The sequence below is a fragment of the Paractinoplanes maris genome, assembly GCF_023544465.1.
Lineage (GTDB): Bacteria > Actinomycetota > Actinomycetes > Mycobacteriales > Micromonosporaceae > Actinoplanes > Actinoplanes maris.
The window spans coordinates 1-54,250 of the sequence record NZ_JALPVL010000017.1; the positions used below are offsets into that span (position 1 = coordinate 1).

At 71.5% G+C, this 54,250-nt stretch carries 60 protein-coding genes and 1 riboswitch (1 of these 61 cut by a window edge); of the genes, 33 read left to right on the forward strand and 27 right to left on the reverse strand.

The window, feature by feature from the left end:
- Window positions 1-144: 144 nt before the first annotated feature.
- On the reverse strand, window positions 145-1,140 hold the full coding sequence (gene mgrA / locus NAG42_RS39390; protein WP_308201248.1) for an L-glyceraldehyde 3-phosphate reductase: 996 nt from the start codon (window positions 1,138-1,140) through the stop codon (window positions 145-147).
- Between the two features lie 51 nt (window positions 1,141-1,191).
- A riboswitch (glycine riboswitch) is annotated at window positions 1,192-1,292 on the forward strand.
- A 78-nt stretch (window positions 1,293-1,370) separates the two neighbouring features.
- Between mgrA and gcvP the strand changes: the two genes are divergently transcribed.
- Window positions 1,371-4,175, forward strand: coding sequence for an aminomethyl-transferring glycine dehydrogenase (gene gcvP, locus NAG42_RS39395; RefSeq protein WP_250037534.1), 2,805 nt, complete (start codon window positions 1,371-1,373; stop codon window positions 4,173-4,175).
- A gap of 105 nt (window positions 4,176-4,280) precedes the next feature.
- Here gcvP and NAG42_RS39400 read toward each other — a convergent pair whose 3' ends face one another.
- On the reverse strand, window positions 4,281-4,481 hold the full coding sequence (locus tag NAG42_RS39400; protein WP_250003750.1) for a DUF5999 family protein: 201 nt from the start codon (window positions 4,479-4,481) through the stop codon (window positions 4,281-4,283).
- A gap of 126 nt (window positions 4,482-4,607) precedes the next feature.
- On the opposite strand from NAG42_RS39400, the gene NAG42_RS39405 reads away from it, so the two are divergent.
- From NAG42_RS39405 to NAG42_RS39430, 6 genes are all read left to right on the forward strand, one after another.
- A complete protein-coding gene (locus tag NAG42_RS39405; protein WP_250037535.1) occupies window positions 4,608-5,864 on the forward strand; it encodes a chorismate-binding protein in 1,257 nt (418 codons plus the stop codon).
- Between the two features lie 109 nt (window positions 5,865-5,973).
- Complete coding sequence (locus tag NAG42_RS39410; RefSeq protein ID WP_250037536.1) at window positions 5,974-6,549, forward strand: dihydrofolate reductase family protein; 576 nt, start codon at window positions 5,974-5,976, stop codon at window positions 6,547-6,549.
- Between the two features lie 123 nt (window positions 6,550-6,672).
- Window positions 6,673-7,515 (forward strand): hypothetical protein, encoded by an 843-nt coding sequence (locus NAG42_RS45220; protein WP_250037537.1) that lies wholly within the window; start codon window positions 6,673-6,675, stop codon window positions 7,513-7,515.
- Window positions 7,512-8,003 (forward strand): SigE family RNA polymerase sigma factor, encoded by a 492-nt coding sequence (locus tag NAG42_RS39420; RefSeq protein ID WP_250037538.1) that lies wholly within the window; start codon window positions 7,512-7,514, stop codon window positions 8,001-8,003. Before NAG42_RS45220 ends, NAG42_RS39420 begins: the two co-directional genes overlap by 4 nt.
- Window positions 8,004-8,522: 519 nt before the next feature.
- On the forward strand, window positions 8,523-9,023 hold the full coding sequence (gene def, locus NAG42_RS39425) for a peptide deformylase (protein ID WP_250037539.1): 501 nt from the start codon (window positions 8,523-8,525) through the stop codon (window positions 9,021-9,023).
- A 294-nt stretch (window positions 9,024-9,317) separates the two neighbouring features.
- Window positions 9,318-9,527, forward strand: coding sequence for a hypothetical protein (locus tag NAG42_RS39430; protein ID WP_250037540.1), 210 nt, complete (start codon window positions 9,318-9,320; stop codon window positions 9,525-9,527).
- A gap of 640 nt (window positions 9,528-10,167) precedes the next feature.
- On the opposite strand, the gene NAG42_RS39435 is transcribed toward NAG42_RS39430, so the two are convergent.
- Window positions 10,168-11,013 carry a helix-turn-helix transcriptional regulator gene (locus NAG42_RS39435; RefSeq protein ID WP_250037542.1) on the reverse strand — a complete coding sequence of 282 codons (846 nt, stop codon included), beginning with the start codon at window positions 11,011-11,013 and terminating at the stop codon, window positions 10,168-10,170.
- A 103-nt stretch (window positions 11,014-11,116) separates the two neighbouring features.
- Between NAG42_RS39435 and NAG42_RS39440 the strand changes: the two genes are divergently transcribed.
- Window positions 11,117-12,040, forward strand: coding sequence for an SDR family NAD(P)-dependent oxidoreductase (locus NAG42_RS39440; RefSeq protein WP_250037543.1), 924 nt, complete (start codon window positions 11,117-11,119; stop codon window positions 12,038-12,040).
- Window positions 12,041-12,735: 695 nt separating this feature from the next.
- Here NAG42_RS39440 and NAG42_RS39445 read toward each other — a convergent pair.
- Entirely contained in the window at window positions 12,736-13,116 is a 381-nt protein-coding gene (locus NAG42_RS39445; RefSeq protein WP_250037544.1) for a DoxX family protein, read from the reverse strand.
- Window positions 13,117-13,233: 117 nt separating this feature from the next.
- Between NAG42_RS39445 and NAG42_RS39450 the strand changes: the two genes are divergently transcribed.
- A complete protein-coding gene (locus NAG42_RS39450) occupies window positions 13,234-13,752 on the forward strand; it encodes a MarR family winged helix-turn-helix transcriptional regulator (protein WP_250037545.1) in 519 nt (172 codons plus the stop codon).
- A 33-nt stretch (window positions 13,753-13,785) separates the two neighbouring features.
- Window positions 13,786-14,283, forward strand: coding sequence for a deaminase (locus tag NAG42_RS39455; RefSeq protein WP_250037546.1), 498 nt, complete (start codon window positions 13,786-13,788; stop codon window positions 14,281-14,283).
- Between the two features lie 20 nt (window positions 14,284-14,303).
- On the opposite strand, the gene NAG42_RS39460 is transcribed toward NAG42_RS39455, so the two are convergent.
- Genes NAG42_RS39460 through NAG42_RS39470 form a run of 3 tightly spaced genes read right to left on the reverse strand, consistent with a single transcriptional unit; the run spans window position 14,304 to window position 18,638 of the window.
- Window positions 14,304-15,419: an alanine racemase gene (locus NAG42_RS39460; RefSeq protein ID WP_250037547.1), complete on the reverse strand. Its 1,116-nt coding sequence runs from the start codon at window positions 15,417-15,419 to the stop codon at window positions 14,304-14,306.
- Complete coding sequence (locus tag NAG42_RS39465) at window positions 15,406-16,902, reverse strand: IucA/IucC family protein (protein ID WP_250037548.1); 1,497 nt, start codon at window positions 16,900-16,902, stop codon at window positions 15,406-15,408. Before NAG42_RS39465 ends, NAG42_RS39460 begins: the two co-directional genes overlap by 14 nt.
- On the reverse strand, window positions 16,899-18,638 hold the full coding sequence (locus NAG42_RS39470; protein WP_250037549.1) for an IucA/IucC family protein: 1,740 nt from the start codon (window positions 18,636-18,638) through the stop codon (window positions 16,899-16,901). Before NAG42_RS39470 ends, NAG42_RS39465 begins: the two co-directional genes overlap by 4 nt.
- A 210-nt stretch (window positions 18,639-18,848) precedes the next feature.
- Between NAG42_RS39470 and NAG42_RS39475 the strand changes: the two genes are divergently transcribed.
- The 7 genes from NAG42_RS39475 to NAG42_RS39505 all read left to right on the forward strand — a co-directional run bounded on the left by NAG42_RS39475 (window position 18,849) and on the right by NAG42_RS39505 (window position 25,783).
- On the forward strand, window positions 18,849-19,178 hold the full coding sequence (locus NAG42_RS39475; RefSeq protein ID WP_250037550.1) for a hypothetical protein: 330 nt from the start codon (window positions 18,849-18,851) through the stop codon (window positions 19,176-19,178).
- Between the two features lie 39 nt (window positions 19,179-19,217).
- Window positions 19,218-19,727 carry a TetR family transcriptional regulator gene (locus NAG42_RS39480; RefSeq protein ID WP_250037551.1) on the forward strand — a complete coding sequence of 170 codons (510 nt, stop codon included), beginning with the start codon at window positions 19,218-19,220 and terminating at the stop codon, window positions 19,725-19,727.
- Window positions 19,724-20,389 (forward strand): GAP family protein, encoded by a 666-nt coding sequence (locus tag NAG42_RS39485; RefSeq protein ID WP_250037552.1) that lies wholly within the window; start codon window positions 19,724-19,726, stop codon window positions 20,387-20,389. Before NAG42_RS39480 ends, NAG42_RS39485 begins: the two co-directional genes overlap by 4 nt.
- A 739-nt stretch (window positions 20,390-21,128) precedes the next feature.
- Window positions 21,129-23,003 carry an ATP-binding cassette domain-containing protein gene (locus NAG42_RS39490; RefSeq protein WP_250037553.1) on the forward strand — a complete coding sequence of 625 codons (1,875 nt, stop codon included), beginning with the start codon at window positions 21,129-21,131 and terminating at the stop codon, window positions 23,001-23,003.
- A gap of 12 nt (window positions 23,004-23,015) precedes the next feature.
- Entirely contained in the window at window positions 23,016-23,945 is a 930-nt protein-coding gene (locus tag NAG42_RS39495) for a tyrosine-type recombinase/integrase (protein WP_250037554.1), read from the forward strand.
- Between the two features lie 54 nt (window positions 23,946-23,999).
- Window positions 24,000-24,836: an undecaprenyl-diphosphate phosphatase gene (locus NAG42_RS39500; RefSeq protein WP_250037556.1), complete on the forward strand. Its 837-nt coding sequence runs from the start codon at window positions 24,000-24,002 to the stop codon at window positions 24,834-24,836.
- Window positions 24,833-25,783, forward strand: coding sequence for a DUF3626 domain-containing protein (locus tag NAG42_RS39505; protein ID WP_250037557.1), 951 nt, complete (start codon window positions 24,833-24,835; stop codon window positions 25,781-25,783). The genes NAG42_RS39500 and NAG42_RS39505 overlap by 4 nt, the downstream gene beginning before the upstream one ends.
- 11 nt (window positions 25,784-25,794) lie before the next feature.
- Here NAG42_RS39505 and NAG42_RS39510 read toward each other — a convergent pair whose 3' ends face one another.
- The gene (locus NAG42_RS39510) at window positions 25,795-25,962 is read right to left on the reverse strand and encodes a hypothetical protein (RefSeq protein ID WP_250037558.1); all 168 of its coding nucleotides are present in this window, start codon (window positions 25,960-25,962) and stop codon (window positions 25,795-25,797) included.
- A gap of 69 nt (window positions 25,963-26,031) precedes the next feature.
- Window positions 26,032-26,628, reverse strand: a complete 597-nt coding sequence (locus NAG42_RS39515; protein ID WP_250037559.1) for a TetR/AcrR family transcriptional regulator — start codon at window positions 26,626-26,628, stop codon at window positions 26,032-26,034.
- A 75-nt stretch (window positions 26,629-26,703) separates the two neighbouring features.
- Between NAG42_RS39515 and NAG42_RS39520 the strand changes: the two genes are divergently transcribed.
- Window positions 26,704-27,213 carry an NUDIX hydrolase gene (locus NAG42_RS39520; RefSeq protein WP_250037560.1) on the forward strand — a complete coding sequence of 170 codons (510 nt, stop codon included), beginning with the start codon at window positions 26,704-26,706 and terminating at the stop codon, window positions 27,211-27,213.
- A gap of 125 nt (window positions 27,214-27,338) precedes the next feature.
- Window positions 27,339-27,914: a hypothetical protein gene (locus tag NAG42_RS39525; RefSeq protein ID WP_250037561.1), complete on the forward strand. Its 576-nt coding sequence runs from the start codon at window positions 27,339-27,341 to the stop codon at window positions 27,912-27,914.
- Between the two features lie 8 nt (window positions 27,915-27,922).
- Here the strand turns inward: NAG42_RS39525 and NAG42_RS39530 are convergent, their stop codons facing one another.
- The 5 genes from NAG42_RS39530 to NAG42_RS39550 form a co-directional block, all read right to left on the reverse strand.
- On the reverse strand, window positions 27,923-28,279 hold the full coding sequence (locus NAG42_RS39530; protein ID WP_250037562.1) for a GntR family transcriptional regulator: 357 nt from the start codon (window positions 28,277-28,279) through the stop codon (window positions 27,923-27,925).
- A complete protein-coding gene (locus NAG42_RS39535) occupies window positions 28,279-29,655 on the reverse strand; it encodes an MFS transporter (protein ID WP_250037563.1) in 1,377 nt (458 codons plus the stop codon). Before NAG42_RS39535 ends, NAG42_RS39530 begins: the two co-directional genes overlap by 1 nt.
- 78 nt (window positions 29,656-29,733) lie before the next feature.
- Window positions 29,734-30,213, reverse strand: coding sequence for a hypothetical protein (locus NAG42_RS39540; protein ID WP_250037564.1), 480 nt, complete (start codon window positions 30,211-30,213; stop codon window positions 29,734-29,736).
- A complete protein-coding gene (locus tag NAG42_RS39545) occupies window positions 30,210-32,009 on the reverse strand; it encodes a dynamin family protein (RefSeq protein WP_250037565.1) in 1,800 nt (599 codons plus the stop codon). Before NAG42_RS39545 ends, NAG42_RS39540 begins: the two co-directional genes overlap by 4 nt.
- Window positions 32,006-33,457: a dynamin family protein gene (locus NAG42_RS39550; RefSeq protein WP_250037566.1), complete on the reverse strand. Its 1,452-nt coding sequence runs from the start codon at window positions 33,455-33,457 to the stop codon at window positions 32,006-32,008. Before NAG42_RS39550 ends, NAG42_RS39545 begins: the two co-directional genes overlap by 4 nt.
- Window positions 33,458-33,725: 268 nt before the next feature.
- On the opposite strand from NAG42_RS39550, the gene NAG42_RS39555 reads away from it, so the two are divergent.
- Together NAG42_RS39555 and NAG42_RS39560 are read left to right on the forward strand one after the other, a co-directional pair.
- Window positions 33,726-36,770 carry a LuxR C-terminal-related transcriptional regulator gene (locus NAG42_RS39555; RefSeq protein ID WP_438872517.1) on the forward strand — a complete coding sequence of 1,015 codons (3,045 nt, stop codon included), beginning with the start codon at window positions 33,726-33,728 and terminating at the stop codon, window positions 36,768-36,770.
- Window positions 36,767-37,312 (forward strand): LuxR family transcriptional regulator, encoded by a 546-nt coding sequence (locus NAG42_RS39560; RefSeq protein ID WP_250037568.1) that lies wholly within the window; start codon window positions 36,767-36,769, stop codon window positions 37,310-37,312. The genes NAG42_RS39555 and NAG42_RS39560 overlap by 4 nt, the downstream gene beginning before the upstream one ends.
- A gap of 40 nt (window positions 37,313-37,352) precedes the next feature.
- Here the strand turns inward: NAG42_RS39560 and NAG42_RS39565 are convergent, their stop codons facing one another.
- The 5 genes from NAG42_RS39565 to NAG42_RS39580 all read right to left on the reverse strand — a co-directional run bounded on the left by NAG42_RS39565 (window position 37,353) and on the right by NAG42_RS39580 (window position 39,960).
- Entirely contained in the window at window positions 37,353-38,198 is an 846-nt protein-coding gene (locus NAG42_RS39565) for an arylamine N-acetyltransferase family protein (RefSeq protein WP_250037569.1), read from the reverse strand.
- Window positions 38,199-38,858, reverse strand: a complete 660-nt coding sequence (locus NAG42_RS39570) for an MSMEG_1061 family FMN-dependent PPOX-type flavoprotein (RefSeq protein WP_250037571.1) — start codon at window positions 38,856-38,858, stop codon at window positions 38,199-38,201.
- Window positions 38,859-38,881: 23 nt separating this feature from the next.
- Window positions 38,882-39,328, reverse strand: a complete 447-nt coding sequence (locus tag NAG42_RS39575) for a hypothetical protein (protein ID WP_250037572.1) — start codon at window positions 39,326-39,328, stop codon at window positions 38,882-38,884.
- The gene (locus tag NAG42_RS44660; protein WP_284046564.1) at window positions 39,325-39,447 is read right to left on the reverse strand and encodes a hypothetical protein; all 123 of its coding nucleotides are present in this window, start codon (window positions 39,445-39,447) and stop codon (window positions 39,325-39,327) included. Before NAG42_RS44660 ends, NAG42_RS39575 begins: the two co-directional genes overlap by 4 nt.
- Before the next feature lie 72 nt (window positions 39,448-39,519).
- Window positions 39,520-39,960 (reverse strand): VOC family protein, encoded by a 441-nt coding sequence (locus NAG42_RS39580; RefSeq protein ID WP_250037573.1) that lies wholly within the window; start codon window positions 39,958-39,960, stop codon window positions 39,520-39,522.
- A gap of 36 nt (window positions 39,961-39,996) precedes the next feature.
- On the opposite strand from NAG42_RS39580, the gene NAG42_RS39585 reads away from it, so the two are divergent.
- The 3 genes from NAG42_RS39585 (at window position 39,997) to NAG42_RS39595 (ending at window position 42,517) form a co-directional block, all read left to right on the forward strand.
- Window positions 39,997-40,602, forward strand: coding sequence for a hypothetical protein (locus NAG42_RS39585; protein ID WP_250037574.1), 606 nt, complete (start codon window positions 39,997-39,999; stop codon window positions 40,600-40,602).
- Window positions 40,603-40,728: 126 nt separating this feature from the next.
- Entirely contained in the window at window positions 40,729-41,583 is an 855-nt protein-coding gene (locus NAG42_RS39590; protein ID WP_250037575.1) for a phosphotransferase, read from the forward strand.
- 70 nt (window positions 41,584-41,653) lie between these two features.
- Window positions 41,654-42,517, forward strand: coding sequence for a lysophospholipid acyltransferase family protein (locus NAG42_RS39595; protein ID WP_250037576.1), 864 nt, complete (start codon window positions 41,654-41,656; stop codon window positions 42,515-42,517).
- 299 nt (window positions 42,518-42,816) lie between these two features.
- Here the strand turns inward: NAG42_RS39595 and NAG42_RS39600 are convergent, their stop codons facing one another.
- On the reverse strand, window positions 42,817-43,605 hold the full coding sequence (locus NAG42_RS39600; RefSeq protein ID WP_250037577.1) for a hypothetical protein: 789 nt from the start codon (window positions 43,603-43,605) through the stop codon (window positions 42,817-42,819).
- Between the two features lie 95 nt (window positions 43,606-43,700).
- Between NAG42_RS39600 and NAG42_RS39605 the strand changes: the two genes are divergently transcribed.
- Window positions 43,701-44,207 (forward strand): GNAT family N-acetyltransferase, encoded by a 507-nt coding sequence (locus tag NAG42_RS39605; RefSeq protein WP_250037579.1) that lies wholly within the window; start codon window positions 43,701-43,703, stop codon window positions 44,205-44,207.
- A gap of 474 nt (window positions 44,208-44,681) precedes the next feature.
- Here NAG42_RS39605 and sugE read toward each other — a convergent pair whose 3' ends face one another.
- A complete protein-coding gene (gene sugE, locus NAG42_RS39610; RefSeq protein WP_250037580.1) occupies window positions 44,682-44,996 on the reverse strand; it encodes a quaternary ammonium compound efflux SMR transporter SugE in 315 nt (104 codons plus the stop codon).
- A 92-nt stretch (window positions 44,997-45,088) separates the two neighbouring features.
- Entirely contained in the window at window positions 45,089-45,823 is a 735-nt protein-coding gene (locus NAG42_RS39615; RefSeq protein ID WP_250037581.1) for a VOC family protein, read from the reverse strand.
- A 31-nt stretch (window positions 45,824-45,854) separates the two neighbouring features.
- Here NAG42_RS39615 and NAG42_RS39620 point away from each other — a divergent pair, with 31 nt between their 5' ends.
- Both NAG42_RS39620 and NAG42_RS39625 read left to right on the forward strand, forming a co-directional pair.
- Complete coding sequence (locus tag NAG42_RS39620) at window positions 45,855-46,193, forward strand: DMT family transporter (RefSeq protein WP_250037582.1); 339 nt, start codon at window positions 45,855-45,857, stop codon at window positions 46,191-46,193.
- Window positions 46,190-46,510 (forward strand): DMT family transporter, encoded by a 321-nt coding sequence (locus NAG42_RS39625; RefSeq protein WP_250037583.1) that lies wholly within the window; start codon window positions 46,190-46,192, stop codon window positions 46,508-46,510. The genes NAG42_RS39620 and NAG42_RS39625 overlap by 4 nt, the downstream gene beginning before the upstream one ends.
- A 26-nt stretch (window positions 46,511-46,536) precedes the next feature.
- Here the strand turns inward: NAG42_RS39625 and NAG42_RS39630 are convergent, their stop codons facing one another.
- Window positions 46,537-47,085 carry a hypothetical protein gene (locus NAG42_RS39630; RefSeq protein WP_250037584.1) on the reverse strand — a complete coding sequence of 183 codons (549 nt, stop codon included), beginning with the start codon at window positions 47,083-47,085 and terminating at the stop codon, window positions 46,537-46,539.
- Between NAG42_RS39630 and NAG42_RS39635 the strand changes: the two genes are divergently transcribed.
- Both NAG42_RS39635 and NAG42_RS39640 read left to right on the forward strand, forming a co-directional pair.
- Window positions 47,071-47,511: a GNAT family N-acetyltransferase gene (locus NAG42_RS39635; RefSeq protein ID WP_250037585.1), complete on the forward strand. Its 441-nt coding sequence runs from the start codon at window positions 47,071-47,073 to the stop codon at window positions 47,509-47,511. The genes NAG42_RS39630 and NAG42_RS39635 overlap by 15 nt on opposite strands.
- A gap of 349 nt (window positions 47,512-47,860) precedes the next feature.
- Window positions 47,861-48,817, forward strand: a complete 957-nt coding sequence (locus NAG42_RS39640; RefSeq protein ID WP_250037868.1) for a tyrosine-type recombinase/integrase — start codon at window positions 47,861-47,863, stop codon at window positions 48,815-48,817.
- A 4-nt stretch (window positions 48,818-48,821) separates the two neighbouring features.
- Here the strand turns inward: NAG42_RS39640 and NAG42_RS39645 are convergent, their stop codons facing one another.
- Both NAG42_RS39645 and NAG42_RS39650 read right to left on the reverse strand, forming a co-directional pair.
- Complete coding sequence (locus NAG42_RS39645; RefSeq protein ID WP_250037586.1) at window positions 48,822-49,247, reverse strand: organic hydroperoxide resistance protein; 426 nt, start codon at window positions 49,245-49,247, stop codon at window positions 48,822-48,824.
- A complete protein-coding gene (locus NAG42_RS39650) occupies window positions 49,244-49,684 on the reverse strand; it encodes a MarR family winged helix-turn-helix transcriptional regulator (RefSeq protein ID WP_250037587.1) in 441 nt (146 codons plus the stop codon). Before NAG42_RS39650 ends, NAG42_RS39645 begins: the two co-directional genes overlap by 4 nt.
- Before the next feature lie 79 nt (window positions 49,685-49,763).
- On the opposite strand from NAG42_RS39650, the gene NAG42_RS39655 reads away from it, so the two are divergent.
- Window positions 49,764-50,264 carry a GNAT family N-acetyltransferase gene (locus NAG42_RS39655; protein WP_250037588.1) on the forward strand — a complete coding sequence of 167 codons (501 nt, stop codon included), beginning with the start codon at window positions 49,764-49,766 and terminating at the stop codon, window positions 50,262-50,264.
- Here NAG42_RS39655 and NAG42_RS39660 read toward each other — a convergent pair.
- Window positions 50,246-51,022: an endonuclease/exonuclease/phosphatase family protein gene (locus NAG42_RS39660; RefSeq protein WP_250037869.1), complete on the reverse strand. Its 777-nt coding sequence runs from the start codon at window positions 51,020-51,022 to the stop codon at window positions 50,246-50,248. The genes NAG42_RS39655 and NAG42_RS39660 overlap by 19 nt on opposite strands.
- A gap of 129 nt (window positions 51,023-51,151) precedes the next feature.
- On the opposite strand from NAG42_RS39660, the gene NAG42_RS39665 reads away from it, so the two are divergent.
- Both NAG42_RS39665 and NAG42_RS39670 read left to right on the forward strand, forming a co-directional pair.
- Complete coding sequence (locus tag NAG42_RS39665) at window positions 51,152-51,613, forward strand: heme-degrading domain-containing protein (RefSeq protein WP_250037589.1); 462 nt, start codon at window positions 51,152-51,154, stop codon at window positions 51,611-51,613.
- Between the two features lie 47 nt (window positions 51,614-51,660).
- Window positions 51,661-52,620, forward strand: coding sequence for a Rossmann-fold NAD(P)-binding domain-containing protein (locus NAG42_RS39670; RefSeq protein ID WP_250037590.1), 960 nt, complete (start codon window positions 51,661-51,663; stop codon window positions 52,618-52,620).
- Here NAG42_RS39670 and NAG42_RS39675 read toward each other — a convergent pair.
- Complete coding sequence (locus NAG42_RS39675; RefSeq protein ID WP_250037591.1) at window positions 52,609-53,559, reverse strand: pyridoxal-phosphate dependent enzyme; 951 nt, start codon at window positions 53,557-53,559, stop codon at window positions 52,609-52,611. The two genes, NAG42_RS39670 and NAG42_RS39675, sit on opposite strands and share 12 nt — an antisense overlap.
- 44 nt (window positions 53,560-53,603) lie before the next feature.
- Here NAG42_RS39675 and NAG42_RS39680 point away from each other — a divergent pair, with 44 nt between their 5' ends.
- Window positions 53,604-54,250 carry the 5' portion of an alpha/beta fold hydrolase gene (locus NAG42_RS39680; RefSeq protein ID WP_250037592.1) on the forward strand. Its footprint extends 103 nt past the window's final position, so the window shows 647 of its 750 coding nt (coding positions 1-647); its start codon is at window positions 53,604-53,606; its stop codon lies off the right edge, out of view.

The following is a 54,250-nucleotide window of genomic DNA, read 5'->3' on the forward strand; positions in this document are numbered from 1 at the left end:
ACGCGCCCGCGGGGGTGGGGTGCGTGGGGGGGGCGTCTGCGGCCTGCGCCCCCCCCCCCCCCCACGACCCCGAGGATCGTGTGCCGTTCGACCAGTTCGATCATGCGGTGACGATACGGAGGCGGTGCCCGATGTGCCGCTGATTTACAGGTCGAGCACGGTGCCGTCGATGTCGCCGAGCTCGGATTCCGTCAGCGCCAGGTTGGTGATGGTGGCGACGTTGTTCTCGAGCTGCTCGACGCTGCTGGCGCCGATGATGAGGCTGGTCATCCGCTCGTCGCGCAGGGCCCAGGCCAGGGCCATCTGGGCCAGCGACTGCCCGCGGCGGCGGGCGATGTCGTTGAGCGAGTGGATCCGGGCCAGGGTCTGCTTGTCCAGGGCGTCCTCGTTGAGGAAGCGGCTGGTGCGCACGCGGGAGTCGTCCGGGATGCCGCCCAGGTAGCGGTCGGTGAGCAGGCCCTGCTGCAGCGGGCTGTAGGCGATGCAGCCGGCGCCGGCGTCCTGCAGCGTGTCGAGCAGGTTGTCCTTCTCGATCCAGCGGTTGAGGATCGAGTACGACGGCTGGTGGATCAGCAGCGGCGTGCCCAGGTCGCGCAGGATGGCCGCGGCCGCCGCGGTCTGCTCCGAGGTGTAGTTGGACAGGCCGACGTACTGGGCCTTGCCCGCGCGGACCACGGCGTCGAGCGCGCCCATGGTCTCCTCGAGCGGCGTCTCGGGGTCGGGCCGGTGGTGGTAGAAGATGTCCACGTAGTCGAGCCCGAGCCGCTTGAGCGACTGGTCGAGCGAGCTGACCAGGTATTTGCGGGAGCCGAAGTCGCCGTACGGGCCGGGCCACATGTCGTAGCCGGCCTTGGTGGAGATGACCAGCTCGTCGCGGTAGGGCTTGAGGTCGGTGGCCAGGATCCGGCCGAAGTTCTCCTCGGCGCTGCCGGGCGGCGGGCCGTAGTTGTTGGCCAGGTCGAAGTGGGTCACGCCGAGGTCGAACGCGCGGCGCACGATGTCGCGCTGGCGCTGCCAGGGCCGCTCGTGCCCGAAGTTGTGCCACAGGCCGAGCGAGATGACGGGCAGGCGCAGGCCGCTGCGCCCGGTCCGCCGGTAGGGCATGGTGTCGTAGCGGTCGCCCGCAGGGGTGTAGATCACTACCCCACCCTAGAGACATACGGTGGAAACGTGTCCGCTGGTAGGTTGGTTGCCAGCCATGCGGGAGAGACCAGCGGATCAATGATTCGTGATGGCGCCGAAGGGGCAAATCCTCCCCGGAACCTCTCAGGCAAAAGGACCGCGTGGGCAGGCGACTCTGAAGCCGTCCGTGCTCGTGCGCGGGGTGACAGAGGGGGAGGCCGCCTTGTCGACCTCTCTTAGGAGCCGTCATGACGTTCGCATCCCGGCATATCGGTCCGGATAACGACGAGCAGACCCACATGCTCAAGACCATCGGGTACGCGTCACTGAACGCCCTGATGGACGCGGCGATCCCCGAGGTGATCCGCTGGCACGGTTCCCTGAACCTGCCCGCCGCGGCCTCCGAGGAGGAGACGATCGCCGAGCTGCGGGCGATCGCCGGGCGCAACCGGGTCACCACCTCGATGATCGGGCTGGGCTATTACGGCACCTTCACCCCGGCCGTCATCAAGCGCAACGTGCTGGAGAACCCGGCCTGGTACACGGCGTACACGCCCTATCAGCCCGAGATCAGCCAGGGCCGGCTCGAGGCGCTGCTGAACTTCCAGACCATGGTGACCGACCTCACCGGGCTGACCAAGGCCAACGCCTCGATGCTGGATGAGGGCACGGCCGTCGCCGAGGCGATGACGCTGGCCAAGCGGGCGTCCAAGTCCAAGACCATGACGTACGTGGTGGACGCGGACACCCTGCCGCAGACCCTGGCCGTGCTGCGCACCCGGGCCGAGCCGCTCGGCATCACCCTGCGGCTGCTCGATCTTGATGCCGGGGACGCGCTGCCCGAGGAGTTCTTCGGGTTGCACCTGCAATATCCGGGCGCTTCGGGCGCCGTACGGGATCAGCAGTCGTTGATCGAGGCGGCCCACGAGCGGGGTGCCCTGGTGACGGTGGCGGCCGACCTGCTGGCGTTGACGCTGTTGCGCGCGCCGGGGGAGATCGGGGCGGACATCGCGGCCGGCACGACGCAGCGTTTCGGGGTGCCGCTGGGCTTCGGCGGGCCGCACGCCGGTTACCTGGCGGTGCGGGCCGGGCTGGAGCGGTCGTTGCCCGGGCGGCTGGTCGGGGTCTCCCGCGACGCCGACGGCGCGCCGGCCTATCGGCTGGCGTTGCAGACCCGCGAGCAGCACATCCGCCGGGAGAAGGCGACGAGCAACATCTGCACGGCGCAGGTTCTGCTGGCTGTGATGGCGAGCATGTATGCCGTCTATCACGGTCCGGCCGGCCTGCGGGCGATCGCGTCGCGGGTGCACGACCGGGCCCTCGCGCTGGCCGGTGGCCTGACCGCGGCCGGTGTGGCGCTGCAGAGCGAGTCGTTCTTCGACACGGTGACGGCCGTGGTGCCGGGCCGGGCGGCGGCGATCGTGGCCGCCGCGGCCGCCGAGGGTGTCGACCTGCGCCTGGTCGATGCCGACCGGGTGTCGGTCTCGGCCGACGAGACGACCACCGAGGCGCACGTCGCGACCGTCCTGGCCGCGTTCGGCGCGTCGGCCGCGGCGCCCGCCACCTCGGGCGTACGCGAACTGAGCCGGACCACCGACTACCTGACCCACCCGGTGTTCCGCACCCACCACTCCGAGACCAGCATGCTGCGTTACCTGCGCAAGCTCTCGGACAAGGACTACGCGCTGGACCGGGGCATGATCCCGCTGGGCTCGTGCACGATGAAGCTCAACGCGACCACCGAGATGGAGCCGGTCACCTGGCCCGAGTTCGCCGACATCCACCCGTACGCCCCGGCCGCCAACACCGCGGGCTACGAGGACCTGGTGTCGACGCTGGAGGGCTGGCTGGCCGAGATCACCGGTTACGACGCGGTCAGTGTGCAGCCCAACGCCGGGTCGCAGGGTGAGCTGGCCGGTCTGCTGGCGATCCGCGGCTATCACCGCTCGCGGGGCGAGGACCACCGCAACGTCTGCCTGATCCCGTCGAGTGCGCACGGCACGAACGCGGCCAGCGCGGTCATGGCCGGCATGCGGGTGGTCGTGGTGGCCTGCGACGACGCCGGCAACGTGGACCTGTCCGACCTGCACGCCAAGATCGGGGCGCACGCCGCGAACCTGGCGGCGATCATGGTGACCTACCCGTCGACCCACGGCGTGTACGAGAGCTCGATCGCGGAGCTGTGCGCGGCCGTGCACGAGGCCGGCGGTCAGGTGTATGTGGACGGCGCGAACCTGAACGCGCTGGTCGGGTTCGCCCGGCCCGGCAAGTTCGGCGCCGACGTGTCGCACCTCAACCTGCACAAGACGTTCTGCATCCCGCACGGCGGCGGCGGTCCCGGTGTCGGCCCGGTCGCGGTGCGCGCGCACCTGACCGAGTTCCTGCCGGGTGACCCGCTGGAGCCCGGTGACCACCACGCCGTCTCGGCGGCGGCGCACGGCTCGGCCGGCATCCTGCCGATCTCGTGGGCCTACCTGCGGATGATGGGCCCGGACGGGCTGGCCGCGGCGACCGGCACGGCCGTGCTGGCCGCGAACTACGTGGCCTCGCGGCTGCGGGAGCACTACCCGGTGCTCTACACGGGCTCCGGGGGCCTGGTCGCCCACGAGTGCATCCTCGACCTGCGGCCGATCACCAAGGCGACCGGCGTCTCGGTCGACGACGTGGCCAAGCGGCTGATCGACTACGGGTTCCACGCGCCGACGATGTCGTTCCCGGTGGCCGGGACGCTGATGGTGGAGCCGACCGAGAGCGAGGACCTGGCCGAGCTCGACCGGTTCGTCGCCGCGATGATCGCCATCAAGGGTGAGATCGACCAGGTGGCGGCCGGGGTGTGGCCCTCGGACGACAACCCGCTGCGCAACGCCCCGCACACCGCCTCGGCGGTCTCGGCCGACGAGTGGGAGCACGCCTACCCGCGGTCGGTGGCCGGGTACCCGGCGGGGGTGGACCGGTCGGCGAAGTACTGGCCGCCGGTGCGGCGCATCGACGGCGCCTACGGCGATCGGAACCTGGTCTGCTCGTGCCCGTCGCCGGAGGCGTTCGAGGACTGAGAAACCCGGTGGTAAGCGCGCCCTTCGTCGTCGGGGGGCGCGCTTTCGCTACTCTGAGTAGCGGTCTGATGTCGGCCGGGGCGCCGACTGTCAGGTACTTTTCAGTCAGGCCGCGAGGGCGTGCGGGGCGGGCCCGCGGTGCGGTTCGATCATCGTGCCGTCGGGCAGGATCTCGCCGGTGTCCTCGAAGACGATGACGCCGTTGCAAAGGAGGCTCCAGCCTTGCTCGCGGCACGTCGCGACGGTCCGCGCGGCCTCACGATCGACGGCTTCGGCGGTGGGGCAGGGGTTCATGTGCTGGCACATCAGGTGTTTCTCCGGTCGGGGGGCTTGTGTGATGACTCACAACGACGGTGACGGACGTTACCTCAAATCGAACGACGACGGTTCGAGCCGGTGACGGTGTCGCCATTGACAGAATCCTCGTCTCCGATGGTCCACGGAAGCCGGTCGATCGGCCACTTCCCGACACCCCCTTTCGTCGCTCCACCGGGTGCTCCGGCGTCCTGCCAGGGCCGTCACCGTGCGTCAACATGGTTCCAATGGTCCAGGTGTGACGGTGGTGACCCCGCAGAGCTTGTCGCCGAGTTCCTCGCCGACAACGGACTGCGCGTGCGAAACATTGACCGAACGGCTGGCCACGTTCGCCCGATCGGCGCTGGCTCGATCTGCGGAGCGGCACTGTACGTGTCGGCTGATGCCGGTTGCGTAATGGCCGGGGGTGCTCTGGGGGCGCCTTCGCCGGTGCCGTCGATCCCGGATGTCTATGCCGTGGTCTACGAGCACTTCGCGGGGGACGTCCCGCCGGTGGGGCCGGTGGGGCCGGTGGGGCCGGTGGGGCCGGTGGCGCCTCTGGCGCCGTTGTCGCCGTTGTCGCTCGGGGAGTGGGAGCCGAGTTGGACGCCGGCGGAGCATGCCGATGCGGTCTCGGCGGTGCGCTCGGCGATCGGGCGGGGTGACGTCTATCAGGTCAACGTCGTGGGGCACACCAGCGCGTCGTACACGGGAGATCCGTTTCCGGGCCTCCAGCGGGTGGCCGCGCTGCCGGGGGCTCGCTACGGCGGTGTGCTGAGCGGTGACGGCTGGGCCCTGGCCACGGCGTCGCCGGAGACGCTGGTCGAAGTGCGCGACGGACGGGTGATCACGCGGCCGATCAAGGGGACCCGGCCGGCCACCGCGCAGGGCCGCCGGGAGCTGCTGGCGTCGGCCAAGGAACGGGCCGAGCACGTCATGATCGTCGATCTGTCGCGCAACGATCTGGCCCGGCTGCCCGGGCTGGGGCCGGTCGAGGTGGAGGAGCTTTTCGCCGTACGCCGGTGGTCCGGGCTCTGGCAGGCGGAGTCGGTCGTGTCGGCGCCCATCGTGGGCGAGCTCGGGCTGGCGTCGCTGCTGCGGGCGCTGGTGCCGGGTGGATCGGTGACCGGGGCGCCCAAGATCGCCGCGCTGGCCGAGATCGCCCGGCTCGAACCGGTGGGCCGCGGTGTGAGCATGGCCGCGGTCGGCTGGGTCGGGCCCGGCCACCTGGATCTGGGGCTGACCATCCGGACCGTGGCGGTGGACGGCGCCCGGGTGCACGCGTGGGCCGGCGGCGGCATCACCTGGGACAGCGACCCCGAGGACGAGGTGGCCGAGGCCGCCGCCAAGCTGGCCCCGATCCAGCGGGCGCTCGGTTCTGTCGTACCCCGGTGAACTCGGCCTGTCGTACCCGGTGGGCTCGGTCCTGTCGTACCCGGTGGGCTCGGTCCTGTCGTACCCGTTGGGCTCGGACTTGTCGTACCCCGGTGAGAAGGTCTCGGGCATGCCGAAGACGCAGTACTACACCGCCACCTCCATCGACGGGTTCATCGCCGACGAGCACAACTCGCTCGACTGGCTCTTCGAGACCGGCGACGGGCGGGAGGACGACAGCGGCACCGAGCCGTTCGCCGCGTTCTTCGCCGGCGTCGGCGCGTTCGCGATGGGCGCCACGACTTATGAGTGGGTTTTCGCCCACGAGAGACTCGGCGAGCAGCCGCAGAAATGGGCCGAGTATTACGGCGACGTGCCGTCCTGGGTGTTCACCCACCGGCAGCTGCCTCCGTTACCCGGCTCGACGGTGCACTTCGTCCAGGGCGACGTGCGACCGGTGCACGCGGCGATGACCGCCGCCGCCGGTGACCGCAACATCTGGATCGTCGGCGGTGGTGAGCTGGCCGCCGCGTTCGCCGACGCCGGCCTGCTCGACGAGATCATCCTGGGCGTCGCCCCGGTGACGCTGGGCGCGGGCGCCCCGGTGCTGCCGCGCCGGCTCACCTCGTCCCGGCTGACCCTCACCGGGCTCGAGCGGCGGGGCCCCTTCGCCTATCTGACCTACGCGGTGGGGGCGCCGGCCTGACCCGTTTGGCGGCATTCGAGGGATCAGGCACTATGGGGTTCCCGTTCGAGGCCTCCGCCACGGTCACCGAACGGCCCGGTCGGCACGTCTTGTTTTGTGAGACGGGTGCGGAGAGGGTTGGCTGTGACCGAAGACCTGCGTGCGCTGATGCGGGCGGAGCTGAACAACGAGCGGCCACCGCCGCTGGGCGACGTGGTGGGCGCCGCGCTGCGTGACGGCCGGCGGATCCGCCGTCGCCGTCGCCGGGCGGGCATGGCGGCAGCCGGCTCGGCCGGGGTGCTGGCCCTCATCCTCGTCGGCGGGGTGGCCGCCTATTCCGAGCCGCCGCATCCCCTCGAAGTCGCCGTCGCACCACCGGCCTCGGTGATGCCGCTGTCACCCGCTGCCACCGTCAGCCCTTTGCCGCTCGGCCCGACCGCGTCCGCACCTCCCGGATCTGTGCCAGTCAGCCCGACCGCCCCCACGACCGGCCGTCCCGGGCGTACGTTGGCGATCCACAGCGGCGTCGCACAGGCCGCCGGAACGCTCGAGAAAGCGACAACGGGGGCCATGCTTCATCTTCTGACGCAGCTTCTGCCGTCCGGCCGGACGAGCCGGGCCGCCGTCGCGGACAGCGGCGACCGCCATGTGCAGATCTACCTCGACCGCGGTGCCGGGCCGGCCCTGCTGCGACTGACCCTCGGCCAGTTGCCGGCCGACGGCAAGCGCCCGGCGCGCGGCGACACAGCGACGGTGTCGATCCTGCACGTCGACGACAACTGCCTGCAGGACACGGTGGTCATCGCGCGCTGGCCCGACGGCACCGCCGTCCAGCTCGATGTCGCCTCCTGCCGGGCCCGCTCCCCGCTCACCGGCGACGAGGCGGCCCGGATCGTCGCCGACCCCCGGTGGGGCGTGATCATGGACGCCGACCTGGTCAAGGCGGGCGACAAGGAGTTCGGCGGGGCCCCGGTGTTCGCGTCGTGACCGACGACGAGCAGTTCGCCGAGTTCGCCCAGGCCCACGCCGAGCGCCTGCGCACCACCGCGTTCATGCTGTGCCGCGACTGGCACCTGGCTCAGGACCTGACCCAGACCGCCCTGACCAAGCTGTTCCTGAGCTGGCGCCGGGCCGTGCAGTCCGACAACCTGGTCGCCTACGCGCAGAAAATCCTGCTCCGCGTCTTCCTCGACCACCGCCGGCGCCGCTCCTCGACCGAGTCCACCACCGCGGTGCTGCACGAGCCGGTCTACCGCGAAAGCCCCGAGCTGCGCCTCACCATGCTCGACGCCCTGGCCCACCTACCCGAACGCGACCGAGCCATCGTCGTGCTGCGCTACTTCGAGGACTACAGCGTCGACCGCGTCGCCGACGTCCTGGAACTGCCGATCAGCGTCGTCAAGAGCCAGACCCGCCGCTCCCTGGCCAAGCTGCGCGAGTTGCTGGCCGAGGACCAACTGGCCCTCTTCGCCTGACCCCCAGCAGCGGAACCCCGACCCGCCTTTATCCCGCCCGCACAGCCTGCGCCGCGGTCGCCTCTGCGCTGGTCGCCTGAGCGTGGGCGGCCTTCATCGTGGTGGCTGGAGCCTGCGCCGCGGTTGTCCTTGCGCTGGTCGTCTGAGTCTGGGTGGCCTTCATCGTGGTGCCTAGGACCTGCGCCGCGGTCGCCTCGCTCTGTCATCGCCAACTCGAACGCTCAACGGCCCGTGCCCGTGGCTGAGTCGCTGTTGACCTCGCAGGCCGTGGTGGTCAGGTTGCGCCTGAGCTTGAGCCACCCTTGCCCAGGGTGCGCGAGCCGCGGTCGCCGTCGCCCTGGTCGCCTGAGCAGTAGTCGCCCGCTCTGATCGCCGGGGCCGCGTCGACTGCTTTATCCGCCCGACACCTGGTGGTCTGAGTCCCGCCGACCGGCTCAGTCGTCTGGGGCCCGGGCGGTCTGTGCTCGTCGGGTGGGCCTGGGCGGCGGCCGTCCGTAATGGGCCGATAATCTGTCGACCATGACAGTGCGGCCCATCAGGATCTTCGGCGACCCGGTGCTGCGCACCGAGGCCGACCCGGTCACCACGTTCGACGCCGAGCTGCAGGCCCTGGTCGACGACCTGGAGGACACGGTCCGCGAGCCCGGCCGAGCCGGCGTAGCGGCCCCCCAGATCGGCGTGAGCCTGCGCGTGTTCTCCTACAACGTCGACGACACGATCGGCCACCTGATCAACCCGACGCTGTCGGACTTCGAGGGCGAGCAGGACGACGAAGAGGGCTGCCTCTCCATCCCCGGTCTGTACTTCCCCACCAAGCGCGCGATGTCGGTCACCGCCACCGGTTTCGACCGCCACGGCGAGCCGCTGGTCATCCACGGCACCGGTTTCCTGGCCCGAGCCCTCCAGCACGAGACAGACCACCTCAGCGGCACCCTCTACATCGACACCTTGACCGGCGACGTCCGCCGCCAGGCCCTCCGCGAACTCCGCCGCGTCCGCCCCACCCCACCGTCCCGTTGACCGACCAGGCCTACCCCGTCCGCCCCGAGCGCTGCTAGATGCCTCACCGTCGGGTTGGCCCGCAGCGCCGGCCGTAGATGCTCCATACCGTCGTGTCAGCCGACCGCGCCGACCCGCCGCGTGCCGCCTGACCGATGCTGGCCCAGCCGCGACCGTTGCGGGCGCGGTGGCCGGCTCCTCGACGAGGATGGGCCTTTGATATCCGGTGCTAGCTTGTGGAGGAAGGTGGTAGCGCATCCGTCGCGGTGGGCCGCCAGGTTGTCAGCCTTTCCGCCCGGTCCTGGGAGAGATGCGATGACGAGCAACGACACGCCCCCGGGCGCTGCAGGTCTCGGGATCTGGGAAAACATCGGGATCTGGATCGCCTTTGGCGCCGCCGCCGGCCTCCTCGTCGGGATGTTCCTTGACAACCTCGCTCTCGGTGTCGGGCTGGGTCCGGCCCTTGGTGTGGCCGCCTGGGCCGTCTTCATCGCGCCGCGAAGGAATGCCCGCGGCGAATCCTGAGCGTCGCGCCCGAGTATCCGGCTTCGGGGTCGAACGACTCTCTCATCTCGGCCACGATGCGCGCCGTAACCCAGGTTCGTCCCCGGATCGCCTACGCGGATGGTGAACGGGCCTCCGGAGCTACCGCCGACACGACCGGCAGGTCAAGATCCGCGAGTGGTGCCGGTTCCGCGAACATTCGGGCAGGCCGCGCTGGGGAACGAGGGGTCGCACGTCGCGAGCATCTCGGCAGGCCGCGCTGGGGAACGAGGGGTCGCACGTCGCGAGCATCTCGGCAGGCCGCGCTCGGGTATGAGGAGCCGCAAGTCGCGAACATCTGGCTCCCGAGCGAGCGGACGAAGCCACGCTTCCCATCGCCGCCAGTGACCACATCGGTCAGTGCACGTACAGGATTGGTGGAGGGCGGGCACGGGTTGGCCCGCTGACGCGCAGCGGTGCTCCGCCGACCGGCAGTGTGGGCATGCGTGATTCCTCGGGGTTGCCACGCCGAGCCGGCCCCCGGGTTGTAGACGATCACCACCGCTCGCATCGACAACGGTCCGAGGCATCCAGCGCCAAGCATTCCATCCTAGGATGCCTTACAGGCGGAGATCACCAGCACAACGGACGAGCGACCCTGCGGGCCGCTCGCGACTTCGACTCAAACAGTGAGGGACTGGGTGCCCAGCACGATGGCGAGGGCCAGACGGTCGGCGTCCTCGGTGCCGGGCTCGGCGGTGTAGACGCCGATACGCAGGTCGTCGCCGGCCACGACGAGGGTGTCGCAGTCGAGTGTCAGGCGGCCCACCGCCGGGTGGTCGATCACCTTGCGCTTCGACAAGTCGGGTGGTGGCGGCGGGGCCTCGGCGTTCCACAGCTCGGTGAACCGTGGCGTCGCGTGGCCCAGGTCGGCGATCAGGCGGCGCAGTGACTGGTCGGCCGGGTAGCGGGAGGCGGTCAGGCGCAGGTCGGCCACCAGCAGTGCCTCGTGGTCGGCCTGCTCCCGCGGGGTGTGGACGACGCGGTTGGGTGGGCCGGCCAGGTTGCGCCAGATGGAGTTGCGTTCGAGCCCGCGCCACGCGGTGGTGTCGCCCATCAGCGCGTCGTAGGGCGCGTTGGCCACCACCAGGGTCCAGGTGGCGTCGTAGACGACGACCGGGGTGCCCGACAACCGGTCGAGCAGACGCTGCACGCTCGGGGTGAGGTGGGACGGGACGACGTCGAGGCTCGGGGTGGCGTGCCCGGCCAGGCGGTAGAGCAGGTCACGCTCCGGGGCGGACAGGCGCAGGGCGCGAGCGAGGGCCTCGACGACCTGGGCTGAGGGCGTGGTGGCGCGGCCCTGCTCGAGCCGGGTCAGGTAGTCGGCCGAGATGCCCGCGAGCTGGGCGAGCTCCTCCCGGCGCAGACCGGTGGCGCGGCGCCGGCGGCCGGTTGGCACGCCGACCGCGTCGGGGACGACGCGATCACGCCAGCGCCGCAGGCTGCGGCCGAACTCCCAGGGCTCCACGCCGTCCAGTCTGCTCCGCGGCAAGGTGGTTGTCCTGGCCCTGTCAGTCCTACGAAAACGGGACGGCTGCCTGCCGGTCGGTGGTTCGGTGACGCTGATCCGCATGACTGGAACCGTTTTGATCACCGGCCCCACGCGGGGCCTGGGCCGGGCGGCTGTGCTCGCGATGGCGGGCCGCCCTTCCTCCGTACGACCGGATCTGCTCCTGCTCGGCCGGGGTTTGTCGGCCGTCGCCGCCGAGGCTCGCGCGCTCGGCGCCCGGGTCGAGGAGGTCACCGCCGATCTGTCGCGGCTCGCTGACGTGCGGTCGGCGGCCACCACCGTACGGGAAATGCTCGACGCCGGAGCGGTGCGGCCGCTGCGGGCGCTGGTCGCGAACGCGGGGGTGATGTCAGCGGACACCCGGCGGGCGTCGGCCGACGGTTACGAGTTGACGTTCGCGGTGAACTATCTGGCCCATTCCCAGCTGATCGGGGACCTGGTCGGCTCGTTGACCGCCCCGGCCCGGGTGGTGCTGCTGGGCTCGAACACCTACCACGCGAACGTCTGGCGCCGGCTGCTCCACGTGCCCGAGGCGCGCTGGCGGGACCCGCTGGAACTGGCCCGTCCCGCGACCGGCGAGGCCGCCCCCGGCCAGGCGGCGAGCGGTGTCGCCTATTCGAACGCCAAGCTGGCGATCCTGTACTACGCCCACGAGCTGCAACGCCAGGCCGGCCCGGGCATCGCGGTGTCGGTGTTCGAACCCGGTTGGATGCCGGGCACCGACCTGGGACGCGACGCTCCGGCCGCCCTGCGGTCGATCATGCGAGGGGTCGCCCGCCTGCCCGGCGTCTCCACGCCGGGCAAGTCCGGTCCCGCACTGGCCTCACTCGCCCTGGACGACCGGTGGGCAGCCGCCCGCGACGGCGCGTTCATCCTGAAAGACAAGATCATCGACGTCCAGCCGGTGGCTCACGACCGCAACCGGGAGCGCCGTCTGTGGGCCGCCACCACCGAGTTGCTGGAGCATGCCAGCACCCACAGTTGAGCGGACGGCCGTCGTAGATGCGGTCGATGGTCGCCGTGGCCTTGCTCAAGTCCCTCGCCAACCCGAGGGTCAGCAGCAGAGGGACGTAGTGGTCGGCGGTGGGTGGGTGATGGTCGAGGCGGCTGTGCTCAGGTCGGTCGCGGCCCCGAGGGTCAGCAGCAGGGGGACGTAGTGGTCGGTGGGTTGGGCGATGTCGCCGTCGGGGCTTTGGTGAAGGTGTCGACGTCGCCGCGGCGGACAGCACCCCCTCGACCGACCAGTGGACCAGCGCGTCGGCGAGAGCTGGTTTGCGGGGCTAAGGCGAAGCTGTGGGTCATGAAGCCGGAGCCGATGACGAGGATGCCTTCGTCGCACAGGGAGCGCAGCCGGCCCAGCTCGAGCGTGACTTGGGGCTCGAGGCTGGCATGGACAGCAGGACGACGGGGACGTGTACATCGCCACGAGGGGAAGAAGGGGCCGCGGTCGGTGAACTGGTGCACGGGCCCGGTGGAGCAGGGCGCCGTGACGGGGCGGCCCAGATGGGCAGCGTCCCGGGTGACGTAGGGAAGGGTGCAATTGCGGGGTTGGAAGCCGCCGAAGTCGTAGTGGAGCGACAGCGCCGCGGGTGCGTTTTCCCGGTGGGCGGAGACGATCACGATGACTCGGGGGTGGGGCATCGTCTGTCCCCAGGTGATGTGGCGTTGTGACCGTGCGGGTCAGGAGCCGAAGGAATACGGGCCGAAGCGGCCCCAGGCCACGACGGCGGCCAGCAGCAGCAGGGCCACGTTGATGCCGATGGCCTGGTTTTCCTTGCGCCGGGCGTGGACCACGATCGCGCCGACCATGATGAGGGCCAGGCCGAGGGCAGCCAGCGGCACGAGCACCGGGACGATGTCCAGCGCGGCGGGCAGGATCAGCCCGATCGCGGCGAGGACCTCCAGAGCGCCGATCAGCTTGACCGTGCCCGCGCTGTAGCTCTCCATCCAGGCCATGCCGGACGCGGCCAGCTTCTCCTTGGGCTGTGTCAGCTTCATGATTCCGGCGGCGGCGAAGGCGGCGGCCAGCAGGCCGGCGATGACCCACAAGACGATGTTCACGAGGCTCTCCGGCCACTCGATGACTTCAAGCTTTGAGTGAACCTAGACCCGGATCACTTAAAGCCGCAAGTCAACTGGGACCGTAGATCACTTAAGGTGTGAAGTTATGCTGGCGACATGGAGGACGTTGCCGAGCCGCGGTGGCTCGACCAGGAGCAGCAGGAGACCTGGATCGCGCTGGCCGGGATGCTCGTGCGGTTGCCGGCCGCCATCGACGCTCAGCTGCAGCGCGACGCTCAGCTGAGCCACTTCGAATACCAGGTGCTGGCCGGCTTGTCGATGGCACCTGAGCGCACGTTGCGGATGAGTGTGCTGGCCTCGTTCGCCGAGGGTTCCCTGGCGCGGCTGTCGCAGGTGGTCACCCGGTTGGAGAAGCGCGGCTGGGTCCGCCGGACACCCGACCCCGCCGACGGGCGTTTCACCCTGGCGATCCTGACCGGCACCGGCATGGACAAGGTCGTCGCGGCCGCCCCCGGGCACGTCGCCGAAGTGCAGCGGCTCGTCTTCGACAGTCTCACCAAAGCCCAGCAGCGCCAGCTACGAGACATCGGCCGGCGCGTCGTCCGGGCCATCGACCCGAACGATCCCTGCCTCGACGGGGACCCGTTCCGAACCGACCCGCCGGAGCAGAAATAGTCCAAGCCGTCCGGCACTCGATAGCGTCGGCCCATGACGCCGGACGAGATGGTCAAGGCCGCGGTTGCCGTCGCTGAGGCCGGGATGGCGGCGGGGGAGTTGCCGATCGGGGCGGTGGTGGAGATGGGCGGGCAGATCGTTGCCAGCGCGTTCACCCGGGACGTCTCGCTGGGGCGCCGGCTCGTGCACGCCGACCTGCTGGCCATGATCGAGGCTGACGAGAAGCTGGGGTGGCGGGCGCGGCCGCATCCGCTCAGGCTGGCCGTCAACCTCGAGCCGTGCCTGATGTGCCTGGGCGCGGCGATGGCTCTCAAGGTGGACGAGGTGTATTACGGCCTCGAGTCCCCCGCGGACGGCGGTGCCTCGGTGGCGGCGGCCTGGCCGGTCAGCCCGGACCTGCCCTGGTATCGCCCGCCGGTCATGCTCGGCGGTCTGCGCCGGGCCGAGGTGCAGGACCAGTTCCGCCGCTATTGCGAACGTGCCCCGGACTCGGGTCTGCGCAGCTGGGCCGCAACCCTGCTCGACCGGTGAAATCGGGCCACGGCCCGGCTTCAGAGGATGACGAAGGTGGGTGGGTCGTGGCGCAGGAAGTCGTGGTGGGAGATGTCCCACCCGTAGGCGCCGGTGCGGCCGAAGACCAGCAGGTCTCCCGCTCGGACCTGGGCAACGTGCCGGGCGCGGCTCAGGACGTCGCGGGGGGTGCAGAGTTCGCCCACGGCGTCGATCTCGGTGTCGGTGACCGAGGGCCGGGGGTAGGGGTGCGGCCAGTCATCGACCGGGAGGACGGTGAACGGGTGGCTGTAGTGCCAGGCGGCCGGTAGGCGGAAGTGGTGGGTGCCGCCGCGCAGGACGGCGAACGTGCGGCCGTGGGTGGTTTTCACGTCGAGGACGGTGGCGGCGTACCAGCCGGCGTCGGCGGCCAGGTAGCGGCCCGGTTCGAAGATCAGATCGATGCCGGGTGGGACGGTGATCGAGCGCAGCGGGGTCAGGTCCATCGATGTGCCGGTCAGGTAGTCGATGCCGAAGCCGCCGCCGACGTTGACCACGCGGGGGTTGATGCCGGCGGCCTGCGACCAGCGCAGGGCTTCGCGGACGAAGGCGGCGTGGGCCTCGCCGTCCAGGTTGTTGGAGACGGCGTGCAGGTGGAATCCGATGATCCGTACGCCGGGGACCGCCAGCGCCTCGCCCAGCTGCGCCTCGTCGACGCCGAACGGGGTGGGCGTGCCGGTCATCGTGTGACTGCCGGTCAAGGCGCTGCCCGCGCGGTTGACGCGCAGCACCACCTCGGCCCCGGGGCGCAGGGCGGCGATCCGGTGCAGTTCATGCACGCTTTCGGCGTTGATCTGCGCGCCGGCGTCGAGGGCGGCGGCCAGCTCCGTGTCGGTTTTGGCCGGGCCGCCGAAGACGATGCGGCGTGCGCCCGCCCGCAACGCCAGGGCCAGTTCACCGCCGGAGGCCACTTCGAGCCCGTCGCAGGTGGCGGCCAGCGTGGCCAGCACCGAGGGATGGCCGTTGGCTTTCACCGCGTACATCAGGGAAGCCGGAACCGGCAGACCGGCCCGGACCACCGCTGCTCGCGCACGCAGCGCGGCCGTGTCGTAGACGTAGGCGCAGGCCGGGCGGGGCAGCTCGAGCAGGGCCCGGACGACGTGCTCAGGCGGGTGCATGCAGCGGGTTCCGCACCGGGACGTAGATGTCGCCCGCACCGGCCAGCCGCATCCGCACCAGCGCCTTGTGCGGCACGGCCGGGGCGGTGAACGCGGCGTGGTCGGCGGGTGCCGCGTGTTCGTCGACGACGGCCCGGATGATGCGCCAGGCGCGGTCCTCATCGATCCCGAGGTGCTGGTTGAGGCGCAGGACGAGTTCGCCGAGGTGGGCCTGAAACAGCGTGTAGCCGATCTTCGCGCGGAACACGTCGAGGTCGTCGGTGCCCACGACCGAGCCCGGCCACAGGTCGATGTCGTGCCCGGCGGCGGCCAGGCGCGGGCGGTGCAGGCGCAGCCCGGCGAAGTCGCGCAGGGCCAGCCGGTGCGGGCGCCCGCCGAGGAAGGTGGGAAGGCAGTTCTGCAGGTGGGCTTCGAGGGCGACGCCCTGGGCGGTGAGCCGCATCAGCGGCGGGACGACCAGTTCCGCGTACGCCCGGAGCCACGCCCCCGGGTCCCCGGTGACCAGCTCGTCGAGCAGGAACGGCAGCGCCCCGCCGGGGACGGCGCGCTCACCGGGCTGCAGGCGTCCGGCGAGCCCGTCGCGGCGGATGGCCGACAGGTCGCGCCCGGAGCCGACCGGCACGGCCGCGCCCGCCGTCTCGGCCATCAGCAGCAGCGTGTCGTCGCCGCCGGTCAGCCGGTGCAGCAGTGTCGACACGGCCGGGCCGTTGCGGGTGCTCGCGGTGCTGATGCTGCGCCGGGTCGAGGTGACCTGGATGTCGAGGGACACCTTCAGGTATTGCCCGGTGCCGGGCAGCAGCAGCGTGCGCAGGGCGGCGGTGGGGATGGCGTCGAGTTCGTCGTCGAGGATCCGCAGGGTGCCGTCGGCGAGCAGGTCGCCGTAGCGGTCGGGCAGCACGTTGTCGCGCTGCCAGGCGTGCACCGGCTGCACCGCGTACCCGGCCGGCTTGGCCACCTCGGGGAACACGTCGTCGCCGATCAGCAGGTCGGAGCGGACGGCGACGAAACCGATCCGGGTCCGCTCGGTCTCCAGGTCGTGGGCCAGCACGTCGCCGGTGTCCCAGCCCAGCCGGGTGCGCCCGCACGGGTGCAGGTTGTGCCCGGCCACCGCGAGCCGTTCCAGGCCGATCGCCTGCTCGTCGGGGTCGTCGCCGACCGGCGGCCGGGGGCGGGCCAGGGCGATGGCCAGGTTCATCACCGCGTTGCGCAGCTCGGCCGCGAAGCCGGGGGCGTCGATGTCGCCGAGCAGTTCGACCGGGTCGCCGGCCCCGGCCGCCGGGTATTCGACACGTCCGAAGCCGTGCCGCTCGCCCGGGCCCATGTCGCGCAACCCTTCCCGTACGAGGGCGCCGCGCAGCCGCCGGCCGACGGTGTCCGCGGCCTCGGGCAGCGCCGCCAGGAAGCCGGGCACCAGATCGGGGGCGTGGACCGCCAGGGCGGCCTCGGTGTGCGCGATCCGTTCGGGACGCAGCGTCTTGTTCATGCGTGTGCCGCCATCGGGTTGGGGAGCAGGGCCCATCGGTCGTCGAGCGGGTCGGTGGCCAGCCGCATCGCGGTCGTGGCCTTGATCGGCAGGGGGTCCTGGAGCAGGTACGCGACGTCCTCGCTGCCGGTGGCGCGGACGGCGCGGGCCACGATGGCCCACAGCCGGTCCGGGTCGGCGCCGCTGGTGCGGGTGAACGTGGCGATCAGCTCGGCCGCGACGGTGCCGAACGCGGCCGCCGACAGTTTGGTGCGCAGCTCGGCCGGGTCGTCGCTGGGCAGGTCGCCGTGCAGTTCGGGCGCGTCGAGGCCGGCGTTGCGCAGCCGGGTGGCGCTGACCCGCACGCCGCCCAGGTCGCGGTAGACGATCCGTACCGGCCGGTCGCCGTCCAGGACGACCAGCGTGTTCTGGCCGTGGGCTTCGAGGGCCACGCCGCGGGCCAGCACCCGGGTGATCGGGCCGAAGAACACTTCCGAGAGCTCTTCGAACCACCCGTACGGGTCGTCGAGGCGCACCTGCAGGGCGGCGAACGCGGCCAGCGGCACAGCGAGTTCGCTCGGTTCGAGTTGCGGCGCCTCGCGGATGACGTGGGCCAGGTGCCGTTGCGGGACGCCGTCGACCACGACCGCGCCGGCGGCGATCTCGGCCAGGATCTCGATGGGCTGGTCGGCGGTGAGCCGGCGCAACAGGCGGGAGAGCACCGGACCGTTGTGCACGGCAGCGGGTGACACGGTCCGGACGGCGCTGGTCATCTGCACGTCCACCGCGGTCTTGATGTGCGGGCCACCGTCCACGGGCGCGACGGTACGCAGCGACATCAACGGGCGTACGGGATCGGACTCGCCGTCCGGGATGAGCCAGGGGTAGCGGGCGACGAGGCGGGCGGCCTGCCAGGGATGCGCGTGCAGGATCGGCGCGGCAGTGCCGTACCAGCGGTCCCGGGGCACCCGCAGCCGGTGCAGCCGGATCACGGGGGAGTGCTCCGGCGCGTACGCGAGGACGTCGGCCACGGTCATGCCGCCACGGGTACGGCAGCAGGGGTGCAACGGGTGGCCGTCGGTGATCAGCTGCTCGATGCGGCCGAGCGCGTCGGGGTCGCCGGGCTCGGGCAGGCGCTGCTCCGGCCGGTCGGCGCGGGCCAGAGCCAGGTTGGCCACACTGTTGTCGATCTCCTCAGCCAGCGGCACGTCACCCCAGAGCAGGCGTACGAGGTCAACGGGCGCCACGATGACCCGGTGCTCGGGCGTCCCGCTCGCGGACTGGGCCTGCACACGCTCGCCCTCGACGACTTCGCTCGCGGACACCGCATCAGCACCGGACACGGCCACCGACGGCATCACCGTCACCGTCTCACCGGTGAACCCCGCCTGATCAGCAGCGTTGCCCGCGGGTTCGGCCTGAGCGGCGGTCATCGGGTGGCGTACGGCTTCAATCGCGAGGCCGGCGTGGGCCACGGCGAAGGGCTGCGCGGCCCCGGCGGGGTAGCGCAGATGCGTTTTTGTGCCTGTGGGCGGCGCCGTGAAGGTGGCTTCGCCGGGGCCGCGGGCGATCAGGCCGGGGAGGGGTTCGCGGTCGATGGCGCCCAGGAGCCGGGCAAGGATGGCCGCCTGTGCGCCCGGAAGTTCGGCGTCGTAGCGCGCGACCAGGTCGGGCCGGAGGATCGCGAGGTCCTCACGGGTCCGAAGGGGACCGGCGGTGTGCCGGTGCGGCAAGGCGCTTGCGGGAGGTCGCGGCACACCGCCAATTCTCCGTATCGCATCGACGAGTTCTCCTGGGGGCGGCTCGAGGTGAGCGAGAACGCAGTAACCAAATCATCATCCTAGGACGGCTTACAGGGTGTGCGCCTCAACACCGGCGCACCGAACCACCAAGAACCCAAGAACAAAAAGGAATCAACGACATCCACGGTTTCGATTTCGGTGGACGCCGGGTGCTTGAGTCGGTGTGTGAATACGGGGATCCGCTCGGCGCGGATGGTTGTGGTCGCCGGCTTGATGGTGGGCGTCGTCGGCGGGTGCGGTGGTGACGAGGGCGAGCAGGTGCGGCGGATCGCGGTCTGTGTGCCGGTCAGCGCGGACCGGCCGAGTGGGGTGCAGGGCCGGGTCGAGATCCGGCAGGCCGCCGCGGTGCTGGCCGGTGGTTCGGTCGCGGCGGGTGGCAGCTTCGAGGCGGCGGTGCCGGCTGATGCGGCGGTCGACGTGTACCTCGACGATGTCCTGCTCGACAGCAGCCCGGCCCAGTTCGACGACGTCAAGCTGAACTGCCCGGCCGGCTGATCCTGGGCACTGTACCGTCCGGACGGTACAGTTGCGGGCATGGGAACCGCACGGGAGCGCATTCTGGATGCCGCGGAGGAGCTGATCACCGCCGGTCAGGTCCCGCCCGCGTTGGACGCGGTGGCCGCGGCGGCCGGCGTGAGCAAGGGCGGACTGCTCTATCACTTCGACAAGCGGTCCCTGCTGCAAGCGTTGGTGACCCGGGCCTTGCACCGATTCGACGAGCGGCTGACGGCGGCCGCGACGCAGGGGACGATGGCCGCCGCCTGGCTGCGGTTGTCGGTGCCCGCGCCGGGTGAGCGCGCGGTGTACCGGGCCATCATGTCGATGATGCGGCTGACCGCCGGCGGCGAGTTCGACCTGCCGCACGAGGTGGGCGAGGCCGAGCAGCGCTGGCAGCGGATGCTGGCCGCCGAGCTGGGTGACCCGGTCCGGGCCCGGCTGGTGCGGCTGGTCGGTGACGGGTTGTTCATGGCGGCGCTGACCGGGCCGCCTCCGACGTCCGCTGAGGTGGAGCACCTGCTTGACCATCTCGGCTTGCCGTCGTGACCGCGTCGCTGCTGGCTGGTGTGGCCGGTCTGGCCCTGCTGGACGCGCTGAATCCGGCGACGATCGCCGGGGTGGCATTGCTGCTGCTCGCCCCGATGGCGCATCCGGTGCGGGCGGCGGCCGGGTTTGTCGCCGGTGCCTATCTGACGGTCTTCGTTCTCGGGGCGGTGGTGTACGCCGGAGCCGATGTCGCGGCCGGTGCCACCGGTGACGGTTTGCTCTGGGTGCGCCGGATCGCGTTCACGGTGGCGGCGGTGGCGCTGGCCGTGGCCGGGTTGCGCCGGTTGCGTGCTCGGGTCCGCCCGGCGGTCACCGTGCCGCGCTGGGTCAACCCGTTGAGCGCGGCCGTGCTCGGGTTGGTCATGACGGGCGCGGATCTGCCCAACGCCTTCCCGTACTTCATCGCCGTCGAACGGATCGTCAACGCTGATGTCGGCACCACCCGGTCACTGGTGATCATTGCCGGGTACGCGCTGGTCTACTGCCTGCCGTGCCTGCTGCTGCTGATCGCCGGCGCCACCCGCGGTGACCGGGTCCGCCGCCGTCTCGGCCGCCTCTACGAGCAGCTCGGCGCGGAGAGGAAGATGCCCCGCAGCGTGCCCATCGCGGTCGCCTACCTGACCGCGGCGGCCGGCGTCATCACCATCGCCGCACTGGCCTGATCGCGGGTCGCCCCCGCGCCTGGCAGACCACGCGTGTGCCAGCCCGTGTGGTCGGCCAGGCTGGGTGGCGGCGCCCGTATGGTCGGCCATGCGTGTGCCGGCGCCCGTGGAGTCGATCAGGCTGGGTGCCCGCCCCGCGGAGCTGGCTTGACTGAGTGCCGGCCCCTGCAGGGTCGATCAGGCTGGGTGCCGGCCTCGCGGAGTTGGCTTGGCTGGGTGGCAACCCCCGTGTGGTCGGTCAGGCTGGGTGCCGGCCCCGCGGGGTCGGCTTGGCTGGGTGCTGGGTGCCGGCCCCGCGGGGTCGGCTTGGCTGGGTGGCAACCCCCGTGGTCGGTCAGGCTAGGCGCCGGCCGCCGAGGGGTTGGCCAGGCTGGGTGTCCCCAGACACGGGGTTGGCTTGGCTGGATGCCGGCTCCGTCGGCCAGGCTGAGTGCCGGCTCCGGTGGAGTTGGCTTGGCCCGTGCCGACCCTCACCGTCGCGTCGCAGGTCGGGACGTGTCGACCGCACCGAGCGGGCGGCCGGTGGGCTATATGGGTTGCGGAGAGCGTGGCGGGCGGGGCAAGGTTGTCGGCGGATCTGATGTCTAGCGCCGGGAGTGCTGCTCTTCATGTGATAGCGGACCGACCTTTGTGAATCGCCTCGCCGTTCGCGCGGTGGCGTGTCCCTGTCGGTGTCTCGCTCGTGGAGGGTTCTTTGTTAAAGGCTGTCAATCTCAGTTGTTCGTATGACGGCGACCCGTTGTTCGCCGGGCTCGATCTCGTGGTGGGCGACGGGGACCGGATCGGGTTGGTGGGTCCCAACGGTGCTGGTAAGTCGACGCTGTTGCGGGTTCTGGGCGGTGAGCTGAGACCGCAGAGCGGCAGCGTCACCTATGGTCCGGACACCCGGATCGGTTATGTGGCCCAGCAGATGCCCGACCCGGACGGGACGGTGGGTGATTTCCTCACCGCGGGCCTCGGCGAGCTGGCCGAGGTCACCCGGACGATGCGCGAGCTCGAGCACCGCCTGGCCACCGCCGCCGGCGACCAAAGCTCCGCCGGTGACGACAGTCGCGGGCGCAGTGAGGGCTCCGGGAGCAACGAAAGCCTCGGGGACAACGAAAGCCCCGGAGACAACGGCCCCGGGAGAAGCGACAGCCCCGGGAGCAATGACAGTGCCGCGGGCAACGACGGGCCTGGGCGCAGTGACGGGCCTGGCCGCAACGACAGGCCCAAGCGCAGTGGCGTGCCCGGGCGCAACGACAGCCCCGCAGACGACAAAGGCCCCGCCGGCAATGAGGCGATCACTGGGATGAGCCTCGCCGGCGACGGGACTCCGGCTGCCGGGAACGCCGACGAAGGCGCCGACACCGCTGATGAGCTGCTGGTCCGGTATGGCGTTGTGCAGGAGCGCTGGACCGCGCTGGAGGGTTGGAAGGCGGAGGCTCGCATCGCCGAGATCCGCCAGCGCCTGGATATCGCCCATCTCCCCGATGAGCTGGCTTTGTGGCAGGTCAGCGGTGGTGAGCAGGCGCGGCTTCTGTTGGCGCGGGCTCTGCTCGACGAGCCGGATGTGTTGTTGCTGGATGAGCCGACCAATCACCTGGACGCCGAGGGCATGGCCTGGTTGCAGGGCTGGCTGAAGTCGTACGCGGGTGGGGTTTTGACCGTCAGCCATGACCGTGCGTTCCTCGATGCTGTGGTCACGCGTGTTCTGGAGTTGGACGGTATCGACACTGAGGTGCAGGACTACCCCGGTGGTGGTTACACGGCGTATCGGGTGGAGAAGCAGCGTCGCTGGGAGCGGTTGTTGCTGGATTTCGAGGCGCAGGAGAAGGATCGCCGCCGGTGGGAGGCGGACATCGAGCGGACGAAGGAGTATTCGCGGGGGGTGGAGAACGCTTCGGGGCTGGGGGTGGCCGGTCCGCATCTGCGGCGGGTGGCCCGGTTGGTGGCGCGGAAGGCCAAAGTCCGGGAGCGGCGTCTGCGGCGGCAGATGGAGTCGGTGCGGTGGATTGCTCACCCTCGTACGCGGCCGCCTTTGACGTTGGCTTTCCCGGCTGATCAGGCCGATCCCGGTGAGGTTGTGCTGAGGGTGCGGGATCTGTCGGTGTCGGCGGGTGATCGGCTCCTGCTCGACGGGGTGGAGCTTGAGGTACGGCGCGGTGACCGCATTTTGGTCACGGGGCGCAATGGTGCGGGGAAGACGACGTTGCTGCGCGCGTTGGCGTCGGATGACACCGCTGTGTTGCCGCAGACCACTGACGGTCTGCGGTCGAAGGTGACCGTGATGGAGTTCTTCCGGTCGCGGGTGCCGGTGTATGCCGAGGACGCCGAGCGGTTGTTGCTGGGGCATCAGTTCGGCCCGGATCAGTGGGATGCGCGGTTGAGCAGTCTGTCGGCCGGGGAGTTGCGGCGTCTGCTGCTGGCGGTGCTGGTCAACAGTCCGGCGCGGATCTTGTTGCTGGACGAGCCGACGAACTTCCTCGACCTGGACGCCTTGGACGTGATCGAGGAGGCGTTGCGCCGGTATCGGGGCACGGTGGTGGTGGTGACGCATGACCGGTATTTCGCGGAGGCGATCGGGTTCGGGCGGCGCTGGCATGTCGCGGACGGTGCGGTGATCGAAAGCTGACACGATGGGCGCATGTTCGTGGTGCCCAGGCAGGGTGGGGAACTGGCCGTCGGTGGTCCGGCGGAGCAGGTCACCGAGGTGTGGCTGGCGAACCGGCGGTTGTCGGAGCACACCCGGGCCGCGTATCGGCGGGATGTGTCGGCGTGGCTGGCGTGGTGTTCGGAGCGTGGCGCTGATCCGCTGCGGGCGTCGTTTCTGGAGGTGAACGCGTACGCCCGGGGTTTGGAGGCGCGGGAGCTGGCGCCGTCGACGGTGGCCCGGAAGTTGTCGGGGTTGTCGAGTTGGTACGACTTCTTGATGAAGATCCGGGCGGTCGACACGAATCCGGTGGCCGGGGCGGACCGGCCGTTCGTGTCACGGGATCATTCGGCGACGCTGGGCCTGGCCGCCGACGAGGTCGACGCGCTGATCGAGCGGGCCCGGGCCGCGGGGACCAGGCATCACGCGGTGATGACCATCCTGGCCGATCTGGGTTTGCGGGTGGGTGAGCTCGTCGGCCTGGATCTGGGGGATGTGGGCTGGGAGCGCGGGCACCGTACGGTCCGGTTTGTCGGTAAGGGTGGCAAGCAGCGACGCCGGGCGCTGACCCCGGCCGCGTCGGCTGCCCTGGACGCCTATCTTCAGGTGCGCGGTGACGGTGACGGCCCGTTGTTCATGACGTCGACCGGGGGCCGGCTGGATCGGCATGCGGTGTTCCGGTTGCTGCGCCGGTTGGCCGCGGAGGCCGGGATCGCCGAGGCCGACCGGTTGTCGCCGCACTCGTTGCGGCATGCGTTCGCGACGGCGGCCCGGGCTGAGGGTGTGGCGTTGGAGGATGTGCAGGACGCGATGGGTCACGCCGATCCGCGGACGACGCGGCGGTACGACCGGGACCGGCACAACCTGGATCGTGATCCCGCCTACATGATCGCTGCCGCGCGTGCCCGCCGCGCCGGGGCGTGACCGCGCCGCCTATGCTCGGCGGCGGTAAAAAGCGGATCAAAGAGGCGGTCGGGGTTGAACATCTTCGAAGCGGTGCTGCTGGGCGCCGTTGAGGGCTTTACCGAGTTTCTGCCCGTGTCGAGCACCGGCCACCTGACGATTCTGGAGAAGTTGCTCGGTTATCGGATCGACGATCCGGCGATCACCGCGTTCACAGTGATCATCCAGTCGGGTGCGGTGCTGGCGACGATCATCTTCCTGCGCAAGGACATCGCCCGGGTGGTTCCGGCGTTCCTGGCCGGCCTGTTCGCCAAGGACAAGCGGGACAACCCGGACTTCCGGTTCGGGTGGGCGGTGCTGCTGGGCGCGATCCCGATCGTGATCGTGGCGTTGTTGTTCAAGGATCAGGTGGAGACGACGCTGCGCAGCCTGTGGTTCGTGGCGAGCGCGTTGATCCTGTGGTCGGGGGTGATGGCGTTCGCCGATCACGCGGCCACCCAGGTGAAGCATCAGGAGGATGTGACCTGGAAGGACTCTTTGATCATCGGCTTGGTGCAGTGTCTGGCGCTGATCCCCGGTGTGTCCCGGTCGGGCGCCACGATGTCGGCCGGTCTGTTGCGCGACTTCGATCGGGTGACGGTGACGAAGTTGTCGTTCTTCCTGTCGATCCCGGCGTTGCTGGGTGCGTCGATCCTGCAGGGCTTCGAGGAGGCCGGGAACATCTCGGCCGGGGTGGGCTGGACGAACACGCTGATCGCGACCGTGGTGAGTTTCGTGGTGGCCTATTTCTCGGTGAACTGGCTGCTGCGGTTCGTGTCGCGGCACTCGTACAGCATTTTCATCTACTACCGGGTGGCGCTGGGTGTGCTGCTGATGGTGCTGCTGGTCACGAACACCATCGAACCGAAGTGACCTCGCCCGGCGAGCGCGCCCTGCGGCATGTGCGGGAGTTGTTTCCCGCCGCCGGTCCGGCCGAGGTGCCGCCGGCCTCGATCACGGTCAACTTCCACCCGGACCGGTTGCTGGCCGACGGCCGGACGGTGGCCGAGCACCTGGCCGCCGAGGGTGTCTACCGCAGCCAGTTCGAGACGCGTATCTCCAACGGTGGCCTGACCGCGTTCGCCGGTGGTGACCGCGATGTGTGGGAGCAGCGCATGTTCCCCGGCGTCTACGACGGTGCGGCGGGCCGGCCGGTCTACGGTGCGCTCAACCTGGCCGGTTACCCGGACGGGGCGTCGCCACGGTTCGGCAGCTGCCACCTGATCCTGGCGCCGCACGTGTCGGCGCGGGCCACGTTCAGTCACGGTGACAGTTTCACCGAACCCACCGTGTTCGGTACGGCGGCCACGTTCGGTGCGGTGTGGGCGGCGCTGCTCGACGAGGTGTCACGCACCGGCCGGGCGCTCAACGTGGCGGCGGCGTCGCCGGCCGAGTGGGTGGCCGCGCTCGGTGCGGCCCGTCCGGGACCCGGGCGGGCGATGGACGACTACGTCGAGGCCCAGGTCCACGGCGGTCTCACCCTGGCCGGGGACGTCACGGCCGTCGTGGCCGACCCTTCCTTCCGCGGTACGGCGGTGGAGGCGCAGTTGCGAGGCCTGGGCACAGAGCTGCGGTGGGCGCCCGGCTTCGAACTGCCGGCCGACGAGTTCCCGGCTGACCTGAAAGGCCCGCAGGTGCCGCCGCTGGTGCGGGCGGTGGCCGACCACTACGGCCGCGATGTCCTGGACGCGGCCCTGGTCGGCCGGGCCACCCACGAACCGGCGACGTGGGGCGCTTTCGGCACCCCACCCGAGGTGCTGCAGCTACTCAAGTACGTGTGGCACATCCTGGTCATCCAGGGAGCACCAGCCACCCGTTGAGCCGCCCCCGGTCAGCCGGCCACCCGGTCAGCCGCCGCCACGCTGCCGGGTTCCCCGTCGACGGTGACCCAGGGGCCGACCGGCGAGGTCCAGGCGGGGCGGGCCGGCGGCGTGGTGACGGGATCGCAGCAGTCGTCCCGCGGCGGCATCCGCAGCGCGAGCGTCGGGCGTCCCGGCATCCCCTTGACGGCGGCGTTGTGGTTCAGCGCCCCGGCAGCCGCCGCGGCGAGCAGATGGACGCTGCTTGTTCACGTTCCAGGTGTGTCGTGGACACCAGGTGCCGTCCGGACCAGAGCCCCGTGCAGGAACAACGCGACAACGTGCTCGGCCCGGACCGGCTGAACCTCGTTCGGGACGCGTGTGCAGGACTGGGCCATGCTGAGGAACAGTTCGGCCAGGGTGGCAGAGGGCAGGCGCAGGTGGTGTTCGTCCGGCTCGAGCAACCGGGCGACAGCCGCCTGGAACTCGGGCTGGATGCCGAAACTCCGACGATCTGTACGGCCGGTCGGCTGGGCCGGGTGCTCGACAAGCTCGGTGCGGACACGCTCGGCGTACGCGCGGAGAATGTCGATCACCTGCAGCAGGCGGGCTTCGACCGGCTGGTCACCGCGGACCGCCTCCAGCCGCCGCACTTCCGCGGCCGGGTCCAGCGTCGCCATCATGTGTGCCGTCATGTCGGACACCCAGGCCTGCATGACCGCGTCCTTGTCGGCGAACATGGCCAGCAGTTCGGCCTCGTCGACACCCACCACCTCGGCGATCCGGCTGGTGGTCATCGTGTCCCATTCGCTGACCAGGTGCGTGACCGCCCGCACGACCCGGTGACGCAGTTGCTCCGAGCTCATCAAGGCCCCCGCCACGCACGCTAACAGGGCCCGGTGGGCGAGGACGGTTTGCGGTGATCCACTAGCGTCTGTCGCATGCCAGTTCCCGAGTACGTGACGCGGATGCGTGAGCACATCGGACACGACCTGCTCCTGCTGCCCGGCGCCGGCGCGGTGGTCCGGGACGAGCAGGGGTGGATCCTGCTGCTGCGGCGCTCGGACAACGGCCGGTGGTCGCTGCCGGCCGGGATGATCGAGCCGGGGGAGCAGCCGGCCGAGGCGATCCTGCGGGAGGTCGCCGAGGAGACCGGGGTGATCGCCGAGATCGAGAGCCTGGCCGGGGTGGCCACCCACCAGACCGAGTACCCCAACGGGGACAAGTGCTGCTTCCTGGCCGTGTGGTTCCGGTGCCGGGCCGTCGGCGGGGCGCCGCGCCCGGACGGTGACGAGTCGCTGGAGGTGGGGTTCTTCGCTCCCGACGCGTTGCCCCCGCTCGGCGAGTTCGCGGAGCTGCGGATCAGGACCACCGCCGAGGCGGGCGCTCCGGCCTGGTTCGCCGCGCCCGGCGAGACGTACGACGCGTTCGGCCCGGCTCACGGCCTCTGACCCACCGCGGGCCACTACGATGCCCCGCATGTGGTGCGAGACAGGTGCGGTCACGGTGGTCGCGCCGCGCATCGCGTCCGCCCCCTGGCCGGCCGGCACCGCCGCGGTCGAGGTCCCCTGAGCTGATGAGTCCGCAGCAGCTGGTGGTGGGGTTCTTCGCCGCGGCCGCGCTTGTCGCGGTGATCACGATGATCCTGCGCCGCCGCGGCCAGGAGGATCTGCTGGGCCGCCAGATGCGCGAGATGCAGGCGCGGGCCGCCGCCGCGGCGTCCTCGGACCCGGACGCCCACCTGCGGGACGCGGCCCCCGGGATCGCCGACGCCCGCATTCACGAAGGTGCGCCCGCCCCTGGTGAAGCCCCACCCGACGAACCGACTTCCGATGCGGAGCCGGTGTCGTCCGGCGCGCAATTCTCCGACGCCACCGCCGCACCGGACGGGGGGTCGTCCACGCCCGGCGGGGAACACGACGCCCTGGCCGACGCGACCGCCGCACCGGACGGGAGGCCGTCCGCGCCCGGCGGGCAGCACGACGCCCTGGCCGACGCGTTCGCCTGGCTCCGGATCGCGGCGCTCGTGGAAGCCGGGCAGCGCGAACAGGCGGTCGAGTTGCTCAGCACCACGATGGCCATCTCGGCCGGCGAGGCGGCGATGCTCGTCGACGGCCTGAGCGACGCGGGCGGTGAGCGTCCCCCCGGCTGACCGGTGGGTCAGAGGCCGAGGGCCGCCCGCACCAGCGCCAGCGCCGTCTCCGGGGGCACACCCAACCCGGACACCTTCTCCGCGTACGCGGCGGCCGCTTTCTGGGCCTGGGCCGAGGTGCCGGCCGCGCGGGCGGTGACGACGGTGCCCAGCCGGCCCCGGGTTTCCACGAGGCCGGCCAGTTCGAGCTCCCGGTAGGCTCGGGCCACCGTGTTCGCCGCCAGGTTCAGTTCCGCGGCCAGAGCCCGTACGGGGGGAAGCTTTTCTCCCGCGGCCAGCGAACCCTCGGCGGCCAGCGCCGCGATGCGCAGCCGCACCTGTTCGTACGGTGGTGCCGGCGAGGCCGGGTCGATGGTGATGTCCATCAGAGCAGTCTGGGGGGTGTGTTGCCGACCGCGGTGATGGCGCGGCGGATCGGGACGAAGGCCAGCAGCACACCACCGACGACGAAGAACACGACCAGCGAGATGATGCCGAGCCGGTAGCTGTCGGTGAGCTGGAAGATCAGGCCGAACAGCAGCGGGCCGAGCCAGCTGGTGCCCTTGTCGCTGATCTCGTAGAAGCCGTAGTACTCGCCTTCCTTGCCGTCCGGGATGAGCTGGGAGAACAGGCTCCGGCTCAGGGCTTGGCTGCCGCCCAGGACGATGCCGATGCCCGCGCCGAGCAGCATGAACGGCAGCGGTTCCCCGGCCGGCAGCCAGTACGCGGCGACGATGACGACCAGCCACAGGGCCAGGCTGAGCAGCACCGTCTTGCGGGCGCCGATCCGCGTCGCCAGTGCGCCGAGAGCCAGCGCGCCGCCGAAGGCCAGGAACTGCACGATGAGGATGGTGACGATCAGGGTGGACTGTTCGAGGTCGAGTTCCTCGCTGCCGAACTGGGCGGCCAGCGCGATGACGGTCTGGATGCCGTCGTTGTAGATCAGGTAGGCCAGCAGGAAGAACAGCGTCAACGGGTACGCCTTCAGGCTGCGCAGGGTGTGGCCGAGCTGTTTGAACCCGTCGGTGAGCACGTTCCCGCGGGAGGTGGCGGCGCCGGCCGCCGGGTGTTCCTTCAGCCAGCGCAGCGGGATCAGGGTGAACACGGCCCACCAGATGCCGGCGCTGACGATGCAGAACCGGGCGATGTCCAGGGTGCGCTGGTCGTCGCCGTCGACCGACAGCAGCATCACGGCGACCAGGTTGGCCGCGAGCAGCAACCCCCCGCCGAGGTAGCCGAGCGCCCAGCCGCGGCTGGACACCTTGTCCCGTTCGTCGGGGCCGGCCAGTTGCGGCAGGAACGAGTTGTAGACGACCACGGCCGCGCCGAACGCGATGTTCGCGATCAGGAACAGCAGGCCGCCCAGCCAGTACCGGTCGCCGGTCACGAACACCATGGCGATGGTGGCGGCGGCGCCGAGGAACGCGGCCCCGGCCAGCAGCGGCTTCTTCCGCGGCGCCCGGTCGGCGATCGCCCCCATGATCGGCAGGACGAACACGGTGAGCAGGACCGACAGCGACACCACGTACGGGTAGAAGGAGCCGGCGGCGACGGTGATCCCGAACGGGTGGACCCGGCCGGTGCAGTCGTCGGTGCCCAGCGGGCACCCGGCGGCGATCTCGGTGACCGTGGTCAGGAACGGGCCGAGGAAGACGGTCAGGACGGTCGTGGAGAAGGCCGAGTTGGCCCAGTCGTAGAAATACCAGCCGGTGCGCTCGCGCCGGGCGGGGGCGGCGGTCAGGTCGGTGCCGGGTGCGGCCATGTGCTTCGGCTCCAGGTGTCGATCGTCAGCGCCGAAACTATGTCACCCCGGTGCGAGCGGCGGGGAGAGGCCGGGTACTCAGTTTTCGCTGAACCACTTGGCCAGGGTGCTGATGGCCGGGTCGTCGGAGTCGGCCAGCGCGGCCCACGGGTCCTGCGCGGGGGGAAGGTCGACGCCGGCGTACTCGGCGAACTCCTCCGGGCGTACCGGGTCGGGAGTCTCGTCCAGTGCGGCGGCGGGCACGACACCGAGGCTGCCGGTGTCGATCCACGGGAACCCGTCGACCGGTTCGGGCAGCTCACCGACGTCGACCGCGGCCGGGAACACGTCCAGCGGTTCCTCGGCCACGACGTCGTCGGCCACCGGCTGGTCCTCGGCGGCAGGTTCCTCGTACGACGTGTCGTGGTGCTCGGCGAACTCCGGCGGCGACCAGTCGTGCTCGTCGTCGTCGTGGTGGTCCTCCGGTGGCGGCGGTTCGAAGCTGTGGTCGTCGGCGTGCGGCTCCTCGAAGACCGGGAAGTCGTCGTGGTGGTCGCCGAAGTCGTGGTGGTCGGTCATCGGTCCTCCTCGTCGTGGGGCACGGGGGTCAGGACCCGGGCCTTGGTCAGGGCCGTGTCGGCGGCGCGCAGTCTCGCGCGGACCCCGTCGAGCTCCTGTTGTGCGGCGGCGCGGCGTTTGGTGCGGCCGGCCGCGTCCTCGGCGGCGGCCGCGTCGATCTCGGCGATGTGCGCGTCGAGGTCCTTGAGGCGTTTCTCGACGGCGTCGTCGACGGCGACGCTGAGCGCGTACTGCAGGTCGGTGAACCGGTTGGCGATCTCGTCGGCCAGGGCGGCGCGGGCCTCACCGAGGACGTCGCGCAACCAGACCCGGGCCTGCTGCCGGTCGGTCTGGACCCGGCGGCGGTACAGCACGTACCCGCCGGCGGCCAGGCCCAGCCCGATCCCGGCCACCGGCACCAGCAGCCCCCCACCGACGGCCAGCACGGACGCGCCGAGGATCGCGCCCCGCCCGGCCATGAAGGCGATCCCGCCGGCGGACAGGGCGATCAGCAGGTTGTCGGCCGAGCCGTCGCGCGGCGGGGCGGCGTCCATCGCGTGGCGCAGGGTCGCGTTGAGCCGGCCCAGCATCTCGGCGCGTTCGGTCTGGTCGAACACCGACGCCAGCACTTTCTCACCGACCTGGGCGAACGTGTCCTCCAGGCGTTCGGACAGCTGCACGGCGACGGCCTGCAACTCGGCGTCGAGTTGCTCGGGCAGCCGGGCCAGGGCCTCCCCGCGCCCGGAGTCGATCCGCTCGGAGAACTCCTGCTGCACGGCGGCGATGCGGGTGCGCAGATGCCCGACGGTCTCCACCCGGGCGCGCTGGGTCTCGGTGCTCAGCAGCAGTGTCCACTGCCGCGACTCGGTGCGTTTGCGGGCCGCCAGGGCGGCTCGTTCGGCGCGCAGCTGCGCGGTCCGGGCCGGGTCGGCCTCCACCGCCCGTACGCGGTCGTGGGCGGCCTTTTCCAGCCGGGCCAGTTCACCGCGGCCGGCCCGCAGCACGTTGGCCAGTTGCAGCTGATGCCCGCGGCCGGCCAGTTCGACCAGGGCGTGCTGCAGCTCGGCGATCTTCGACGCGTCGACCAGGGCCGCCTGGTCGTCCGGTCCGGCGTCCACGGCCAGCTCGGCCAGGGCGGAGGACACGGCGAACCAGGCGGCGCCGGCGAACCGGGGCGCGTGCGCGCGCAGCAGCGCCTGGTTGTCGTCGAGGATCCGCCGCCACCCCGGATACGCGTCGATCTTGGTGAGGGCGAACACGACCGCGTCGACCCGTTGGCTCGCGGCGACCAGGAAGTCGAGCTCGGGCCGTGACAGCGGGGCCGACGCGTCGGCGACGAACATCAGCGCGGTGGCCCGGTCGACGGCGGCCAGCGCGACCGCGGTGTGCGCCGGGTCGAGCCCGCCCACCCCGGGGGTGTCGAGCAGGCTGACATAGCGTAGCAGCGGCGCCGGATGGGTGACCTCGATGCGGCGGGCCCGCTGCACACCGGTGGCCCATTCGGCCAGCCCGTCGATCACGATCGGCTCGGCCGAGCCGGGCAGCCACGCCCGGGCCCCGAACTCACCCGGCACGAACTGCAGGTAGGTGGCGGTGGCCACGGCCGCGTCGACCGGGGACAGGCCGGGCACCCCCAGCAACGCGTTGATCAGTGAGCTCTTGCCGCGTTTGGTCTCCCCGACGATGACCACCTCGGGCCGGGTCAACCGGCGGCGGCGCAACTCGGCCAGTTCGGCCCCCGCGTCCGGGTCGTGCGTGCGCACGTACGCCAGGGTGTCCTTGACCGTGGTGTCGAGGATCGCGGTGAGGTCGGTCATCGCCGCACCTGCTGGGCCAGCAGGTGGAAACCGCGGTGCGCGACCTGGGCGACCCGGGACTGCGCGGGCCCGGCCCCGGCGACCGCGTAGACCCGCCACCGGTTGGCCGCGGCCACCGCCGCGGTGGCCAGCTCGTCGGCGCCGGCGTCGGGCAGCCGCAGGATCCACCGCGGATCCTCCGAGGTGGCCAGCCGGGTCAGTTCCTGCTCCCACTGCATCGGCATCGGCACCGAACCGGTGGCGACCCGCTGCGCCGCGTCGAGCAGCCGCAACCGGTGATAGGCGGGGTCGCGCAGCAACCGCTCCACCGCGCCGCGCAACCGCTCCCGGTCGTTCTCGTCGCGGGTGTGCCCGGCCAGGCGTTCCAGGCGGGCCAGCGCCCACCCGGCCTTGATGGCGTCCGAACGCCACCGGAACGTCTCCTGCAAGGTGTGCTGCAACCGGGGGAACCCGGACGCGGCGACCAGGCGGCGCACCAGCTCCCCGGTGGACACGTCCGGCTCGGCGGCCAGCTGGGCCAGCGCGAAACCGATCCCGTACAGGTCGAGCGCGCCCAGCAGACGCTCGCGCTGCTCGGCGCCGAGCACGGTGGCCCGGGACCGGAACAGGTCGGCCGATGCCAGGATCAGCTTGAGCTGCCCGGCCGGCAGAGCGGCCAGCTGCTTCAACGCGTCCCGGTCGGCGCCGGTCAACCGGCCCGACTCCCCGGTCTCGGCCAGCAGGCCCACCACCGGCACGACGTCGGAGACCGTCCGGGCCAGCAGCGCGCCCTGTTGCTCGGCCAGCGGCGCCGCGACCGGCCACGGGTCACCGGCCCCACCGACCAGCGTGTCGACCTTGCCGAACACGCCCAGCGCGTTGATCGGGCTCGACGCCAGCCGGGCCGAGGCATCCCGGAACGCCTCCAGCGCCCGCACGTCATCGGCCCGCACCGCCTGGGTGAACACGTAGACCACGGCCTCGGCCGCGGCGACCTCCCCGGCCGAGTCGGCGTCGATGTCGGCGTCGAACGGGGCGGTGGACACCCCGACGGCCTCCTCGGCGCGGGCACTGACCACCGTGTCGGTCGACGCCAGCCCCGGGGTGTCGACCACGGTCAGCTCGCGCAGCTTCTCACTGGTGAGGGTGACATCCACGAACGCCACCCGGGACGCGGGCACCCCGAGGCGTTGCGGGATCATCCCGTCGTCGTCCAGTGGCAGGCTCTTACGCTGCCCGTCGCGGCACACCACATCGACCCGGTCGGCCGTCCCGTACCGGAACCGGGTGACCACCCGGGTGCACTCACCGACCGCCGTCTGCGCCACCCGGCGCCCGATCAACGCGTTGACGAGTGTCGACTTTCCGGCTTTCAACCGCCCCGCGATCGCAACGCGTAGCGGCTCGCCGAGACGATCGCGGATCTGAATGAGCTGGTGACCGGCCTCCGCACCGACACGGGACGCCATTTCGTCACAGAGCGTCGCTACGCTGGCGCTCAGCGGGCCGCTCACCACGACTCGTCAGCCAGGCACACTGTCGGAGAGAATGTGCAGACCACGGCGGGTGTCACTGCCGGCCCTCCTCGCGTGTCGGGGCGGGCCGTCAGATCCCGCCCGCCGCAGGCACAGCCTACGGACCGCGCACGAGCAGGGGATCCCGTGTTCGTGCCACGCGCACCACGACGAAAGACAGGGGAGGGCTCAGGTGGCGGAAGCGCTGCGTCAGGCCGCCGCCATGCTGCAACGCCCCGGGCTCGTCGTCCTGACCGGCCCGCCCGGCAGCGGCCGGAGCACGGCGCTGCGCGAGATCACCGCCGCGGTGGCCGGCCCGGTCCAAGCGGGCGGTGGCCTGGCCATGCTGCAGACCGTGCCCGCCCTGGCCCTGTCCCGGGCCGTCCGCGCCCGGCTGCCCGCCGACGACGTGCACCTGCTGGCCGAGGCCGTCCGCTCCCGGGTCCGCGGCGGCCTGCTCGTCCTCGACGACGTGCACTACGCCGACCCGGCCACCCTGGCCGCGCTGCCCCTGCTGGCCGCGCACTGCCGGGTCCTGACCGCCCTGCGCACCCCGCACCGGCTGCCCGCCGAAGCCCTGGAAGCGTTACGCGCGGCGGCGACCGGCTGGATCGAGGTGCCCCCACTGGACCGGGTGGCCGCGCTCGAGCTGGCCCGCCGCACCGCCGGCAACCTCGACGAGAGCACCCTGGCCGCGGTGACCGACCGGGCCGGCGGCAACCCCCTCGCGATCACCGCGCTGGCCCGGCAGGCCGCGGCGGGCCGGGCCGCGTCCGGGCCGGGCATCGACCAGGTCGCGTACGCCATCGCGACCGCCCTGGCCGACCTGCCCCGCCCGGCCCGCACCGCCCTGGCCGCGCTCGGCCTGCTCGGCCGGCCCGCCCCGGCCGCCCTGCTCGGCCCCGGCGCCACCGACCTGCTCACCGCCGGCCTGGTCGCGCCCGCGTCCGCCCTGCTCGGCGCCCCAGCATCATCCGGTCCGCGGCCACCGCGCGCCGCGGCTGCGGCTGCGGCTTCCGTCCCGGACCCGGCAGCACGCGGTCCGGTCACCTCGCCGGGGTCGGCTGCCTTGCCGGGGTCGGCCGCCTTCTTGCCGGGATCGGCGGCCCCGCCGGGCTCCGCTGCCTCGGGCGGCTCCGTCGTCTCCGTGGGCGGCGCTGCCGAGGGGGAGATGCTGCTGCCGGTGTCGACCTATGTGGCGGAAACCGCGGCCGGGCTGCTCGACGCGCCCGCCCGGGTCGAGCTGCACACCCGGCTGGCCGAGCTGACCCCGCCCGCCGAAGCAGCCCGGCACCTCGCGGCCGCCGGGGACTTCGCCGGTGCGCACCGGCGGGCGCTGGTCGCGGCCGACCACAGCACCGGCGGCGACCGGGCGGCCCTGCTGCTGTTCGCCTGCGAACTGGACGTGCCGGTCGACCCGCGGGTCCGGATCGCCGCGGCCGACGCGGCCCTGACCGCCGGCCGGCCGGCCGCCGCGGCGCGGGTGCTGCAGACCGGTGAACCGCTCGGACCGGAAGCCGACGTGCTGCTCGGCGAAGCGCTGTTGCAGGCCGGGGACCCGGCGGGAGCGCGGGCCGCCGTGCGGCTGGTCCCCGACGCGGCCACCGGCCCGGTCCTGTCCGGACGCGACCGGGTGCTGCTGCTGGCCGAGCTGGCCACCGACCCGTCGGCCGCCCAGGACCTGGCCGGCAAGATCAGCGCCCGGCACGCGCAGCCGTCGCCCGGTGTGGCGGCCGCGCTGGCCGCGGTGCAGGCCCATTTCCGTACGCCGGGGTGGGACACCGCCCTGGCCGCGGCCACCGCCGGCGGTGACCCGCTGATCAGCCGCTGGTCGGCGTGGCTGCTGGTCGAACAGCTGGCCGCCGACGGCCGGCTCACCGAATCGGCCGACGTGGCCCTGGCCGCCGCCCGGGACAGCGCCGCCGACCTGGCCTACGGCTGGCAGACCCGCTTCGCCGCCGCCGCCGACTGGGCCCTGGCCCTGCACGGCTCCATCCCCGGCGACGTCATCACCACCACCATCCCGGACTCCGCGTCCACTGCGGGCGCTGCACCCCCCGCGCAAATCCCCGGCCGAGCCTCCGACGGTTCCCTGCCCACCCCCGCGCCGGGTCCGGCCGACGGTCTTTCCCCCGCGCATATGCCGGACGGTGGTCTCTTTCTCGTGCACACGCCGGGCCCGGATGGCGGTTCTCCTGCCGGGCATATGCCGGGCGGGGCCAACAGTCCTTCCGGTGCTGATGGGCCTGCAGCGGCCGGGCCGGTGAGTGCGGGTGCTGGTTTCCCCGCGCCCGGCGGGGCCAACAGTCCTTCCGGTGCTGACGAACCCGTCGCGGTCCCGATGGCAGGTGTGGGCGGTCGTTCTCCCGCGCCGGGCACGGCCGGCGGTTCTCCCGGTGCGCAGGGGGCTGTTGCGGCGCGGATGTGGGACGGGGCTGACGGCGTACTGAAAAGGGCCTCGAACCTGACCGACCGCGCGTTGCCGGACGAGGCGCGCGGCTACGCGACCGCGGCGGCGGCGCTGATCGAGGCCGACACCGGGCTGCTCGCGGCGGCCCGGGCGCACCTGGACGGCGGGCCCGCGCATCCGGCCATCGCGTGGGTGGCTCAGGAGACCGCCTGGCTCGACGGGCAACCGGACCGCGCCACCCAGAGCGGCCCGGCCGCCGCCGAGACCGGGCTGCTGGCCGGGTTGCACGCCATCACCGCCCGGTGGGCGGCGCACGACCTGGGGGAGTTCACCGCGGCGCCGATTCCGGGCGGGCTTCCGGGCGCCGCCCGGCGTACGCTGACCGCCTGGGCCACCGGGACCGGCTTCACCGCCGCCGCGGACACCTGGCGGCCCGTCGCCCTGCGCGAGCGGATCCGCTGCCTGCTCGCCGCCGGGGTGACCGACACCGACCCGGCCCGGGCCGTCGCCGCGCTGCTCACCGCGGAGCAACTCGCCGACGCGGCCGGGCTGACCGTGCTGGCCGGACGGGCCCGCCGCGGGTTGCGGCGCCACCACGTGCACCGCGACACCCGCAGCCCCCGCTCGGGTGACCAGCTGACCCGCCGCGAGACCGACGTCCTGCGGCTGGTCGCCGCCGGGGAACCCACCCGCCGGATAGCCGGGCAGCTCGGCATCTCGGCCGAGACGGTCGACACCCACATCCGCGCCGGGATGCGCAAGCTCGGAGCCCGGACCCGTACGGAAGCAGCCGCCCTGGCCTTCGCCACCCACCCGGAAGAGACCGACACGAATGACACGTACAAGGATGGCCGGTGACCAGACAGCCCGACGCTCCTCGCCACGTCGTCGCCAACCACGGCGACGCCGACACCGTGCTGCGCAGACTGACCCGCGACGGCTGGGTGGCCCGCGACGGCTTCGCCCTGCCCGACCCGGCGTGGGATGTCACCGGCAGCCGCCTGGTCCTGCACGGCCGGGTCGGCGACCCCGACACCCTGCAACTGGCGGTCCTGGCCGCCGCCCGGGGGGCGGGCATCGTCGCGATCTGCGACTTCGAATCCGCCCTGGGCCGGGCCCTGGTCGACGACCTGGCCCGGCTCGGCCCGGTCAACCAGGGCCTGACCGAACCGGTGGGGGGTGACACCGCGGTGACCGACCTCGTCCCCGAACAGCGGGCCCTGCTCGACCGGCTCGCCGCCGGTGACACGATCGCCGCGGCCGCCGCCGCCGAGTTCCTGTCCCTGCGGACCGCGAACCGGCGGATCGCCGAGGCCCGGGCTTTGTTCGGTGTCCGCACCACCCGGGAGGCCGTCCTGGCCTACCTGCGCCAGCGCGGCGCACCACCCCGCCAGCACTGAGAGATCCCCGCGACGACCGGCTCGGCCGCCAACGAGCCCGTCACACCTCGCTCAGCCACCGCTCGTGCGCGGTGACGAGCCGCCGCCACAGCGCGGCCTTCTCCTCCGGCGTGACGTCGCTGAGAGTGAGCCCGAAGACATCACCCAGCGCACCGAAGTAGTCGTCCGGCTCCTGCAGGACCGTCCGGGTGCCGGCCGAGCCGACCCGGGTGAGTGTCAGCCCCCGCAGAATGTCAGCTCCCGCGCTGTCGCGGCGCTGCACCGTCGCCGTCCGGACGAACACCGACTGCGGTGACGTCGACAAATGCTCGTGCTTACCGGTAAAAGCGGTCATCGGCACCGCCCCGGGCCGGAAATCCATGCCGGCGAACCCGCCGCGCTCGTCGTGGTCGAACCGCCAGCCTCCCGCCTCGGCCTCCGACGGCCGCAACCCGTAGGTGAACGGCCCCTGCCGGTACACGCCCTCAGCCAACGGCAACGGTTCGTACAATCCGTCACCCATCCCCAGATCGACCAGCCACCGTCCGTCCGGACCGGACACGGTGAGCACCAGATGGTTGCCGCTCGCCCCGGCCGACGGATCCGCGTGCCCCTGCACCCCGCCGACATGCCGGGTGACCTGATAGCCGAGCGCTTCCAGCAGCCCCGCGAACGCGCCGTTGAGGTGGAAGCAGTACCCGCCACGCCCGCGCAGGATCCGCTGCGCCGATTCCCCCGGGTCCACCGTCGTGCGCCGCCCGAGCCAGATCTCCAGGCACTCGTACGGGACCCGCTCGGCGTGCGCCCGATGCAGAGCGAACAATCCGGCCGTGCCCGGTGGTGTCCCGGCCAGCCCGGTCAGCCGGAGCCGCCGCAGGTAGCCGTCCACGTCGATCCCCGTGGCCACCTACTGGTACCGGTACTTCAACGCGTCGGCCTCCGTCTGCTCGATGTCGGCGATCGTCAGCCCGGGCATCCGCAGCTGGGCCAGGGTCACCTCAGCCGAGGTCGGCTGGGCGTCGGCCGGCAACCACTGATCCGGTTTCCAGGCGGCGCCGCGCAGCAACGCCTTGGGGCAGTGCGGGTAGACCTCCTCGATCCCCACCACCAGCGCACTGGCCGGTGGTTTACCCACGGCGGTCAGCTGCGACAGCAGATCGGGGCGGGTCGACACGCAGGCCCGGCCGTTGAGCCGCAGCGTCGTGGTGCGCCCCGGGATGACGAACAGCAACCCGGCCCGGCCGGTGGCGATCACGTTCTGCAGGCTGTCCAGCCGCTTGTTGCCGGTCGCGTCCGGGATCGCCACGGTGGTCGCGTCCAGGACGGAGACGAAACCGGCCGGACCGCCGCGCGGGGAGACGTCACAGTTGCCGTCGGCGTCCACGCTGGCCACGAAGACCAGGGAGGAACAGCTGATCAACTGCCGGGTCTGGTCGGTGAGCTCGGTCATCTGCTTACGGACGGCGGGTTCGCCGGGCATCGCGTACACCCGGCGCAGGGTCTCCTCGTCGGACACCGCGTCCAGGCGCAGCGAGTCGAAAACGTTCGGGACACGGGTGACCGTCATACCGCCGACCCTAAACGGAGCTCTCAAATGCCCTCGGCGAACGCCGCCCGGATGCTGTCGCCGTACGCGTCGCCGGACAACGCGCCCAGGTGGGCCTGCCCCAGGTCGAAGTGCCGGCGGGCGGCGGCCTGGTCACCGAGGCGGCGGTAGTCCACGGCCAGGTTCAGGTGCAGCGACGGCAGCAGGGCGTTCCTTCCGCCGGCGTTGCCCCGGTCGACGGCCTGCCGGTCGGTCAGCTCGTCCAGGAAGGCCAGCGCCCTCAGGTCCCAGGCCAGTTCGTCCTCCGGGGTGTCCTGGACGTCGGCCAGCGAATGGGCGAGGAACACCTTGAGGAACGGGTCGTTGCCGCCTTCCACCTCGGCGATCAGCGACTCCAGCAGGGCTCTGGCCTGCGGTGCGCGGCCCTGCTCCCGCAACGCGATCCCACGGCGGATCGTCGCATAGGCCGGCGACTCGGGCGACGTCGTCATGGGCGCTCCCCAGCCTGCGTCATCGCCCGGCCGTGGCCCTTGCGGCGCAACGGCGCCGGGTCGATCAGGCTCAGTGCGAAGTGCTCCTCGGTCATCGGTTCGAGCTGCACACTGCCCATGACGGGAAACCCTAGCGGCCTGGGCCGGACGCCATGGACCCCAGGAACACGAGAGGGGCTCCTGTGGACGGCTCAGCCGAAGGACAGCAACGCGCCTCGGGTGTCGAAGCGGGCCGAGCCGGCCCAGGCGATCTCCCACCGGTTGCCCTCAGGGTCGGCGAAGTAGCCCGACCGGCCACCCCACGGACGGTCGACGGGGGGTGCCACGGCCGTCGCCCCGGCCGTCACCGCGGCCGTGAAAGCCGTGTCGACCTCGGCGGGGGAGTCGACGTTGCAGGCCAGCGTCACCCCGGACCAGGACCCGGGCTGCCCGGCACCGCCGGGGACGGCCTCGGCGGCCAGCTCATCGACCGGATACAGCGCGAGCAGGACGCCGCCGAGCAGGAAACCGGACCAGGTGTCGTCACCGCCGGGCAGCTCGGGCCAGGCCAGCGACCGGTAGAAGATGCGTAACGCGCCCACGTCGCGGGCGCCGAGGGTCACGACGGTCAGCCGTGCGGGGATGCCAGCCATGCGGTCATCCTGCCGTGGGGGTACGACAATGGCCGGGTGGACGTCTACTGGATCGGTGGGGGCAGTGGTGGCGGCAAGTCCACGATCGCGCGGCGGCTCGCCCGGCGGCACGGGCTGCGGCTTTACGACACCGACGCGGTCATGCGGGGACACGCCGCGCGCAGCGACCCGGCCACCAGCCCGCACCTGGCCGCGTTCCTGACCATGAGCATGGACGAAAGGTGGCTGCGACCGCCCCGGATCATGCTGGACACGTTCCACTGGTTCCGCGGGGAAAGCTTCCAGCTGATCCTGGACGACCTGGCCGCGCTGCCACCGGGACCACCGGTGATCGCCGAAGGGTTCCGGCTGCTGCCCGAGCTCGTACCCCGGCCCGCCCGCGCCGTGTGGCTGCTGCCCAGCCCCGCGTTCCGGCGGGCGGCGTTCGACAGCCGTGGCTCGACCTGGCAGATCGCGGCACAGACCAGCGACCCCGGCGCCGCGCTGGCCAACCTGCTGGAACGCGACGCGTTGTTCACCGAGCGGCTGCGCGCCGGCACCCGGCGGCTCGACCGGCCGGCCATCGACGTCGAACCGGGCATGACCGAGAACGATCTCAGCGCCCGGGTCGAGGCGGTGCTCGGCCTGAAAGAACACACCTGACCCCCGTACGGGAAGAAAGCGTGACCAAAACGCCCGGAGTGCGTCAGATGCCGGACAACACCGGGTGGACATCGGCGATAAAGTCTTGCGCGCTATGCGTTTGTCGTCACCCGGGCGGGGGCCGAAGTGACCGGAACGGTCGACCGTGCGTGGCCCCGGACCGCCCGCCTGGACGCCCCACGGATCATCGAGCGGATCGCCGACATCACCGGCGTCCAGCTGATCCTGGAGGGCCCGGCACCCGGCGGTGAGGTCGGCGCCGCCTACGTGCGCTGGCCCGACGGGCGCCGATCCGTGCTGACCGAGGGACGCTCCCGCAGCGGCCCCCTCGTCGACCGCGCCCGCCGCGCCGGCGTGCCCACCGCCCGCCACGAGCTCGCCGCCCACGTCGACGGCGCCCGCGTCATCGTCCAGCAACGACTCCCCGGCACCCCACCGGCCGCCGTCGACGCTCACCTCGTCCGGCAGATGCTCGCCCTCAACGACCGGCTGGCCGGCATCCTCGTCGACGACCCCGCCCCGAAACCAGCCGACCTCTATCTGACCGGCGACGGCCCCGGGTTCTGCCTGCACGAACCGCTCGCCGGGCACAGCACCCGCTCGGCCGCCCTGCTCGAGCGCATCCACGCCGTCGGCGCCGCCAACGGATCAGCCATGGTCGGCGACGACCTGGTGCACTTCGACTTCCACCCCGGCAACGTGCTCGTCGACGACGGCCACGTCACCGGGCTCATCGACTGGGACGGCGCCGCCCGCGGCGACCGCCACTTCGACCTGGTCACCCTGCGGTTCTGGCTCACCGGCCGCGGCGACGACCTGACCACCCCGATCGACCGGCGCCTCGACGCCGTCTCCCCGCGCCGCCGCGACACCTACTGGGCCCACGTCAGTTTGCGCATGGTCGACTGGTCCATCCGCCACCACGACGACACCGCCGTCGAGCACTGGCTGACCGTCGCCGAATCCGGCTTCCCCGAGTGACGCGAGTGACTGCCCTCAGCCACCCGGATGACCCGGGACCCGGCCCCCGGCGTGCGATCATTGCCGCCTGATGGACAGCACCTCCACCCCGCTGATGTGGCGGTTCATGCTCGCGCTCTCCCGCGTGGTCGTGTTCCCGTTGGCCCGGCTCCGCGTCTCCGGTGACATCCCGGCCGATCTGCGCACCGGCCCGCTGATCCTCGCGGCCAACCACGTCAGCCCGTTCGACCCCGTCGTGATGACCGCCGCCTGCCACAAAGCCGGCATCGCCCCCCGCATCCTGGCCACCGGCGGCCTCTTCGACGCCCCCATCGCCGGCGCCGCCATGCGTGCCGCCGGGCACATCCGCGTCGACCGCAACACGACCCGCGTCGCCGACGCCCTGCCCGCCGCCGCCCAAGCCCTCGCCGACGGCGCCCTCGTGCTGGTCTACCCCGAAGGCCGCATCGGCCTCGACCCGTGGATGTGGCCCGAACGCGGCAAGACCGGCGTCGCCCGCATGGCCGCCGCCGCCCACGCCCCCGTCCTCCCGGTCGCCCAATGGGGAGCGCACGCCGTCCTGCCCTACGACACCCCGAAGCACATGCTGCGCTCGGTGCTGCGAGCCATGCTCCGCCGCCCGATCGTCCACGTCCGCTTCGGCACCCCGGTCGACCTGTCCGCAGTCACCGGCACCCCCGGCGCCCAAGCCATGCAGGCCACCCGCCTGATCATGGACGGCATCCACGACACCCTGATCCCGCTGCGCCCCGGGGAGCTCGAAACCCCCCGCTTCGTCGACCGGACCCGAGCCCACGACGTCTCCCGGGTCCGCCCCCGCCGGCCCACCCCGCCGCAGCCCCCAACCGTCGACGACCGCGCACCGGAACCGGCCGCCCACCCCCGCCGCGCGATCTTCCGCCGCCGGGCCGGCACCCACGCCAACCAGCCCTGAGCCGACAGCCGGGTGCATCACTTCAGCGCGCCGGTCTCACCGCGCTCGTCCTGCCCGCCGCGGCTGCCGAACTGGCGACCGCCCACTGGCGTCGGATGACACCGCTGTGTTGCCGCAGACCACCGACGGGCTGCGGTCGCGGCCGGCGCGCGGCCCGCACGACTGCCTAGAACGCCCGCTGCCGGCCTCAACCGGCGGCGGTCACGGCTTCTCGGTCAGCCGAGCCTCGACCTCAGCCAACTCGGCCTGCGGCCCGCACGACTGCTTGGAATGCCCGCCGCCGCCTCAACCGGCGGCGGTCACGGCTTCTCGGTCAACTCGGCCAGCCGCGCCTCGACCTCAGCCAACTCGGCCCGCAACCGCCGCGCCTGCTCCTCAGCCTCGCTGCGCTCCGCCGACAAAATCAGCTCCACCGCCTCCTGCACCCCGGGCACGTCGACCAGCGCCACCATCCGCAACGCCTCAGCCGGCCGGACCACATAAGGCTTGGCCAGCACCTTCGAACCCTGCGAAGCCGCCACCGTCCACTCGCCCTCGCCGTAGGCCAACGTCACCGTCAACGCCGGCGGCGGTTTCGGTTTCGCCGACCGGCCCGCCGCCTTCCGGGGCCCAGGAGCCGCCGTCACGTCATCGCCACCCTTCCGCGGCGCGGGAGCGCCCGCCCCGCCCTCACCGCCGGCCGCCTTGCCCACCGGCGACCCGCCGGCCCCACTGACCGCCGCTTCACCCGACCCGTTGACCGCCGCGGGCACTTTCGGCGCCACCCGTTTCGCACCGGGCGCCGGCTGATCGAGAACAAACGCCGGCCCAGCCGGAGCCGCCGGCCCGGGCGCCGCCGGGACCGCCGCCTTACGCGCGGTCGCACCCCGCGGCGCCACCCGCAGATCACCGGGGGAGAAGGGCAACTCATCCCGGCCGAACCGCACCACCACCCACTCGTCCGACGAAGCCGGATCACCCAGCTCGATCACCTGACCGAGCTGACCCGCCATCTGCCCGGCCCCCTCGGTGAACTGGACCCGAGGCTTACGCCCGGCCGCCAGCCCGTCCCGGATCGTCTGCAACTCGTCGGTGCTCAGCCCAGCCATCACGTCAGCCCTTCCACGGCTTCGAACATCTGTATGACACTTCTACCAGGTGCCCCCGACATTCCCGCGAGACGCCCCGCTGAAAGATTGCAGTCATGGCACTGGAGACGAACCGCCTGCTGTTGAGACCCTGGCGGGTGGCCGACGCGGCCGTCCAGCACGAGCTGTGGACCGAACGCGACCCCCGAGTGCCGGCACACCGCCGCATCGACGCCGACGGGCACCCCACCGTCGCGGAGCTCGCCGACCGGATCCGCGCCGAGCCACCATCGCCGATCCGGCTCCTGGCGATCGAGCGCAGATCCGCCGGTGACGTCGTCGGGTACTGCGGGCTGATCGACGGCCGCCGAGGAGCGGACGGTGAACCGGAACTGGCATTCGAACTACTACGCCGATCCTGGGGCCAGGGATACGCGACCGAAGCCTCCCTCGCCGTCCTCGATCAGGCCAGATCATCCGGGTACCACCGCCTGTGGGCCACGGTCCGGGACTGGAACACCGCATCCCGCCGCGTCCTGGCCAAACTCGGATTCGTCGAGACCGGCCACCCGGAAGCCGACGCGGTGCACGGGGCCATGCTGTTCGTCACCCGGCAGCTCTGAGGTGGGATGCGGCGACAACCCGCACCCGTCATCCTGAACCTGGCCCGCCTGGCCCCCGACCGGATCAACCGGCTCATCCTGCTCGACCCCGGCCTGGCCCTGCCCCCGGCACTGGCCATCGAACTCGCCGCCGACGCCCGCACACCCCGGCCTACGACAGCCCGGCCGACGCGGCGGGGGACAGGACCCGCACCTGGCCCCCGGAAGCCGCCACTCTGGTCGACGACCAGATCACCCGGCACCCCGACGGCCGCCGGCGATACACCGCCGGCCTGGCCGCCGCGAACCACTCCGAACTGGCCGGGCCGGCCATCACCCCACCCGCCGGCACACCAACGTTGCTGGTCAAAGCCCTGCTCTCACCAGCACTCCCGCCCGGCTACCCCGAGCTGTGCCGCCGGACCCTGCACGACGACTTCACGCTGACCGAACTCGACTGCGGCCAACAGGTGCCCCTCGAACGCCCCGCCCTGATCAGTGGAACAGCTTGAGCCCGACCACCCCGGCGACCACCAGCAACAACGACAAGATCCGCAGCAGGCTCGCCGACTCACCGAGAAACACCATCCCGGCCAGCGCCGTACCCACCGCACCGATACCCACCCACACCGCATAACCCGTACCGATGGGAATGCTGCGCAAGGCGTAACCCAGCCCGACCATCGACGCCACCAGCGCCACCGCGAAGACAACGCTCGGAACCAGGCGGGAGAACCCCTGCGACCGGCCCAGCGCGACAGCCCACACCGACTCGAGCACACCCGAGAAGACCAGAACAACCCAAGCCACGACGACGCACCACCCTCACGCGGTCGTCTTTGCCTGCCGGGTACGACACGTCCTCGTCCGGGATAGCCGCTGCTGCGGTACCACCACCCAAGCTAGCAAACCGTCGGCGACCGTCCAGTGACGCAATACTCCCGGCCAGAAGTATCACGCAACGTCGTCCACTCACCAGGCACCCGCCGCACGACCGACGCCCCCAGCCCCACATGCCGCGTCACCTCTCGGTCGACGTCATCGCACGCCAGATCCACATGCATACCGGCCGACGCCGACCCGACCCGCTGCACAAGCAGCTTCAACGGCATCCCCGCACCCCGCACCAGATGCTCGAACTCCGGGGAATCCGAGGCCCGCCGCTCCCACCCGGTCAACGCCGACCAGAACCCCACTTCACGATCAAAAACCTTCCCCGGTACGTCGACACACACCTGATCCACCAGGCTGACCTGCCCGCCCGGCCACCGCACCGGCGCCGGCCGCACCACCTCACCCGACCACGGCACCAGACAGAACACCGCCCCGGCCGGGGACCGCAACACCACCAGATCACCCTCGTCGAGCACCACCGACGCCCCCAGACCCACCGCCTCCCCGGCCGCACCCCGCACCGACGACACATGCAGATCCAGATGCGTACGCGGGGGAGAGGAACCCAGAACCTGCACCCGCAGATACGCGTCACCGTCACCCGGCACCAACGTCGCGAAATCCCCCCGCCGCGCCGACAACGACGACCCCGTCACCGCCAACCAGAACGCCTCACCAGCACGCGACGGCGAATCCAGAAACCCGGTGACCCACCTGACCTCCACAAGATCGCCCCCTGTCACACTGCACCGACCTCATCGAAGGAGCCCACCGATGAAGTGGCTGACCCTCGGCAGCGCGATCATCTCAGAAGTCAGCGCCAGCCTCGCCCTGCGCGCCGCCGTCGACAACCCCGCCTGGTACGTCCTCGTCGTCGGCGGCTACCTCGGCGCCTTCATCCTCATGGCCCTGCTGCTGCGCCAGGGCATGCCCATCGGCGTCGCCTACGGCATCTGGGCCGCCAGCGGCGTCGCCCTCACCGCCCTGGCCGCCGCCGTCATCTTCGGCGACCCCCTGACCTGGCTCATGACCGTCGGCTTCGCCGCCATCATCGGCGGCGTCCTGCTCATCGAAACCGGCTCCCGCACCACCGAGAGCGAAACAGCCCGGTGAGCTACCTCTACCTCGCCCTCGCCATCACCCTGGAGATCAGCGCCACCATGGCCCTGCGCGTCTCCGACGGCCTGCGCGCCAAGAAATGGCTGGCCCCGATCCTGCTGGGCTACACCGCGTCGTTCACCCTGCTCTCCCTCGCCCTGCAGGAAGGCATGTCCATCGGCATCGCCTACGGCATCTGGTCAGCCATCGGCATCGCCGGCACCGCGCTCATCGCCAAAGCCGCCTTCCACGACCCCCTCACCAAGAAGATGGCCGCCGGCATCGCCCTGGTCATCCTCGGCGTCCTCCTGGTCGAACTCGGCAGCCACTGACCGGCAACAGCCTCGCCCCGGGCCCCTCAAGCTGATTCGCTGACGCGAGAGCCGTCCGTTGTCCCGCCGCCAGTGCCGGGCGACAAATCGGAACTCGATGGGGGAGCCGGCCACTTCTTCGGCCGCAGGGACGGGCCGGTCAGCGCCCGCTTGACCTCTTCCGGATAAAGGTGCCCCATCGCCGCCCACCACTGCCGGAGAGCCGGACTGTTGCGGTAGAGGAGGTTGAAGTGGTCGTCCCAGTCGCCTTTCAGATGCGGCAGGACCGTCTCGACCGCGATGCACATCTCGGCGACGTCCCCGATGTAACCGGCGATGGCCAGCAGACGCTGACGCTCGACCGGATCGACCGCCTCCTGATTCGCGGAGAAATACGGCCTCAGCTCCGGTCGCTCCACAAAGATCATGTTGATGTCGGAGAAGGCTTTGGTCAGCGTGGGCGACAGCAGCAAGACACTGTGTATCCGCTCGCCGGGTGCGGGGCGGCGGAACGCCCACGAGAACACCAGACTGATCACATGAAGGTCAGACGAGCCGAAGCCGCCGACATCCCGGCGATCATGGCGATCGGACACCAGACGTGGCCACCCACGTACGCGTTCGCCGGCGAGGACTACATCACGCACGGGCTCGCCACCTGGTGGTCAGCTGAGGCCGTTGAGCGCAGCCTGCGCAACACCACAGTGCTGATCGCCGAGGACGAACACGGGGCGATCGGAACCGGGAACATCGACCTGCGCGCGGCCACGGCCATCATCTGGAAGCTGTACGTCGTACAACACGCCCAGGGGACCGGTGCCGGCTCAGCGCTCCTGACCGAACTCGTCCACCTGGCCGGCGGTGCTGCCGTACGGCTCGAGTACACCGACGGCAACACGCGGGCGGCCCGTTTCTACGCCGCACACGGTTTCACGGAGATCAAGCGTGAGCCCAGCGACCGGCCTGGATGGCCTGACACCGTCTGGCTCGAACGATCCATCGACGATATTCCAGGTCGTTAATTTACATTATGTCAACCTGGGAACGGGGCGGCCCTGGCGGCAAGAATCGCAGAATCCGGCACTGACCCGCATTCAACGCGACTTGCGCGTAGACCGCCGATCCGCATTGACCTCCCGCGCCCCGGCGACAGACTTTCACGCTCGCGGCCAGGTTCCCGCAAGCCGGTCACGACACGCTGAACGTCTGGGTTGCCGATGCCGGCGCGACGATCTCGCAGGCCGAACGGCGGCGATTCTCTGGGCGCGCTGCTGATCGGCACAGTTCGACAGCGATTCCCCCGAGTGCGCCCGACAGCTGCCACCAACCTCGCTCCGTACAAACGTGCGAAAGTGCTGTATAATAGGTCATATGCATGAGAACCGGGATGCTTCGGTCAGCACGCTCATCGGAGACTTTCTTGCCGCTCGGGCTGTGCGCAAGCCGTCGGTTCACACGCTGGCGGCGTACGAGAGGGATTTGAACTCGGTTGTCGCCCTGATGGATCGTGACAATGTCACCCTCGGTGACCTCTCCCCTCGCCTCCTGCGCGGCGCCTTTGCCCGTTTTGCGAGCTCTCGTGCACCGGCCTCGGTGGCGCGGGCCTGGTCGAGCTGGAACGCGTTCTTCACGTTCCTGGTGACCGAGCAGGTGGTGGCCGGCAATCCGATGTCGGCCGTTGACAAGCCGAAACAGGCGGTGCACTCCCCCAAGCCGTTGCGGGGTGAGGACACTCCGGAGCAGCTTCTCGATGCGGTGAGCCGGGCCGACGACCGTCAGCGGGATCCGTGGCCCGAGCGTGATGTCGCTGTGCTCGCGCTCGCTCTGTGTGCCGGTCTGCGGTTGTCGGAGCTTCTGGGGTTGCGTGTCGGCTCGTTCCTGGGGCGTCCGGGTGAGCGGCGGGTCGAGGTGGCCGGTAAGGGTGGCCGGCCGCGGACCGTACCGGTGGAGCCGGAGCTGGATGCGGTGGTGCAGCGTTATGTGGAGAGCCGTCGTCTGCGGTTCGGCCGGGTGGGTGCCGGTGACGCGCTGATGGTGGATCGGCGGGGCGCTCCCCTGCAGCGTGGTGGTCTGCAGTATCTGGTGAGTTCGTGTTACCGGCGGGCCGGGGTGAACGATCGGGTGCCGCGGGGTGCTCAGTTGCATGCGTTGCGGCACACGTTCGCGACGCGGCTGGCTGAGGACGGGGCGAATGCCAGCGAGATCATGCGGTTGCTGGGGCATGCGTCGTTGGCGACGTCGCAGAACTACATCGAGGTGACGGCGGAGCAGCAGCGCGCGGCCGTGCGGGCGAACCGCACGAACCGCGCGCTGGGCAGGCTGGGGTGAGGGGTCAGGCGACGGTGAGTTTGACGTCGATGTTGCCGCGGGTGGCGTTGCTGTAGGGGCACACCTGGTGGGCGGCTTCGAGGAGTCGCTGGGCGGTGGCTTCGTCGACGCCGGCGAGTTCGGCTTCGATGGTGGCGTTGAGCTGGAAGCCGGGGGTGCCGTCGGTTTTGGGGCCGATGCCGACGTCGACGGTGATGGCGGTGTCGGTGAGTTCGACCTTCTCGTTGCGGGCGACCAGTTTGAGGGCGCTGTGGAAGCAGGCGGCGTAGCCGGCGGCGAAGAGTTGCTCGGGGTTGCTGTGGGCGCCGCCGGGGCCGCCCATCTCCTTGGGGACGGCGAGGTCGAAGTCGAGGACGCCGTCGCTGGAGCGGACGTGGCCGTTGCGGCCGTCGCCGGAGGCGGTGGCGCTGGCGGTGTAGATCGCGGTCATGGTTGGCCGGCCTTTCGGTTGGTGTGGCGGATGCGGTTGAGCAGGTGGTGGAGCTGGGTGAATTCGTCGTCGGTGAGGTCGGTGGTGCAGGCGATGCGGCGGGGCAGGTCGGTGAGGTGGTCGCGCAGGCGGGTGCCGCTGTCGGTGAGGTGGATCTCGACGGTGCGTTCGTCGGTGGTGCCTCGTTCGCGGCGGACGTGGCCGGCGGTTTCGAGTCTTTTGAGCAGGGGTGACAGGGTGCCGCTGTCGAGGTCGAGGAGCTGGCCGAGGTCGCGGACGGTGGTGGGGCCGCGGTGCCAGAGGACGCGCAGGGCGAGGTATTGGGTGTAGGTGAGGCCGTGGGGGTCGAGGGCCGGGCGGTAGATGGCGGTCATGGCGCGGCTGGCCGCGTGGAGTTGGAAGCAGACCATCTGTTCGAGTCCGGTGCTGTCGACCATGCGGGAACGGTAGCGCACAACTTAGTTGTGCACAACGGATGTGTGGCGGTGATCGCCACGGTGTGTGATCATCGCTCGCGTGCCGGACATCCGTTTCGTACAGCTGTCCCCCGCGGCTCTGACCGCGCTGATCGATGGTGACCTGGCCGCCGCGAGCGCGGAGGCGGGCGTCCCCCTGAGTCCCTATCTGGTGGAGGAGGCCTGGTTGTGGCGTATCCGTCTGGAGGACATCCAGGCCGATCCGGCCGCGGCCGAGTGGATCGCGCGGGCCGCGGTCGCCGAACCGGACGGTGTAACAGTCGGTCACGGAGGGTTTCATGGGCCCCCCGATGCCGACGGGGTGGTCGAGGTGGCGTACTCGGTCGATCCTGAGCACCGCCGGCGGGGTTATGCGAAGGCGATGCTGCGGGCGCTGCTGGAGCGGGCCGACGCGGATCCGCGGGTGACGGCGGTGCGGGCGAGCATCCGCCCGGACAATGTGGGGTCGCGGGCGACGATCGCCGGGTTCGGGTTCCGCAAGGTCGGTGAGCAGTGGGATCCCGAGGACGGTCTGGAGGACGTCTACTTGCGGTCGAGCTGAACGAGCAGGGGCAGGTGGTCGGACAGGGCCGGGCGGGTGGTGGCGACCTGGACGACACGGCCGAGGTCGTCGAGGCCGCGCGGGTCGGCCAGGATGTGGTCGAGCTGGACGCGGGGCATCGGGCTGGGGAAGGTCTCGGCGCGGGCGAGGGTGCGCCAGCCGGTGACGGCGCGGACCGGGCGGGCGGGCATGTTGAGGTCGCCCAGCAGGACGCGGGGGGCCGGGAGGGCGCGCAGGGCGCGGACGGCGTGGCGTAGCTGGCGCAGGTTCCAGCCGGGCACGAACGACAGGTGGGTGGTGGCGACGGTCATCGGGCCGCCGGGGGTGTCGAGGACCGCGGCGAGCAGCACGCGGGGTTCGTCCTTGAGCAGCCGCAGGCCGTTGTCGGGGTCGTAGATGGGTGAGCGCATGGGCGCGCCGGGCAGGGTGGTGATCTGCCAGCGGGTGACCGGGTAGCGGCTGACCAGGGCGATGCCGTAGAGGGGGTGCTGGTTGTCGTCGTCGCTGCGCCAGGGTTGCCAGGTCTCCCCCGGGGTGCCGACGACGGCGGCGGCGAAGCGGTGCACGGAGGCGCCGAGCGCGTCGGCGGCGATGGCGGTGAGGTCGAGCAGGCCGCTGCGGGGCTGGGCTTTGTCGACCTCCTGGAGCCCGAGGACGTCGGCGTCGAGGTCGGTCACGGCGGCGGCGACCCGATCGGCGTGTACCGTGCCGTCGGACAGGGATCGGCCGTGCAGGAGGTTGAACGTAGCCAGGCGCACGGCTCTGTATATAACCAGTTCGGAGAAGACGATGTTCATCAAGGCACTCTGCTGCTCAGTGATGATCTTCATCGCAGTGGCCTGGCTGGGGATCTGGTTGCAGCGCCGTCGCAACCGATAATGCCTGTCATGACTGATGATCTGATCGCCGAGCTGGAGTCGCAGGAGCGCGAGCTCGAGCTGAGCCGTTTCGACAACGCCGACGCGTGGCGGCTGGGCAGTCTGCTGGTCGAGCTGGCCACCGGGCGCGGGTTGCCGGTGGCGATCGACATCCGGCGGGGTGCGCAGCAGCTGTTCCATGCCGGCTTGGCCGGCAGTGTGGCCGACAACGACCGGTGGATCGAGCGCAAGGTGCGGGTGGTCGAGCGGTACGGGGTGTCGTCGTTCCTGGTGGGGCGCCGGTTGGCCGCGAAGGGTCAGGAGCTGGACGCGGGCATGGGTGTGGACCCGGCCGACTATGCCGCGCACGGTGGGGCGTTCCCGATCCGGATCCGTGACGTGGGGGTGGTCGGGGTGGTGACGGTGTCGGGTCTCCCTCAGGCCGACGATCACGCGCTGGTGGTGGAGGCGTTGCGGGCGTTTCGCTCGTAGCGAGAAATCCTTCCGTCCGGCCGGGAGCGGCGGGCAGGGTCGGTGGCATGAGATTGCTGATCCTGGGTGGGTCCGGGTTCGTGGGCCGGGCTGTCGCCGATGAGGCTGTGCGCCGCGGCTGGGACGTGACCGTGTTCAACCGGGGGCTGCGCGACGCGCCGGCCGGGGTGACGACGGTGACCGGTGACCGGCTGGGTGATCTGAGCGCGTTGGCCGGCGGGTCCTGGGACGCGGTTGTCGACACCTGGTCGGCTCAGGGTGAGGCGGTGCGCCGGACGGCGGAGCTGCTCAGTGGGCGGGCGGGGCATTACGCGTACGTGTCGAGCCGCTCGGTGTACTCCGGTGAGCAGCATGAGAAGGCGGAGGATGCCCCGCTGGTCGATGAGGGCGACGAGGGGTACGCCGGGGACAAGCTGCGCGGTGAGCTCGGGGCGGCCGTGTTCGACGGGCCGGTGCTGCTGGCCCGGGCCGGGCTGATTTTGGGACCGCACGAGGACGTCGGCCGGTTGCCGTGGTGGCTCAACCGGCTCGCCCGCGGCGGTCCGACGCTGGCGCCGGGTCCGCGGGAGCTGACCCTGCAGTACATCGACGCCCGGGACCTGGCGACCTTCCTGCTGGACACCTCGGCCCGCCGGGTCGCCGGGCCGTTCGACCTGGTCAGCCGGCCCGGGCACACGACGATGGGTGAGTTGCTGGAGGTGGCGGCCGAGGTGACCGGTGGGCGGGCGGAGCTGCGCTGGACCGATCCGGAGACGATCGTGGCGGCCGGGATCGAGCCGTGGACGCAGCTGCCGATCTGGTTGCCGCCGGGTGAGCTGCACGATTTCCTGCACGACGGTGATGTCGGCAAGGCGTACGGGGAAGGTCTGGTCTGCCGTCCGGTGCGCGAGACGGTCGAGGACACGTGGGCGTGGCTGCGGGGTCTGCCCGGGGACGTGCCGCAGCGCGCCGACCGGCCCCAGGTGGGTCTGGACCCGCAGGCCGAGGCGAAGGTGTTAGGCGATTAGCTCGGCCAGCCGGGCCGCGCCGACGTTGCCGCCCGAGATGATGACACCGATCCGGGCCGGGAGCGGGTCGAGCCGGCCGGCCAGCAGGGCGGCCAGGCCGGTGGCGCCGCTGGGCTCCATGACCTGCTTGAGCCGGTCGACGGCGAAGCGCAGCGCGTCGCGGATCTCCTCGTCGCTGACCAGCACGATCTGGTCGACCAGCTCCTTGTTGATGCTGAAGGTGAGCTCGCCGGGGGTGGGCGCGGCCTGCCCGTCGGCGATGGTGCGCGGCACGGCGACGGTGACACGCTCGCCGGCGGCCAGCGACAGGAAGGTGTCGTTGCCGGCCTCGGGTTCGACACCGATGACCCGGATGCCCGGTTGCGAGCCCTTGGCGGCGATGGCACTGCCGGCGATCAGCCCGCCGCCACCGACCGGGACCAGGAGGGCGTCGAGGTGACCGGTCTCCTCGAGCAGTTCGAGCGCGGCGGTGCCCTGACCGGCGATGACGTCGGGGTGCTCGTAGGGCGGGATCAGGGCGAGACCACGCTCGGCGGCGAGCCGGTTGCCGATCTCCTCCCGGTCACCGGTGTACCGGTCGTAGGTGACGATCTCGGCGCCGTAACCGGCGACGGCGTCGAGCTTGGACCGCGGCGTGTCCTCGGGCATGACGATGACGGCGGTGGTGCCGAGCTCGGCGGCGGACAGGGCGACCGCCTGGGCGTGGTTGCCCGACGAGTACGCGGCGATGCCGCGCCGCAGCTGCTCGGGGGTGAGCCGGCGGATCGCGTTGTAGGCGCCGCGGAACTTGAACGCGCCGATGCGTTGCAGGTGCTCGGCCTTCAGATACACCTCGGCGCCGACCCGGGCGTCGAGGGTGCGCGAGCGCAGCACCGGGGTGCGGTGGGCGACGCCTTCGATGCGCTTGGCCGCGTCCTGGACGTCCTGCAACGTGACCATAAGTCGTTTCCCTCCGGTGGCCGCGGGGCGATAGCGTGCGCGCGATGACGCTATCTCATGACTCCGACGGAACCGGCCCGGCTGTCCTGCTGGTGCACTCGACGGTGTGCGACCGCCGCATGTGGCGACCCCAGGTGGGGGCGCTGGTCACGGCCGGGTTCCGCGCTGTGGCTTGCGACCTTCCCGGGTACGGGGATTCGCCCGTGCCCGCCGGGCCGGTCGACACCGCGGCCGAGGTGCTGAGCGTGCTGGACGCGCTGGGTATCGAGTCGGCCGCGCTGATCGGCTCGTCCGGGGGTGGCGGGGTGTTGCTGGAGCTGGCCGCGCGGTGGCCGGACCGGGTCGACGCGCTGGCCCTGCTGTGCACGGCCGGCCCCGATCTGGAGCCCGGCCCGGAGCTGCGGTCGTTGTGGAAGCGGGAGAACGAGCTGGCGGAGGCGGGCGACGTCGAGGCCGCCACCGAGCTGAACGTGCGCTTCTGGCTGGGCCCGCGGGCCGGCGACGACACGCGGGCGCTGGTGCGTGAGATGCAACGGCACGCGTTGGAGGTGCAGCTGGCCTCCCCCGAGCCGGAAGAGATCGAGACCCCGTACGACCCGGCCACGATCACGGCCCGCACGCTGCTCGTCTCCGGGGCCCACGACCTGCCCGAGTTCGGCGTGCTGGCCGCCGGCCTGGCCACCCGCATCCC

Bases quoted from the DNA above. Each gene is read 5' to 3' on its own strand.
- gcvP (WP_250037534.1), top strand. From the start codon at position 1,371: ATGACGTTCGCATCCCGGCATATCGGTCCGGATAACGACGAGCAGACC.
- NAG42_RS39400 (WP_250003750.1), bottom strand. From the start codon at position 4,481: ATGTGCCAGCACATGAACCCCTGCCCCACCGCCGAAGCCGTCGATCGT.
- NAG42_RS39405 (WP_250037535.1), top strand. From the start codon at position 4,608: ATGGTCCACGGAAGCCGGTCGATCGGCCACTTCCCGACACCCCCTTTC.
- NAG42_RS39410 (WP_250037536.1), top strand. From the start codon at position 5,974: ATGCCGAAGACGCAGTACTACACCGCCACCTCCATCGACGGGTTCATC.
- def (WP_250037539.1), top strand. From the start codon at position 8,523: ATGACAGTGCGGCCCATCAGGATCTTCGGCGACCCGGTGCTGCGCACC.
- NAG42_RS39430 (WP_250037540.1), top strand. From the start codon at position 9,318: ATGACGAGCAACGACACGCCCCCGGGCGCTGCAGGTCTCGGGATCTGG.
- NAG42_RS39440 (WP_250037543.1), top strand. From the start codon at position 11,117: ATGACTGGAACCGTTTTGATCACCGGCCCCACGCGGGGCCTGGGCCGG.
- NAG42_RS39450 (WP_250037545.1), top strand. From the start codon at position 13,234: ATGGAGGACGTTGCCGAGCCGCGGTGGCTCGACCAGGAGCAGCAGGAG.
- NAG42_RS39455 (WP_250037546.1), top strand. From the start codon at position 13,786: ATGACGCCGGACGAGATGGTCAAGGCCGCGGTTGCCGTCGCTGAGGCC.
- NAG42_RS39460 (WP_250037547.1), bottom strand. From the start codon at position 15,419: ATGCACCCGCCTGAGCACGTCGTCCGGGCCCTGCTCGAGCTGCCCCGC.
- NAG42_RS39465 (WP_250037548.1), bottom strand. From the start codon at position 16,902: ATGAACAAGACGCTGCGTCCCGAACGGATCGCGCACACCGAGGCCGCC.
- NAG42_RS39480 (WP_250037551.1), top strand. From the start codon at position 19,218: ATGGGAACCGCACGGGAGCGCATTCTGGATGCCGCGGAGGAGCTGATC.
- NAG42_RS39495 (WP_250037554.1), top strand. From the start codon at position 23,016: ATGTTCGTGGTGCCCAGGCAGGGTGGGGAACTGGCCGTCGGTGGTCCG.
- NAG42_RS39510 (WP_250037558.1), bottom strand. From the start codon at position 25,962: ATGCCGGGACGCCCGACGCTCGCGCTGCGGATGCCGCCGCGGGACGAC.
- NAG42_RS39515 (WP_250037559.1), bottom strand. From the start codon at position 26,628: ATGAGCTCGGAGCAACTGCGTCACCGGGTCGTGCGGGCGGTCACGCAC.
- NAG42_RS39520 (WP_250037560.1), top strand. From the start codon at position 26,704: ATGCCAGTTCCCGAGTACGTGACGCGGATGCGTGAGCACATCGGACAC.
- NAG42_RS39525 (WP_250037561.1), top strand. From the start codon at position 27,339: ATGAGTCCGCAGCAGCTGGTGGTGGGGTTCTTCGCCGCGGCCGCGCTT.
- NAG42_RS39530 (WP_250037562.1), bottom strand. From the start codon at position 28,279: ATGGACATCACCATCGACCCGGCCTCGCCGGCACCACCGTACGAACAG.
- NAG42_RS39535 (WP_250037563.1), bottom strand. From the start codon at position 29,655: ATGGCCGCACCCGGCACCGACCTGACCGCCGCCCCCGCCCGGCGCGAG.
- NAG42_RS39540 (WP_250037564.1), bottom strand. From the start codon at position 30,213: ATGACCGACCACCACGACTTCGGCGACCACCACGACGACTTCCCGGTC.
- NAG42_RS39545 (WP_250037565.1), bottom strand. From the start codon at position 32,009: ATGACCGACCTCACCGCGATCCTCGACACCACGGTCAAGGACACCCTG.
- NAG42_RS39550 (WP_250037566.1), bottom strand. From the start codon at position 33,457: ATGGCGTCCCGTGTCGGTGCGGAGGCCGGTCACCAGCTCATTCAGATC.
- NAG42_RS39555 (WP_438872517.1), top strand. From the start codon at position 33,726: ATGCTGCAACGCCCCGGGCTCGTCGTCCTGACCGGCCCGCCCGGCAGC.
- NAG42_RS39570 (WP_250037571.1), bottom strand. From the start codon at position 38,858: ATGACGGTCACCCGTGTCCCGAACGTTTTCGACTCGCTGCGCCTGGAC.
- NAG42_RS39575 (WP_250037572.1), bottom strand. From the start codon at position 39,328: ATGACGACGTCGCCCGAGTCGCCGGCCTATGCGACGATCCGCCGTGGG.
- NAG42_RS44660 (WP_284046564.1), bottom strand. From the start codon at position 39,447: ATGGGCAGTGTGCAGCTCGAACCGATGACCGAGGAGCACTTCGCACTG.
- NAG42_RS39580 (WP_250037573.1), bottom strand. From the start codon at position 39,960: ATGGCTGGCATCCCCGCACGGCTGACCGTCGTGACCCTCGGCGCCCGC.
- NAG42_RS39595 (WP_250037576.1), top strand. From the start codon at position 41,654: ATGGACAGCACCTCCACCCCGCTGATGTGGCGGTTCATGCTCGCGCTC.
- NAG42_RS39600 (WP_250037577.1), bottom strand. From the start codon at position 43,605: ATGGCTGGGCTGAGCACCGACGAGTTGCAGACGATCCGGGACGGGCTG.
- NAG42_RS39605 (WP_250037579.1), top strand. From the start codon at position 43,701: ATGGCACTGGAGACGAACCGCCTGCTGTTGAGACCCTGGCGGGTGGCC.
- NAG42_RS39620 (WP_250037582.1), top strand. From the start codon at position 45,855: ATGAAGTGGCTGACCCTCGGCAGCGCGATCATCTCAGAAGTCAGCGCC.
- NAG42_RS39635 (WP_250037585.1), top strand. From the start codon at position 47,071: ATGGCGATCGGACACCAGACGTGGCCACCCACGTACGCGTTCGCCGGC.
- NAG42_RS39640 (WP_250037868.1), top strand. From the start codon at position 47,861: ATGCATGAGAACCGGGATGCTTCGGTCAGCACGCTCATCGGAGACTTT.
- NAG42_RS39645 (WP_250037586.1), bottom strand. From the start codon at position 49,247: ATGACCGCGATCTACACCGCCAGCGCCACCGCCTCCGGCGACGGCCGC.
- NAG42_RS39650 (WP_250037587.1), bottom strand. From the start codon at position 49,684: ATGGTCGACAGCACCGGACTCGAACAGATGGTCTGCTTCCAACTCCAC.
- NAG42_RS39665 (WP_250037589.1), top strand. From the start codon at position 51,152: ATGACTGATGATCTGATCGCCGAGCTGGAGTCGCAGGAGCGCGAGCTC.
- NAG42_RS39670 (WP_250037590.1), top strand. From the start codon at position 51,661: ATGAGATTGCTGATCCTGGGTGGGTCCGGGTTCGTGGGCCGGGCTGTC.
- NAG42_RS39675 (WP_250037591.1), bottom strand. From the start codon at position 53,559: ATGGTCACGTTGCAGGACGTCCAGGACGCGGCCAAGCGCATCGAAGGC.